Source organism: Streptomyces sp. NPDC019224 (genome assembly GCF_040632605.1).
Taxonomy (GTDB): domain Bacteria; phylum Actinomycetota; class Actinomycetes; order Streptomycetales; family Streptomycetaceae; genus Streptomyces.
Window position 1 is genome coordinate 1 of record NZ_JBEYCF010000044.1, and the last position, 57,357, is coordinate 57,357.

The following is a 57,357-nucleotide window of genomic DNA, read 5'->3' on the forward strand; positions in this document are numbered from 1 at the left end:
CGTGCCGGCCGGAAGCCCTCGTACTGGACGTACTCGGGTTTTCGGCCGGTGCGGCGAGAGTGCGTGCATGGCGTCGCGACGGGGCGAACCCTGGCTGCCGCGGCACTAGATCCTCGCCCAGCTCCTGACGTACGGACGCCGTGCGGCCCCCACCGGCCGTGCGGCGTCCGCCGTTCGCGGTGGGCGTGCGGTCCGGTCCTGTTCCGCTTCGCGCAGCTCGCGGTCGATGCGGCGCTCGCGGGCGATACCGAGCAGCGCCGGCAGCAGGACGAGGGCGAAAAGTGCGGAAATGCCGAGGACGTTCAGGAATGTGTTCATGCCTCTACTTTCCTCGTCGGGGAGGAGGAGCGGCAGTGGCAGGACTGTCACACAGCATCGAATTACTGCCACACTGGTTCCATGCTGAACAATGTCGCCGCCCTGATGCTCGACGACGTCCACCCCTTCGAACTCGGTGTGCTCTGCGAGGTCTTCGGCCTCGACCGCAGCGACGAGGGCCTGCCGGTGCACGACTTCGCCGTGGTCTCCGCCGAGGGGCCCCGGCTGCGGACCCACGCCGGCTTCACCATCTCCACCCCGTACGGCCTCGACCGCCTGGAGGAGGCCGACCTCGTCGCCGTACCGGCCGGCAGCCGCTTCGGGGAGCGCGCGTTCCCCGAGGAGGTCCTGGTCGCGCTGCGCCGGGCCGTGGACCGGGGGGCCAGGGTGCTCAGCGTCTGCTCGGGGGCGTACCTCCTCGGCGCGGCCGGGCTGCTGGACGGCCGCCGCTGCACCACGCACTGGCGGCACGCCGACGACCTGGCCCGCCGCTTCCCGGCGGCCGTCGTCGAGCCGGACGTGCTGTACGTGGAGGACGGCCCGGTCACCACGTCGGCGGGGACGGCCGCGGGGATCGACGCCTGTCTGCACCTGGTCCGCCAGGCGTACGGGCCGGCCGCCGCCAACACCATCGCCCGCCGGATGGTGGTGCCGCCGCACCGGGACGGCGGGCAGGCGCAGTACATCGAGCGCCCGCTGCCGCGTACCCGCTGCGACACGGTCGGCGACACGCTGGCCTGGATGGAGCGCCACCTCGACCGCGAGATGACCGTCGAGCAGCTCGCCGCCCAGGCGCACATGTCGCCGCGCACCTTCGCCCGCCGCTTCCAGCAGGAGACCGGCACCACGCCGTACCGCTGGCTGCTGCGCCAGCGCGTCCTGCTGGCCCAGCACCTGCTGGAGACGTCCGACGAAACCATCGACACCATCGCCGACCGGGCCGGCTTCGGGACCGCCGCCGCGCTGCGCCACCAGTTCGTACGGGCGCTGGACACCACACCGCAGGCGTACCGGCGCACCTTCCGGGGGCCGTCCGCGGTCACCGAGGCGGCCTGAGGTCATTCGTCCAACCGATCGCGCGACCTGTCCATGGACCGGCCCCTCGCGCGCGCGTCAGGGTCGATGCCATGGACATGCGGAAGACAAGACGAAGGACCATCGGGGCCGTGGTGGCCGCGCTCGCCGCCACCCTGCTGCCCTGGCAGACCGCCTCGGCCGAGGAGGCACCCGCCCAGGCCGCTCCGCCGGAGGTGCTTCCCTCGCTGCGGCAGTGGCAGTCGGGCGCGGGGGAGTTCGTCCTCACCGACCGGGCCAGGATCGTGCTGGACGGCGCGCGCGAGCGGCGTACGGCGGACGACGCGGCCCGGTTCGCCGGCGAGCTGGAGGGCAGGGCGCAGGTCTCCCGGGGCAAGGCGCACGCCGGTGACATCGTGCTGCGCCAGGACGCCTCGTTGAAGGGCTCGCTGGGGGCGGAGGGCTACCGGCTGGAGGTGGGCGACCGGGTCACGGTCACCGCGGCCACCTCGGCGGGCGTGTTCTACGGTTCGCGCACGGTGCTGCAACTGCTCAACGACGACGGGCGGGCCGCACGCGGCTCGGCGACCGACGTGCCCGCGTACCGCGAGCGCGGGGTCGGGGTCTGCGCCTGCTACATCAACGTCTCGCTGCCCTGGTTCGAGCGGCTGATGAAGGACATGGCGTCCCAGAAGCTCAACCAGCTCTGGATCGAGGCGAAGGTCAGGAGCGACACCGACCCGGAGTCGGCGTTCTGGGGCTACTACACCAAGCCGCAGATCCGGTCCCTGGCCGCGATGGCGAAGAAGTACCACATCGACCTGGTGCCGGAGATCAACTCCCCCGGCCACATGGACCCCTACCTGGAGAACCACCCCGAGCTCCAGCTGAAGGACAGGAACGGCGTCCCGTCCCCGCCCCGGCTGGACATCTCACGGCCCGAGGCGCTGGCGTACTACACCGCGAGGGTCGACGAGGCCCTTGAGGCGTGGGGCACCCGCACCTGGCACATGGGCGCCGACGAGTACATGCTCGGCTCCTCGTACCCGAACTACCCGCAGCTCCAGGCGGCGGCGATCGCGAAGTTCGGCGCCTCGGCCACTCCCGACGACCTGTTCGTCGACTTCATCAACCAGGTCAACGCGCATGTGAAGGCCGGGGGCCGCTCGCTGCGGATCTGGAACGACGGACTGAGGGGCCGCAACACGCTCGTCCCGCTGGACCGCGACATCACCGTCGAGCACTGGCTCGGCGGCGGCACCATCCAGCAGCCGTCCGCCCTGCTCGCCGAGGGCCGCCCCGTGATGAACTCCGCCTACGCCCTGTACCTGGTGCGCGGCGGGTACACCACCAAGACCCAGCAGCTGTACGAGAGCGACTGGACGCCCCTGCGCTTCGAGGGCCAGACGCTGCCCGCCACGGCCGCGAACCTGACCGGCGCGAAGATCAGCCTGTGGCCGGACAGCGCGGCGGCGGAGACCGAGAACGAGGTCGAGGCGAAGACGTTCATGCCGCTGCGCTTCATCGCCCAGGCCACCTGGGGCGGCCCGAAGCCCAGCGCGACGTACGCCGGTTTCGAGGCCATGGCCCGCCGCATCGGCCACGCCCCGGGCTGGGCGAACACCGACCGCGCCCCGCTGGCCGACGGCACCTACCGGCTGACGTCCGGCGCGAAGGCGCTGGCTCCCGCCGCGGACGCCGGGGTCGCCCTGGTCCCGGACTCGAAGGCGGCCTGGACGCTCACCGCGACCGCCGACGGCTACTACACGGTCCGGTCGGCGGAGGGGCTGTGCCTGGACGCGGTGCGCGGGAGGAAGTATCTGGGCGCCCCGCTGGAGGCGGGGGCCGAACTGTCGCTCGGCACCTGCTCGGCGGGCGCGCGCACCCAGCGCTGGCAGCTGGACGCCGGCCACGGGGCGCTCGTCCTGCGCAACGCGATCTCGCAGCTGCGGCTGGCCGAGCGGTCGTCGGACGGCGCGGCGGTGCAGACGACGAAGGGGACGCGGCTGAAGGCGAGGGCCGCCTGACCGTACGCGCACGAGGTGGGGGCCCGCCGGTCGCCGGCGGGCCCCCACGCGTGTGTCAGATGCCGCAGTTGGGCGCCGACCAGTAGTGGCTGGGGCCCTGGTTCACGTGGACGTGGTCGTTGTGGTCCGGGTACCCCGGGCCGAGAATCCCGTTGAACCCGTGGTTCCGGGCCTGCGTGGCGAGGGTGCAGAAGGCGATCCCGCCGAGGTCGGCCGCGTCCCCGTACAGATGGCGGCTGTTCGACGCGCCGCCGGCCGCACTGTTGCAGGACGTCGAGCGGAATCCGCTGGTGACGGTGATGGGGCGGTCACCGAGCGCGTGGCGCAGGGCCTCCAGCTTCCACATGGTGCTCAGCGCGTTGGCCTTCGCCGTGGCCGCCGAGACCGCGCCGCCCGACCAGGTGCTGTTGCAGCGGTTCATCTCGGCGTACGTGAAGTGCGCCGGGGTGCAGTCGCTGTCCTGGAGGGCGTAGATCTTGGCCTGGGTGGCGGGGCCGGCGACGCCGTCGGCGGCCAGCCCGTACGCGGCCTGGAAGCGCTTGACGGCGGCGGTCGTGGCGGGCCCGTACGAACCGTCGATGGCCAGGACCGAGTTGTATCCGGGGTAGCCGGCGACCCGGATCTGGAGCTGGGCGACGTCGTTGCCGGTGGCGCCCGGGCTCAGGGTGCGGGTCCAGGTGTAGCAGTCGTCGGCCTGCGCGGTGCCGGCGGTGACCACGGCCCCACCCAAAGCGAAGGCAATGGTCATGACAAGTCCGAGCAGGAGTCGTGCGGGACGTCTGATCACGGGAGCTCCCCTATCGCTGTCGAAGTGGTGGTCCCCGAGCCTGTCGGATGAGCCGGTACACGTCAACTACGCGTGTAGAAATGGGAGTTGACTTCCCGGGAAACACGGCGCGGGCCCGTCCCGGGGTGCCGGGACGGGCCCGCGCCGTGGCGCGCGAGGCGGCTCAGTCGTTCGGGACGACCTCGTAGCGGGGGGTGTTCTCGGCCATCTGCCGCAGCGCGTCCTTGCGGTCGCGCTTGGAGAGCCGGTCGATGTACAGGTAGCCGTACAGGTGGTCCGTCTCGTGCTGGAGGCAACGCGCGAAGTAGCCGGTGCCGCGCACCCGCACCGGGTTGCCCTCGGCGTCCTGGCCGCGCACCACCGCGTAGTCCGGGCGGGCCAGCGAGGCGTACGCCGTGGGCACGGAGAGGCAGCCCTCGTTGGAGTCGTCCAGGACCCGCGCCTCGGGCGGCAGCTCCTCGAGCACCGGGTTGCAGATGGCTCCCACGTGCCGTACACCGTCGTCGTCCGGGCAGTCGTAGACGAAGACCTTGAGGTCCACGCCGATCTGGTTGGCGGCCAGGCCCACGCCCTCCGCCGTCCGCTGGCTCGCGAACATGTCGTCGATCAGCGAGGCCAGCTCGTCGTCGAACTCCGTGACGTCCTTGCACTCCTTGTGCAGGACCGGGTTACCGACGACCGTGATCGGGCGGGAGGTGCCGCGCTCCCGGTGTGCCGTCTCGCGCGCCTCACAGTCCTCGGTGTCGATGAGGAAGCCCTCCTCGTCGACGCTGATCCGCTCGTCCGTCTCCTGCTGCGCCATGTCCGCCGTACGCCTTCCTCACAACCTGAAACCCGGGGCCGCGGGTCGTTTGGAACCCGGGCGCCCGAGCACCGGAATCGGTGCCTGTACAGCCTACGGGCACGGGTCAGCAGACTTCTTCGAGATCCCGCCACTCGCGGCTGTCCGGGCTGTCCGCCACCCAGCCGTCCAAGAGCCCGCGCACCAGACCGGCCGGGGCCGCGAGACCGCACTCACGCTCCGGCACCCACAGCTCACCGGCCGTGCGGTGACCCAGCGGGCCCGGGTGTCCCGGCTCACTGTGGTCGTGCGGGTCCAGGTGCTCGCCGTCGCCCTCGTCGCTCTCCATCCGGCTCTCCGAACAGGAGCGGCACAGCAGCCGCACCGACGAGGACCAGTCCTCGGCGGCGAAGCCCGCGTCGGAGGCCAGCTGCTCCAGCGCGTCCCGGTCCGCCTCGGTGGCCGCCTCCAGGAGGACCACCCAGGTCGGCACGGGCGACGGGGCCCACAGCTCGATCTCGTCGAACACGGGGTAGGACGGGCCGGCCGCGGTGATCCGCTCACCGTTCGGCACCCCGTCGTGCAGCACGACCTCGCCCCAGCGCCGCCCGGAGGACGGCAGTGGGATCGACAGCACCTCGATCCGGGCGGGGTCCAGCCGGCGGCCCCACACGACCTCGGCCTCGCCCTCCGGCGACAGCCGTACCGCCGCGCTGCCCAGCTCCATGCCCACCGGCTCGTTGCCCGCGGCCGGGGTCTGCTGCCCGCCGCCGGGGACCTTCAGCCCGTAGGCCTGCCAGGCGCGGCGCGCGAGCGGCCAGTCCTGCAGCGCGGTCGCGGCGATGCCCACGTTCCACCAGTCCGGGGCGCCGGACTCCTTGTCGAGCAGCGCGACGGCCCGCAGTCCCGCGGCTCTCGCCTGTTCCCAGTCGTGCCGGAACTTGTGCAGCAGCGCCAGGTTGAACCACGACTCGGAGAGCCAGGGCTCCAGGTCCGCCGCGCGTGTCAGCAGCGCGCCCGCGTCCTCGTACCGGCCGTCGCCGATCAGCGTGAACGCGCGGTCCGTGGCCTGCCGCCAAGAGGCGGACGGCCGATGCCGTACCTTCCCGAAGATCCTCACGATTCCCGCCTGTCCCGACTGGACACCCTCGTTCTACCGCTCTCTTCGCATCCAACCATGCCGGGCCGGACGCCCGCTCATTACCCATCGGTTACCCGAGCGGGACGGGGGTCAGACCTCCCCTGGCCAGAACCCGGGCCAGCGATTCCACCACCTGCGGCTGGTAGTCGTGCCCGGTCCCGAGCCTGAGCTGTTCCAGCGCACCCAGCGGCCCGGAGAGGCTTTCCCCGCACAGGTCGTCGTATGCGTTCACGGCCCGGACGATCCTGGCGGACAGCGGCTGCTCGCGGTAGGGGTCGGCCTGCCGTTCGACCACGACGGCGACCTTCGCGTCCACCCCGGTCTGGCGGACCACCGCCCCGCCGAGCAGCGCGATCCGGCGCTGCTCGGCGGCCGGCAGCAGGGCCGTCGCCCCGTCCGGCACCGGGTCGACCAGCGAGAGCTGGCCGATGTCGTGCATCAGCGCCGCGTACTCCAGGACGGTGAGCTCGGGTCCGGAGAGCCCCATCTCGCGCCCGACGGCCGTGCACAGCTCGGCCACCCGGCGGGCGTGGCCGTGCGGGGTGTAGCCGGCGATCTCGGTGGACCGGGCGAGCGAGGCGATGGTCTGCCGGTAGGTGGTGCGCACGGCGGCGAAGCGGCGGAACGAGAGCTGGGTGAGCAGCAGCGGTACGCACAGCACGGGCAGCGCCCACAACCCGGCGGCGGCGACCCCGAGCGCCATGACCGCACCGGTCGCGCAGACGGCCGAGCCGATGCCGGTCAGCGCCCGCAGCTCGTCGCGCAGGAGCGGGCCGTACGGAGCCGGGGCGGCACGGGAGCCGCGGGGCAGGGTGCGGGCGCGGTGCAGCAGGGCGGCGAGGACGGCGTCGCACAGGGCGGTCAGCCCGAGCAGCAGGAGCAGGAACGCCGCGTAGTACGGACCGTCGCCGAACCATCGCTCACAGCGGCCGGTGTTGTACAGCGGCTGGAAGCAGACCGCCGCGAAGGTCACGGTGAGCAGCCGCCGGGCCACCTGGTCGGCGTCCGGCCCGTCGTCCCGGGCCAGCTGCGGCACCGAGGCGACGAGCTGGGCCGCCGCCAGCACCGCGACCACCTGGAGGACCCCGTGGCTGGTGGGCTCCCCACCGCTGCGCCCCAGCAGGGCGTACGCGAGGGCCCCGGCGGCCCCCAGCGGCGCGGGCTCCCGCTCCCCCGGCAGGGCGCCCCAGCGGGCCAGCTCACCGATGGTGACGAGGGCGCCGAAGGCGAGGGCGTGCCCCGGGTCGTGGACGCCGCGCCAGAGGGTGTGCGCGAGCCCGGCGGCAGCGAGTACGAGCGCGGCGCCGCGCGCGCCCAGGGCCGCGGGCCCCGGCCGCGCCCACCTCGGCGTCACCGGGGCCCCTCCCCCTCGGTGCCGGCGGACGGCCTCGGGCTCTGCGGCGCCCCGGCGGCCACGCCGCGGCCGCCGTCCTCGTCCCGCGGCGGCGGCACCTGCGCGTCGTCGGCGGTGACGGCCCCGAACCAGCCGTACCGTTCCAGGCCGCGCGCCAGCGCCCGCACCATCTGGGGGTCGAACTGCGTGCCCGCGCACCGCTTCAGCTCCTCCACGGCGGCCGCGACCGGCCGCCCCCGCCGGTAGGAGCGGGTCGAGGTCATGGCGTCGAAGGCGTCGGCGACGGCGACGACGCGGGCGCACTCGGGGATGCCGCGGCCGGAGAGCCCGTAGGGGTAGCCGCTGCCGTCGAGCCGTTCGTGGTGGTGCAGGATCGCTGCCCGGGCCTCGCCGAGGAAGCCGATGCCCCGGACGATCTCGTGCCCGTACTCGGGGTGCAGCTCGATCACCCGCCGCTCCTCGGGGGTCAGCGGGCCCTCCTTGCGCAGGACGCGGGTGGGAACGCCGAGCTTGCCGACGTCGTGCAGGATTCCGGCGAACCGGAGCACCTCGACGCGTTCCCGGTCCATGCCGAGTTCCTGGGCGATGAGGACGGAGGCACGGCCGACCCGTTCGCTGTGGCCCCGGGTGTAGGTGTCCTTGATGTCGACGGCCTGGACGAGGGCCCTGATGGTGGCCCGGTGCGCGGCGTGCTCCCGGTGGTACTGGGCGAAGACCCAGCAGGAGATGTACATGGGCAGCAGCACGAAGAGCGCGGCCAGCGGCCCGTACGAGCTGTTCCACAGGACGGCCATCATCAGCCCGGCGAGGCCGTGCACCAGATGGGGGCCCAGGGAGCGCGACAGCAGCCCGCGCCAGGCGCGGCGCGCGGGCAGTTGTTCGGCGACGAGCAGGATCGAGCCGTCGAGGGCGGCGAGCACGGCGCTGAAGGCGAGGGCGGCCGCGCAGACCGGCAGCAGGGCGTACGGGAGGTCGGGCGGGCTGCCGGGGGCGGGGCCGCCGAGCGCGGCGGGCCCGCCGAGGAGGGCGTGGACGCAGGACGCCGCCCAGACGGTGACGGCCAGCTGCGCGGCGCGCCAGATCCGGCGGGCGGCGGCGGGCGGCTTGTCCACCCGGCCCGCGAGGGAGCCGGGGATCGCGACGAGCGCCGCCGCCGCGGGCGGGAGCAGGAAGGCGGCGGCGAGCAGCAACGGGAAGAACGATCCGGCGCCGATCGGCACGGAGCCGCCGAAGAACGGGAAGCGGCCGGGGAGTTCACAGCCGAGGTAGAGCACCGTGAGCAGTCCGAGGGTGGCCCACGGGGTGCCGGCGCCGGGGCGCAGGGCGGGCCCGGCGCACAGCGCCGCGCCGAGGGCGACGGCGCCGATATGGACGCGCGCCGCCCCGTGTGTGGCTCTCACCCTCGCTCGCCCCCCAGCTCCGCTCGTGAAGGGCCACGCTAACGAGCGGGGCGTCCCGGGCGGGGGCCGATGGCGGCGATTAGCACGTTCGGGTGAAGGTGCGGGGGCGGGCCGTCATTCCTTGGCGGCGGTCGGCACCTCGGTGCCGGATGCCGTGACGTCGTGTTCCGGCACCGCCTGTCCCGAGCGGATGAGGTCGATCCGGCCCATCACCTTCGAGCGCAGGTCGGCCGGTACGTCGTCCTGGCCGCAGCAGCGCTTCACCAGCTTCTTCACGGCCTGTTCGAGGCCGTACTTCTCCAGGCAGGGGGAGCACTCGACGAAATGTTCCTCGAACTTGGTGCAGTCGCTGTCGGGCATCTCCCGGTCGAGGAACTCATAGAGGTGATCGAGGACCTCTGCGCACTCCGTCTCGTGCGGCTCTCCGCAGCTCATGAGCCCGAGCCTTTCCGATCGTCCGACTCACCGGCGCCGGCGGGGACGAGCCCGCGGTCGCGGGCGTAGTCCTCCAGCATGCCGCGCAGCTGACGGCGGCCCCGGTGCAGTCGGGACATCACCGTACCGATGGGAGTCCCCATGATGTCCGCGATCTCCTTGTAGGCAAAGCCCTCGACATCGGCGAGATAGACCGCGATGCGGAACTCCTCCGGGATCGCCTGCAGCGCGGACTTCACGTCCGAGTCGGGCAGGTGGTCGAGGGCCTGCGACTCGGCGGAACGCAGCCCGGTCGACATGTGCGACTCGGCGCGGGCCAGCTGCCAGTCCTCGATCTCCTCGGCGGCGCTGCGCTGGGGTTCGCGCTGCTTCTTGCGGTACGAGTTGATGAAGGTGTTCGTGAGGATGCGGTACATCCACGCCTTGAGGTTGGTGCCCTCACGGAACTGGTGGAAGGACCCGTACGCCTTGGCGTACGTCTCCTGGACCAGGTCCTCGGCGTCCGCGGGATTGCGCGTCATGCGCAGGGCGGCCGAGTACATCTGGTCGAGGAAACCGAGGGCGTCGCGCTCGAAACGCGCGTTGCGCTCGGCCGTCGTCTCCTGCGGGCGGCCGTCGTCGGTCCCTGTGTCGGTCCCAGTGACCGGACCCACCTCCTCCAACGCTGGGGCGGGGCCGAAACCGGACCCGCTCGAATCGGAGAATAGTCGACCTTGGTCCCGCGCGGGCTGTCGATCCGTTCCGCCGCGTGACCGCTCGGGAGTGGTCTTGGCCGCGTGCAGGACCGTCCACTCCAGGTCAGCGGTGTTCGAGCGACGCGGGCAGATGGTCGAACCCATGCGACGGACTCCCTCTCCACTTACGACGTTGGCGTACCGACGTCCGGAACAACAGCGGCCCCCCGCCGGGCATTCCCGGGCCCGGGACCCGTACCGGTTCAGACGATTCCGGCCAGCCACCCGGTGACGGAGGCGGTGAGGATCTCCATCGCCCGCTCCTCCGTCAGCCCGGACTTCCGGGGTACGGCGAAGCCGTGGTCGCCGTACGGGACCTCGGCGATCCGGTGGTCGCCCGGCGGGAATTCGGCGGGCCTGCCGAACGGGTCGCTGCCGCCCTGGACGACCAGGGCGGGCACCCCGCAGCCCAGCAGTTCACCGGCGCGGGTCTTCTCGGGGCGGCCCGGCGGGTGCAGCGGAAAGCTGAGCGCGAGGACCGCCCGGGCCCCGAGCGCGGCGGCGGTGCGGCAGGCCACCCGGGCCCCGGCGCTGCGTCCGCCGGCGACGACCGGGAGCCCGGGGGCGGTGAGGGCCGGCCACAGACCGCACCAGCCGGCGTCCAGTGTCCTCGGGGCGGGCGCGAGCTTCTTGCCGGCCACCCGCCAGGGCTGCTCCACCAGTGCGACGCTCACGCCGTGCGCGGGCAGGGCGGCGCCCAGGGCCTGCAGGTCGCGGGCCTCGATGCCGCCGCCGGCGCCGTGGCCGAGGGCGAGCAGGAGGCGGGGGGCGGGGGCGGCCAGCCAGGTGATGCGGGCGGTGCCGGTCCCGGTCTCGACCGTCTCGGTGCGGGGGCGCGTGGCGTCGGTTTTCACGCCCCCATCCAACCAACAGCGGTGCGTGGTACGCGGGTGGCGGGTGACTCTTGGCGCGTGGCCCTTGGCGCGTGGTTCAGAAGAGGGTGCTCGCCTCGGGCCCGGCCAGCTCGTCCTTCAGCTCGGGGCCGTTGTTGCGGACGTTGCTGACGGCGGTCGCCACGGGGTAGGCGCGCATCAGCCCGGGCGGCGGCGGTGCGAGCAGGGCGCGCAGTTCCTCCGGGTCGGTGCGCGAGGTGTCCAGCCAGTCGTCCCAGCGGTCCGGGGTGAGCATCAGCGGCATCCGGGGGTGGATGTCGGCGAGCGAGGCCGGTCCTTCGGCGGGGGCTACGGCGAGCGGGGTGGTCTCCGCCTCGGTGGTGATCACCGAGCAGGTGGCCCACCAGGCCTGCGGGTGGTCGTCGGGCAGGGTGCGGTCGCGCCAGAACTCGTACAGACCGGCCATGGCGAAGACCGACCCGTCGGCGGGTGTCACGAAGTAGGGCTGCTTACGGGGACGCTTGCGGCGGCCCTTCTCCTCCAGCTGCCGTTCCTCGGCGCCGGTCACCCACTCGTAATAGCCGTCGGCGGGCAGGATGCAGCGCCGGGAGACGAAGGGGCGGCGGAAGGACGGCTTCTCGTGGACGGTCTCGGCCCGGGCGTTGATCATCCGGGCGGCACCCTCCGGGTTCTTGGCCCAGGAGGGGACGAGGCCCCACTTCAGCGCGCGCAGCTGGCGAACCGGGCGCTGGTCGTCCGCGTCTTTCAGAGGACGTTCCAGTACGGCGTAGACCTCCTTGGTCGGCGCCACGTTGTAGTCGGGCTCCAGCGCCTCGGCCGGTTCCCACTTCTCCACCTGGAAGAGTCCGGTCAGGTCCTCGGGCCGCCGACTCGCTGCATACCGTCCGCACATAAGTGCCAGACTGCCACGACCACCGCCCCGTCCGGACCCCGCTCGCGCAAGGAGCCGCCCACCTCATGGACAGCACCGAACTCGGCACCCTGTGGGACCGCGTCGTCGGCACCCAGCCCGCCCCCGAGCAGTGGCTGGTGGTGGTGACCGCCACGGCGGCCCTCGTCGCGGTCGTCCCGAACGTCCTATGGCGGCTCTCCCGGAACACGATCACCATCGCCCACGAGGGCGGCCACGGCCTGATCGCCCTGCTCTCCGGCCGGCAGCTGTCGGGCATCCGGCTGCACTCGGACACCAGCGGGCTGACGGTGAGCCGGGGCAAGCCGACCGGCATCGGCATGGTCCTGACCGCGGCCGCGGGCTACACCGCGCCCTCGCTGCTCGGGCTCGGCGGCGCCTGGCTGCTGGTGGACGGCCGGATCACGCTGCTGCTGTGGGTGGCCACCGCCCTGCTCGCGGTGATGCTGGTGATGATCCGCAACGTGTACGGGGCGCTGACGGTGATCTTCACCGGTTCGCTCTTCCTGCTCGTGTCCTGGCTGGCCTCACCGGCCTGGCAGTCGCTGTTCGCCTACAGCGTGGTCTGGTTCCTGCTGCTGGGCGGCGTACGTCCGGTGTTCGAGCTCCAGTCGAAGCGGCGGCACGGCGGGGCGCCGGACTCGGACGCGGACCAGCTGTCCCGCCTGACCGACGTCCCGGCGGTGCTGTGGCTGTTCCTCTTCCACGCGGTGTCGCTGTGCTCCCTGATCGGCGGCGGACGCTGGCTGCTGGGGCTGTGAGCGGGCCGCACCGGTCCGGTTCCGCCGTCGGCGGGCGGCCGTGACCCGGCCCACCACGGCCGGAGCCCTTAAAGTGAGCGCATGACCGAAAGCACCGTGCACCCCGCCCTCTGGCCCGCCCCCTTCGCGAGCGGGGCCGTCGACGCGACCGTCACCGTGCCCGGTTCCAAGTCGGTCACCAACCGCGCGCTGGTGCTCGCCGCGCTCTCCTCGGAGCCGGGCTGGCTGCGCCGGCCGCTGCGCTCCCGCGACACCCTGCTGATGGCGGACGCCCTGCGCGCAATGGGCGTACGCATCGAGGAGACGGTGTCCTCCAGCTCCTCGGTGACGGGCGCGGCCGGTGGCCCGGAGGCCGCGGGCGAGGCCTGGCGGGTCATCCCAGCCCCGCTGCACGGCCCGGTCACCGTCGACGTCGGCAACGCCGGCACGGTCATGCGCTTCCTGCCCCCGGTGGCCACGCTCGCCGAGGGCCCCGTCCGCTTCGACGGCGATCCCCGCTCCTACGAGCGCCCGCTGACCGGGGTGATCGACGCGCTGCGGGTCCTGGGCGCCCGGATCGACGACGACTCCCGGGGCTCGCTGCCGATGACCGTGCACGGCGCCGGCTCGCTGGACGGCGGCCCGGTCGCGATCGACGCCTCCTCGTCCTCCCAGTTCGTCTCGGCGCTGCTGCTGTCCGCACCGCGCTTCAACCAGGGCGTGGAGGTCCGCCACACCGGCGACCGGCTCCCCTCCATGCCGCACATCCGGATGACCGTCGACATGCTCCGGGCCGTCGGCGCGCAGGTGGACGAGCCGGAGACCGGCGGCGAGCCGAACGTGTGGCGGGTCTCCCCCTCCGCGCTCCTCGGCCGCGACCTGACCATCGAGCCGGACCTCTCCAACGCCCAGCCGTTCCTGGCCGCGGCGCTGGTCACGGGCGGCCGGGTGACCATCCCGGACTGGCCGCTGCACACCACGCAGCCCGGTGACGCGCTGCGCGAGATCTTCACCGCGATGGGCGGCAGCTGCGAGCTGACCGAGCACGGGCTGACCTTCACCGGCTCGGGCCGCGTCCACGGCATCGACGTGGACCTCGGCGAGGTCGGCGAGCTGACCCCGGGCATCGCCGCCGTGGCGGCCCTGGCCGACTCCCCCTCCACGCTGAGCGGCGTCGCCCATCTGCGGCTGCACGAGACGGACCGGCTCGCCGCGCTCACCAAGGAGATCAACGAACTCGGCGGCGACGTCACCGAGACGGCGGACGGCCTGCACATCCGCCCGCGACCGCTGCACGGCGGTACCTTCCGTACCTACGACGACCACCGGATGGCCACCGCGGGGTCCGTCATCGGCCTTGCCGTCCCCGGAGTGGAGATCGAGAACGTGGCGACGACCGCCAAGACCCTGCCCGACTTCCCGCAGATGTGGACCGGAATGCTCGGGGCCTGAGACATGCGCCGCTACGGCAAGAACCCCGACGAGGACGACATCCGCGTCCGCCCCAACCGCAAGGGCAACCGTCCGCGCACCCACACCCGGCCCAAGCACGAGGACGCCCAGGAGGGCATGGTCCTCACCGTGGACCGGGGCCGCCTCACCTGTCTCGTCGAGGGCCGCACGATCATCGCGATGAAGGCCCGCGAGCTCGGCCGCAAGGCCGCGGTCGTGGGCGACACCGTCTCGCTCGTCGGAGACCTGTCCGGCGACAAGGACACCCTCGCCCGGATCGTCCGCATCGGTGAGCGGCGCTCGGTGCTGCGCCGGACGGCCGACGACGACGACCCGTTCGAGCGGGTGGTCGTGGCCAACGCGGACCAACTGGCGATCGTCACCGCGCTGGCCGATCCGGAACCCCGTCCGCGCATGATCGACCGCTGCCTGGTCGCCGCGTACGACGGCGGGCTCTCGCCGCTGCTGGTGCTGACCAAGTCCGACCTGGCCTCCCCGGACAGGCTGCTGGGCGCGTACACGCCGCTGGGTGTGCCGTTCGTCGTCACCAGCCGCGAGGAGCTGGAGAACGGGGACGCGGCCGACCGGGTCCGCGAGCAGCTCGACGGCCGGGTGACCGCCTTCGTCGGGCACTCGGGCGTCGGCAAGACCACCCTGGTCAACGCGTTGGTGCCGAAGGAGAGGCGGCGCACCACCGGGGTCGTCAACGCGGTCACCGGACGCGGCCGGCACACCACCACCTCGGCGCTGGCCCTGCCGCTGCCGGACTACCGGGGCTGGGTGATCGACACCCCCGGGGTGCGCTCGTTCGGGCTGAACCACATCGATCCGTCGCGGGTCATCAACGCATTCCCGGACCTCCAGCCCGGCACCGAGGAGTGCCCGCGCGGCTGCACCCACGACAGCCACGAACCGGAATGCGCGCTGGACGCCTGGGTGGCGGCGGGGCACGCGGACCCGGCACGGCTCGACTCGTTGCGCCGGCTGCTGTCCACGCGCAACCGCCGCGAGGGCGATTGACCGCCGGCCGAGCGGGGTAGGGCGCCGGGCGGCCGGAACGCTGTCAGGGCGGAGGGGACGCGGGGCGACCCGGGTAATCCGGGTACGGCGCGAGGTGACCTGGCCGGACACGTTTGCGATCACTCGCTTCCGGTAAGTGCATAATCACGCCCAACGGCACCGGCTGGTGCCGGGCGGTCACCGATGCGGAGGGTCAGACGATGGCGTGGCTGCTGGTCGTGGTCGCGGGACTTCTGGAGACCGGTTTCGCGGTCTGCCTGAAGCTCTCGCACGGCTTCACCCGGCTGTGGCCGACCATCGCGTTCTGCGTCTTCGCGCTCGGCAGCTTCGGCCTGCTGACCCTGTCGCTGAAGAAGCTCGACGTGGGGCCCGCGTACGCCGTGTGGACCGGCATCGGTGCGGCGGGTACGGCCATCTACGGCATGGTCTTCCTCGGTGACGTGGTCTCCACGCTCAAGCTGGTGTCGATCTCGCTGGTGATCCTCGGCGTGATCGGCCTCCAGCTCTCCGGCTCCGCGCACTGACCGTCCTCCGGTCCCGGTGGCCCGGGTCTCCGGCGGATCGATACTGTGGCGGCATGCCCGATTACCACGATGATCTGCGCCTGGCCCACGTACTGGCGGACGCCGCCGACGCGGCGACGATGGACCGGTTCAAGGCTCTGGACCTCAAGGTCGAGACCAAGCCGGACATGACCCCGGTGAGCGAGGCCGACAAGGCCGCCGAGGAGCTGATCCGGGGCCATCTGCACCGGGCACGCCCGCGCGACGCGATCCTGGGCGAGGAGTACGGGATCGAGGGCACGGGACCGCGGCGCTGGGTGGTCGACCCGATCGACGGCACCAAGAACTACGTGCGGGGCGTGCCGGTCTGGGCGACGCTGATCTCCCTGATGGAAGCCGGGGAGAACGGGTTCCAGCCGGTCGTCGGTGTGGTGTCGGCGCCCGCGCTCAACCGGCGCTGGTGGGCGGCGAAGGGCGCGGGGGCGTACACCGGCCGCAGTCTGACCTCCGCGACCCGGCTGCAGGTGTCCCAGGTGGAGCGGATCGCGGACGCGTCGTTCGCGTACGCCTCGCTGAGCGGCTGGGAGGAGCAGGGGCGGCTCGACGGGTTCCTGGACCTGACCCGGGCCTGCTGGCGCACTCGGGGCTACGGGGACTTCTGGCCGTACATGATGGTCGCCGAGGGGGCCGTGGACATCTGCGCGGAGCCGGAGCTCTCGCTGTGGGACATGGCGGCGAACGCGATCATCGTCCAGGAGGCGGGGGGCCGGTTCACCAGTCTGGATGGTGTGGACGGGCCGGGCGGCGGGAACGCGGCGGCGTCGAACGGCGCACTCCACCGCGAGCTGCTGGGCTATCTGAACCAGCGTTACTGAGCACCCCGCCCGCAGGGCTGGGTACGGGGCGTGCGGCAGGGCCGCGCGCCCCTCCCCTGATCTTCGCGACCCCTTGTCGCGCCGCCGCATCGGTGCGACTCTGAGAATCCCCCACTTGTGAACTTGTGAATCGACTCACGCGGTCGCTTCACCGAGGAGGTGGATCTCTTCATGCTCGTCCGTGACGCCATGAGCACGATGGTCCTGACCATCGGCCCCACCCACACACTGCGCCAGGCCGCCCGGCTGATGTCGGCCCGCCGGATCGGAGCGGCCGTGGTCCACGATCCGGATACGTGCGGGCTCGGCATCCTCACCGAGCGCGACATCCTCAACGCCGTCGGATCGGGCCAGGACCCCGACACCGAGACCGCCTCCGCCCACACCACCACCGACGTGGTCTTCGCCGCGCCCGCCTGGACGCTCGAAGAGGCCGCGGCGGCCATGACGCACGGCGGCTTCCGCCATCTGATCGTGCTCGACGACGACGGCCCGGTCGGCGTCGTCTCGGTGCGCGACATCATCCGCTGCTGGACCCCGGCCCGCCGCCGCCCGGCCGAACTGGTCGGCTGACCGGCCGCCCATGCGACCGCCCCGGCCCTCGGGCGAGGGGCCGGACCGGGACCGGCACGACCGTGGGGGCTCAGGCGCGCAGCGCCTGCACGGCCGCCTCCAGCCGCTTTCCGAAGTCCTCGTCGGCACGCCGGAAGTTACCGATCGCGCGCTCGGCGATGTCCTCGCGCGAGACCTTCGCGATGAATCCGGAGAGGTTGTCGATCAGCCGGGCCTTCTCGTCCTCGGCCAGGAGCCGGTAGAGGTTCCCGGCCTGCACGAAGTCGTCGTCCTCGGCATGCCGCGGGGTTTCGTGAGGGCCCGTGGAGCCCGCGACGGGGACGGCGCCCCACAGCGGCCGGCCCGTCTCGGCGGGACCGCCGAAACTGTTCGGCTCGTAGTTCTTCGCACCCTTGTGGCGGCCGTCGTACAGGTGGCCGTCACGGCTGTCGGTCCGCGCCTCGGTGGCATGCGGGCGGTTCACCGGCAGGTGGTCGGCGTTGACGCCGACGCGATAGCGGTGCGCGTCGCCGTACGCGAAGAGACGGCCCTGGAGCATCTTGTCCGGGGACGGGCCGATGCCGGGCACGAAGTGCGCCGGGCTGAAGATCGACTGCTCGACCTCGGCGAAGATGTTCTCCGGGTTGCGGTTGAGCTCCAGCCTGCCGATCTCGACCGGCGGGTAGTCCGCGTGCGGCCACACCTTGGTGAGGTCGAAGGGGTTGAAGCGGTACGTCGCCGCCTCGGCCGCCGGCATGATCTGCACCTGCACCGTCCAGGACGGGAAGTCGCCGCGCTCGATGGACTCACGCAGGTCCCGCTGGTGACTGTCCGGGTCCACACCGGAGAGGCGGACGGCCTCCTCGGTGGTGAGGTTCCTGATGCCCTGGTCGGTCTTGAAGTGGTACTTGACCCAGAAGACCTCGCCCGCCTCGTTGTGCCACTGGTAGGTGTGCGACCCGAAGCCGTCCATGTGGCGGTACGAGGCGGGGATGCCGCGGTCGCCGAAGAGCCAGGTCACCTGGTGGGTGGACTCGGGCGACAGGCTCCAGAAGTCCCAGACGTTGTCCGCCTCCTGGGAGCCGGTGTACGGGTCGCGCTTCTGGGTGTGGATGAAGTCGGGGAACTTGATGGCGTCCCTGATGAAGAACACCGGGGTGTTGTTGCCGACGAGGTCGTAATTGCCCTCCTCGGTGTAGAACTTCAGCGCGAAGCCGCGCGGGTCCCGTACGGCGTCGGCCGCGCCGAGGCTGCCCGCGACGGTGGAGAAGCGCAGGAACGTCTCGGTCCGCTGGCCGACCTCGGAGAGGAACTTCGCCCGCGTCCACCGCGACACGTCACGGGTCAGCGTGAACGTCCCGTACGCGCCGGCGCCGCGGGCGTGCACCACACGCTCCGGAATGCGCTCGCGGTTGAAGTGCGCGAGCTTCTCCAGCAGCGACTGGTCCTGCACCAGGACCGGACCACCGGCCCCGGCGGTCTCGCTGTTCCGGTTGTCGGCGACCGGCGCGCCGGCCTCCGTGGTGAGGGGTCCCTGCGTCACGTGCGCCTCCTGCGTCGTTTCCGCACGTCATGCCTCCATGGCGTGCACGGCTTCGGCCTTCCTGCCCTCCGGCCACCACCGCAATCGATCCTACATTGGACAAAATCCAAGTCAAACAGTCATCCAAAGTCGCACCTATTCAAGACCTGGTTCGTGCGCTGCTAGAATGGCGCTCATGAGTGACCTGCTGGAACGACTTCGAGGACGCGGGTGGCGCATGACCGCGCAGCGGCGCGTCGTGGCCGAGGTCCTCGACGGGGAGCATGTACACCTGACGGCCGACGAGGTCCACGCACGGGCGGTGGCCAAGCTGCCCGAGATCTCCCGCGCCACCGTCTACAACACGCTGGGCGAGATGGTGAGCCTCGGTGAGGTCATCGAGGTCTCCACCGACCGCCGCGCCAAGCGCTACGACCCCAACGCGCACCGCGCCCACCACCATCTGGTGTGCGCGCAGTGCGGCGCCATCCGCGATGTGCACCCCTCGGGCGATCCGCTGGCGGACCTGCCGGCCGGTGAACGTTTCGGCTTCACGATCTCCGGCGTCGAACTGACCTACCGGGGCATCTGCCCGGACTGCGCCGCGGCCGCCTGACCCACGCACCCCCGCCGCCCTCGCCGGAGATCGCTTCCGGCGGGGGCGGTTCTCGCGTGCGCGGGAGCGGGTATACGACAGCGCGCATACGACAGAGGGCCGGATCTTCGAAAAGATCCGGCCCTCTGTCTTCAGTAGCGGGGACAGGATTTGAACCTGCGACCTCTGGGTTATGAGCCCAGCGAGCTACCGAGCTGCTCCACCCCGCGTCGTTGTGTTCATAACCCTACGGCACCCCTTGGACCAGTGCAAATTCGTTGGGGGGCACCGGGGCGGGGCGGTCCGCCCGGAGCGGAGCGAGACGGTCCGCCCGGAGCGGAGCGAGACGGTCCGCCCGGAGCGGAGCGAGACGGTCCGCCCGGAGCGGAGCGAGACGGTCCGCCCGGAGCGGAGCGGGGGCGGGACGGAGCGGGGGCGGGACAGCGCGCGGGGACGCCCGGCGCGGGGCAGGCCCGCTCCGGCGCGTCCTACGCCGTCAGTTCCTGGTGCAGCGCCTCGCGCAGTCGCGCCGCACGCTCCGCGACCTCCGCGGGCCCCAGCTCGACCGCCCGCCCACACCACCGCTGCCCTTCGGCCAGCTCACCGCGGCGTGCGGCCAGCAGGGCCAGGCGCAGCGCGGCCCGGCCGTGGCCGTCGGCCGCGGCGCGGGTCCACCACAGGGCGGCCTCGCGCTCACTGCCCTCGCGGGCAAGGAGCAGGCCGAGGTTGAACGCCCCGTTGCGGCTGCCGGACTCGGCCGCCGCCCGGTACCAGCGGCCGGCGCTCTCCACGTCCCCGCGGGAGGCGGCGAGCATGCCGACGCGGACCTGGGCACGGCGGTGCCCCTGCTCGGCGGCCCGCTCGTACCACTCCTCGCACTCGGTCTTCTCCGGCAGCGGCGCACCCAGGGCGGTCGGTCCTGGCGGCGGCTGCCGTGCGTCGAGCAGCCCGGCCAGCCGGAAGGCCGCCTCCGCGCTGCCGCCGCCCGCCGCGCAGCGCAGATGCCGCTCGGCCTCCTGCTCCTCGCCGTGGTGCAGGAGCGCCATGCCGACCTGGAGCGCCGCCTCGGTGTGCCCGGCCGCCGCGGCCCGCTCGTACCAGAGCAGGGCCGTGCGGTCCTCGTCGCGCCCGGCGTACAGGATGCCGAGGTTGAAGGCGGCATCGACGCTGCCCGCCTCGGCCGCCTTGGAGAACCAGGGCTCGGCGCCGGCCGGGTCCCCGGCCTGGAGCAGGAGCACGGCCAGCGCGTTGGCGGCCTCACGGTGGCCCGCGTACGCGGCGCGGCGGTACCACTGCTCGGCCTGGGCGGTGCGGTCCTGGGCGGCGCAGAGCAGACCGAGGTTGTACGCGCCGTTGACGTCGCCCGCGTCCATCGCCGCGCGGTACCAGCGCTCGGCGGTCTGCTGCTCGCCCCGGGCCGCGTGCAGCGCGCCGAGGGCGTTCGCGGCGTTGCCGTCGCCGTCCTGGGCGGCGCGCAGCCACCACACGGCGGCGCTCTCCCGGTCGCCCGCGTCGCGCAGCAGGAAGCCGAGCGCGCAGGCGGCGCGGGCCTCGCCGGCCTTGGCCGAGATGAGGTACCAGCGACCGGCCTCCTTGAGCTCGCCGCGCTGTTCGAGGATGGCGCCGAGGTGCAGGGCGGCGCGCCGGTGGCCGCGCGCGGCGGCCTGCCGGTACCACTGCTCGGCCTCGCCGGTGCGGGAGGGCTCGGGGCCGGCGACCGGGCCGTCGCCCTTGGCGGTGCGGCGGGGCGCGACCGGTTCAGCAGCGGTGCGGGGGCCCAGGCCGGGACGGCCGAACACCTCGTGGGCGGCATCGGCGGCGTTGCGCTCCAGCAGGCGCGCCAGGCGGTAGGCCGCCTCTCGGTGGCCCTGCTCGGCGGCGGAGCGCAGCCAGCGCTCGGCGCCGACGTCACCGCGGTGCTCCAGGAGGTCGGCGAGCGCGTACGCGCCCAGCGCGTGGCCCTGCTCGGCGGACTGGCGCAGCCAGTACTCGGCGGCGGGCTCGTCCCCGCGCTCGCGGAAGTGGCGGCCCAGGGCGTGCGCGGCGGCGGCCGAGCCGGCCACGGCGGCGGTCCGCCACCAGCCGGCCGCCTCGTCGGGGTAGCCGCGCTGGTGCAGCAGGACGCCCAGATTGTTGGCTGCGGCCCGGTCGCCGTCGGCGGTGGCGGCGCGCAGATAGGGCTCGGCGCCGGCGAGGTCGCCGCGGCGCAGGAGCAACGCGCCGAGCACGCTCATCGACGCGGTGTCCCCGGCGTCGGCGGCACGACGGTGGCGTGCCTCACTCTCGGCACTGTCCGCGCTCGCCTCGGTCTCCGCCCCCTCGGCGTTCTCCACGCCGTCGGCGGTCTCGAAGGTCTCTGCGGTCTCGGCGGTCGCGGCACTCTCCGCGGTCTCGGCGCTTTCGATGGGGTCTTTGTACTGCGCGGCGGCAGCGGCAAACGCCACATCCGCCATCTTTTCCGCCGGATGGACGTGACTCCGCGCAAACCGCCCTGTCTTCAACAGAGTTGCCCTGTCCCCCATAAATACCATCGTCGCACCACCTGTAACCCGCGTACATCTGGTATATCGCGGCCAGTGAGGTCACTTCAGCGTTTTGTCGACATGCCCACAGAGAGACAAGTCAAACACGTTCGCGGCCAACTCGTGCCCCCCGAAGCACACTTCACGCCCACCACGTGGAAAAAGTCACCACGGCACGACGAAGGCCCGGATCCCCTGGAGGATCCGGGCCTTCGTCTTTCAGTAGCGGGGACAGGATTTGAACCTGCGACCTCTGGGTTATGAGCCCAGCGAGCTACCGAGCTGCTCCACCCCGCGTCGTTGTGTTCAAACCGTACCACGACGCGGAGGTGAAGCTTTACCGGGTTACTCAGCCCCCGCCCTCATCGCCCGCTTTGTCCGAAGCGCTTGGCTTATCACCTTTGTCGGCCTTGTCGTTACTGTCGGACTGGGCCGCGGCCGCCCGCTCCAGTGCGTCCTGGAGATCGGTCTGCGCCTTGCCGTAGGCCGCCCAGTCCTGCTTCTTCAGAGCCGCCTCACCTTCCGTGTACGCCTTCTGCGCGTCGGCGATGGCCTTCTTGAGCGCGGCGTCGCCGGTGGCCGGCGGCTCGGTGGTGTCCGGCGGCTCGGTGGTGTCGCCCGGTGGCTCCGCCGTATCGGAACCCTCGACTCCGAAGACGGCGTTGAGCGCCTCGCCGAGACTGTTCTCAAAGACGATCTTCGAGCCGTACGAGGCGGCCACCTTGCGCAGCAGGGGATAGTTCTGCGTACCACCGCGCGTGTAGACCGGCTCGATGTAGAGGAAGCCCCCTTCGAGCGGCACGGTCAGCAGGTTGCCGTACTCGATGTCGGAGTCGGTGCCCTTGAGGTTTCTCACGAACTCGGCAACGTCGTCGTTGCCGTTGAGCTCACTCTGCACCTGGCCGGGGCCCTTCACCGCACCGGTGACTCTCAGGAGCCTTATCGTGCCGTAGTCCTTGCTGGCCGCATCGGCGTCCACCGCCATGAACGCCCCGAGGTCGGGCCGTCCCTTCGGGGTGAACGTCGTCGTCAGCGAGAACTTCTGAGCCGTCTGGCCCGGCATCTTCATGCTCAGGTAGTACGGCGGGACGGAGCCGGATTCCTTGTTGGTCGGGTCGTCCGGGACCTGCCAGGCGTCACTGCCGCTGTAGAACTGGGCGGGGCTCGTGACGTGGTAGCGGGTCAGCAGCTCGCGCTGCACCTTGAACAGGTCCTGCGGGTAGCGCAGGTGGTCCATCAGCTCCTGCGGAATGTCCGCCTTGGGCTTCACGGTCCCGGGGAACGCCTTGCGCCAGGTCTTGAGGACCGGGTCCTGGGTGTCCCACTCGTACAGCGTGACCGTGCCGTCGTACGCGTCGACGGTGGCCTTCACCGAGTTGCGGATGTAGTTGACCTGGTTCTGCTGGGCGACGACCGCGCGCTGGTTGGTGGTCAGCGAGTCGGCCGTGGTGTCACCGAGCGTGGTGCGCGAGGCGTACGGGTAGCCGTTGGTCGTGGTGTAGGCGTCGACCACCCACTGGATGCGCTTGTTGACGACCGCCGGGTAGGCGTCGCCGTCGATGGTGAGCCAGGGGGCCACCGCCTCGACGCGTTCCTTGGGCGTGCGGTTGTAGAGGATCCGCGACCCGTCGCCGATGGCTCCCGAGTACAGGATCTGCGGCTCGCTGAACGCCACCGCGTACGCGGCGCGGTTGAACGCGTTGGAGAGGCTGACCCCGCTGTCACCCTTGTAGCTGGTGGTCTTCTCGCCGTCCTCCTCGTAGTCGAGCTCCTTCTGGGGCCCGCCGACGATGGAGTACTGCTCGGTCTTCTCGCCGTAGTAGATCTCCTGCTTGTACGTGCCCAGGTCGCCGGTGGTCGGCAGTCCGGACTCGGTGAAGTCGGGAGATCCCTGCGGGTTCTTGCCGGTCGTGGTCCCCCGGGCGGCGATGGCACCGTAGCCGTGGGTGTAGGTGAAGTGGTCGTTGATCCAGTTGCGCTTGGGGATGCCCTGGATGTTGAGCTCGCGCAGACCGATGACCGTGTCCTGCTCCTTGCCGGAGGCGTCCTTGTACCGGTCGACGTCCAGCGTCTTGGGGAACTGGTAGTAGTTCCTCTTCTGCTGGAGCTGCTGGAAGGCCGGCGAGACGACGTTGGGGTCCATCACCCGGTAGCTCGCCGCCTCGTTCGCCGCCGTCCGGAGCTTGGCGTCGTCGTCCTCGGTGGACTTGCCCGTGTAGTCCGAGACCTGCGCGTCGTTGATGTCGTAGGCGTCGCGCGTGGCTTCGATGTTCTTCCGGATGAACGGCGCTTCCTTGGCCTGCTCGTTCGGCTGGACCTGGAACTTCTGCACGATCGCCGGGTAGAGACCGCCGATCAGGATGGCCGAGAGGACCATGAGGCCGAAGCCGATCACCGGCAGCTGCCAGGTGCGCCGCCAGAGCGTCGCGAAGAACAGCACCGCGCAGATCGCGGCGATGCAGAACAGGATCGTCTTCGCCGGGAGGTAGGCGTTGGCGTCGACGTACCGCAGACCCGTCCAGTTGTCCGTGGCCTTGAAGTCACTGGACTTCACGGCCAGACCGTAGCGGTCCAGCCAGTACGCCACGGCCTTCAGCGCGACGAAGACGCCGAGCAGCACCGAGAGGTGGCCGGTGGCCGCGCCCGTCGCCCGCGCCCCGGGGCTGGTGACGCGCAGCCCGCCGTACAGGTAGTGGGTCAGGGCGGCGGCGATCAGGGAGAGCACCGTCGCCGCGAAGCCGAAGCCCAGCAGGAAGCGGTACCAGGGCAGGTCGAAGGCGTAGAACGACACGTCCAGATGGAACTGGGGGTCCTTCTGGCCGAACGACACGCCGTTCACGTACATCAGCCAGGTGCGCCACTGGCCCGAGGCGGAGGCCCCGGCGATCAGGCCGACGAGGGCGGTGACCGCGAGCAGCACCCACTTCTTGTACGGGGCGAGGCTCATCCGGTAGCGGTCCAGGCTCTGCTGCTCCAGCGACATCGCGCTCAGTGGCGGCCGGAGCCGGTGCGCGAGCCAGATGTTCAGACCGACGGCCAGGGCCATCAGCAGTCCGAAGACGAGGAACAGTCCGATCTTGGTCCACAGGGTGGTGGTGAAGACGGACGAATACGCGACCGACCGGTACCAGAGCCAGTCCGTCCAGAACCCGGCGAACATGACGAACGCCATGGCGAGAATCGCCAGGACGCCGAGAGTCATGAGCAGGGTTCGGGCGCGCCGGGACGGGCGGCCGACTCTGATCCGTGGCCCGGTCGGGCCTCCGCCGCGGTCCGGCATCTGGAAAGCCAACGTGCGCACCTCGAAGTTCGCGGGTCGTGTGGAGCGGGCCCAGCGATCGTAGAGCCCATCCCTTCAACTTACTGATGCTTTACCTAGTTCCCGTTCCCGGGGCGGAAGGAGGCAGGATGTTGTCCATGCCCAACGTTTCCCCCTCAGGCCCTCCGATGGCCGCGAGCCCGCTCACCGTCGCGGTGCTCGAAATCGACGAGTACGTTTCCCACCTCGGCTGGGACCAGCCCGCCCGCCTCTTCGCTCTGGTCGACACCGCGCGGCTGCGGGTCCAGGAGCCCGGTCTCGCCTCCCAGCTCGGCCTCGACGACGACGGGGGGAAGGCCGCCGCGCTGACCCCCGTCGAGCAGGAGGAGCTGCCGGCCGGCACGGCGCTGGACGAGTTCCTCGCCACGATCGCCTGGCCCGACGCGGTCGTCGGGTGCGCGATGACGGTGGAGCGGCTGATGCTGCCGCCGTCGGCCGAGGCGTCCGTACCGGACGGGCTCGACGACAAGCGGCTGACCAAGTGGGTCGCCGAGCACCCCGACCGGCAGGAGGTGCGGATGACGGTGGCCGTCCTGCGGGACGGGGCGCGCGAGTCGGCCGTACGCCTGCGGGAGAAGGACTCGGCGAGCGAGGTGCTGACCGGTGCCGGTCTTGTGCCGGGACTGGCCGAGGCTCTGGCCGCCACGTTCGAGTCCTGACCGTCCGCTCCGCCCCGGGGGGGCGGTCAGCCTGCCGAGCAGCTCGGCAGGCCGGCCGTCTTCCCGGTGCGGAGCTTCTCCAGCGACTTCCTGGCGTCGTCGATGGTCTTGACCTTGATCAGGGTGAGGCCGTCGGGAGCGTCGGACGCGGCGGCCGCGCAGTTGTCGTAGGGGGTCAGGAAGTAGCGGGCGCCCGCGTTGCGCGCGCCGACCAGCTTCATGGTGATCCCCCCGATCGGGCCGACCTTGCCGTCGTCGTCGATGGTGCCGGTGCCGGCGACGAACTCGCCGCCCGTCAGCTGCCCCGGGGTCAGCTTGTCGACGATGCCCAGGGAGAACATCAGTCCCGCGCTCGGACCGCCCACGTCGGCCAGCTTGATGTCGATGTCGAAGGGGAAGGTGTGGTCCGTCCCCGCCTGGATGCCGACGATCGCGCGGTTCTCCTCGGGGGCCTTCGCGGTGGTGATGGTGATCTTCTCGGCGCCGTCGGGCTTCTTGCCGGCCTTCTCGGCCGCTGCCGCGGTCTTGGCCGGGACGACCGTGAAGGTGACCTTCTGGCCGGGCTTGTGCCGGGTGACGAGCTTCGCGACGTCCTCGGGCTTCTCGACCGTGGTGCCGTCGACGTTCTTGATGATGTCGCCCGCGTGCAGCTTGCCCTGGGCGGGGCTCTCCTTGACGACGGTGGAGACCACGACGTACGAGGTGACGGGGATGCCCAGCTCGGTGAGGGCCGCGACCTTGGCGCTCTCCTGGGACTGGCTGAACTCCTCGGCGTTCTCCTGCGTCGACTCCTCCTCGGTCTTGCCGTCCGGGTAGAGGGTGTCGTGCGGCACGACGACGCTGTCGTGGCCCAGCCATCCGGAGACGGCCTCGACGAGGTTCATGCTGTAGTCGGCACCGGTCACCCGGACCGTCGTCATGTTGAGGTTGCCGGACGTCTTGTACGTCTTGTGGCCGGTGATCCGCAGGACGGGCTCGCCCTCGACGTCGCCGAGGGTGTTCACGGTGGGGCCGGGGGACATCTCCGAGTAGGGCACTTTGATCAGCACGCCTGCGCAGAGCAGCGCGATCAGGATCAACGTGGAGGCGAGCATCGTCGCGGTGCGGCGTGGCATGGAACGACAGTACGGGAAGGGTCTGTCAGTGCACCGTCGGGGCCGGTCCGTACGGGCCCGGGAGCGGGTGCGCCGAGGAGGGCGAAGTCGGGCTCAGGTGTTCGATATCTGCTCGACCGGCTCGGAACCGGAGTGCGACTTCTCCATGGCTTCACGGAACCGCGCGTATCCGGCGAGTTCGGTGACGTCACCGGCCGTGCGGTTGCGGGCGGCCCAGCCTCCCCATATCGCCGCGCCGAACGCGGCGAAAAGCGGAATCAACAACCAGGCGAGCGCTGCCATGCCGACCTCCCTACCCCCTGAGCGGTCATAACTGACCGATCAGCAGATTAACCATCTGGAAAAACAACGCTCGTGGCAGGGGTGCGGTTACGCAAATCGGGGCAGATGACCGCCGTTCCGGTTTGCGGTCAGCAGGCTCCGACCCACTCCTCCGTACCGTCCGAGAAACGCTGGTGCTTCCAGATCGGAACCTCGTGCTTGAGGTCGTCGATGAGCTTGCGGCAGGCCGCGAAGGCCTCCGCGCGGTGGGGGCAGGAGACCGCCACGACCACGGCGAGATCACCCACCCGCAGTTCACCCACCCGGTGGACGGCGGCCAGCGCCCGCACCGGGAAGTCGGCGACCACCTTCTCCGCCACCCGGCGCAGCTCCTCGGGGGCCGAGGGGTGGCACGAATAGCCGAGGCCGTCGACGTCCTGCCCGCCGTCGTGATCGCGCACGGCGCCGACGAAGAGCGTGGTGCCGCCCGCGGCCTCGTCGCCGACCGCCCGGAAGACCTCGTCCACCGACAGCGGCGTGTCACGGATGTCCAGCAGCCGGATCGGGTCCTGCGCCGTCTGCTCGCCGGGGTGGTCGTACGTGAGTGCCATGACCACCATCGTGCCGTACCGCACCGACAACACGGAATTGCCGGTTCACCCGGCGGGCCGCGCCCCGCCTTGGAGCCTCCTACAGCCCTGATCCCCTTCGGGGCGCTCAGATGCGGCGGCGGGCCTTGCGGGCGCGGCGCACCAGCGCCGCGGTGCCGAGGAGGGCGACGGTCGCGCCGGCGGCACCGGCCGCGGTGGCGTCCTTGCGGCCGAGCCGACGGCCCGCGACGGTGTGGCGCCCCTCCACCTCCTCCAGGAGCGCGGCGAGCACCTCCTCGTTGGTCCAGGCCGGGCGCCAGCCCGCGTCGTGCAGCCGGCTCACGCTGACCACCCAGGGGTGCATCGTGTACGCCAGGTCACCCGCGGGCGAGGGGGTCAGGCCGATCCGGTGCAGCCTGGCCGCGGCGCCCAGCGCGACGGCGGAGGGAAGCTCCATCCGGCGCACCCCGCTCAGCTCCTCGACCTCCTCCTGTTCCAGCCAGCCGTCGCAGCCGACCGCGAACTCCCCGTCGATCTTCTCCAGGGCGGCGTACTCCAGCGCCGTGACCAGGTCCTCGACGTGGCAGAACTGCCAGGCGGGCCGGGAACCGGCCACCACGAGCAACCGGGGCGACTCGAAGTAGCGCGTCAGCGCCGTGTCCGTGCCGCCGACGAGCACGGCGGGGCGCACGACGGTGACCTGCAGTCCGGGGTGGGCGCGCGGCGCGCGGCGGCCGAGCCGTTCGATCTCCAGGAGGTCGCCGACGCCGGTGGCCTCGGCGGTGGCCCGCAGCTCGGCGTCCTCGGCGAGCGGGAGGTCGTTGTCCGGCAGCGCGCCGTAGACCATCGCGGAGGTGCACAGGACGACGCGGTGGACACCGGCGGCCGCGGCGGCGGTCAGCACGGTCTGGGTGCCACGCACGTTGTAGGCGGTGCGCGCGACGGGGTCGGTCTCCAGATCGAGGTCGAGCGCCAGGTGGACCACGACGTCCACGCCGCGCAGCTTCTCGGCGATGACGGGGTCGCGGACGTCGAGGAGGTGCCAGGTCGCGTCGGCGACCTCTCCCCGGCGCTCGTCGATGGCGATGACCTGCTTGATCTCCTCGGACGCCGCGAGACGTGCGGTGAGCAGCTCGCCGACGCCCTTCGCGGCTCCGGTGACGGCCACGACCGGGCCGCGGCTTCTGGGGCGGCCGGGGACGGACTTCTTCTCGGGTGACGGGTCGGCCAGGTTTCGCGCTGCGCGAACCTGCGGATCTGGGGAACTCACCGGGCGTCTCCAGCGGTTGTCTTCAGTACGTACCCGCGTGACACGCACGTACCAGGTGGCGTCCATCCTGCCGCAGGGCCGGAGCAGGCGGAGCACTGAGGCCCCGAGCGGACTTGGTGTCTACGCTGGATGGTGATGTCGGGCAGTCGCCGTCGGTTTCCACCGGCGGCCCTACGAGCCGAGGAAACCCGTGAGTGACACCCCATTCGGATTCGGCCTTCCGCCGGAGGAGCCGGACGACGGCGACCAGGGCAAGAAGAACGACCCCACCGGAGGTGGGCAGGGTTCGGGCGGTCCGGCGAACCCATTCGGCTTCGGCCCCGGCGCGGGCGGTGACAACCCCTTCGCCGCCATGTTCGGCTCGATGAACCCGAACGACCTGGGCGCCGCCTTCCAGCAGCTCGGCCAGATGCTGAGCTACGAGGGCGGTCCCGTCAACTGGGACATGGCCAAGCAGATCGCCCGCCAGACGGTGTCGCAGGGCACGTCGGACGGCTCCAAGGACGCGAGCGTGAGCCCGGCCGAGCGGACGGCGGTCGACGAGGCGCTGCGCCTGGCCGACCTCTGGCTGGACGGCGTGACGTCGCTGCCCTCCGGTTCGGTGTCCAGCGTGGCGTGGAGCCGCGCGGAGTGGGTGGAGGCGACGCTCCCGGCCTGGCAGCAGCTGGTCGACCCGGTCGCCGAGCGCGTGGGCCTGGCCATGGGCGATGTGCTGCCCGAGGAGATGCAGGCGATGGCGGGCCCGCTGATCGGCATGATGCGGTCGATGGGCGGCGCGATGTTCGGTCAGCAGATCGGGCAGGCCGTCGGCGTGCTGGCGGGCGAGGTGGTCGGCTCGACCGACATCGGGCTGCCACTGGGCCCGGCGGGCCGGGCCGCACTCCTCCCGCTGAACGTGGAGCGGTTCGGCAAGGACCTGAGCGTCCCGCAGGACGAGGTGCGGCTGTACCTGGCCCTGCGCGAGGCCGCCCACCAGCGTCTCTTCGCCCATGTGCCGTGGCTCCGCTCGCACCTCTTCGGTGCCGTCGAGGGCTACGCGCGCGGCATCAAGGTGGACACCAGCAAGCTGGAGGACGTGGTCGGCCAGTTCGACCCCTCGCAGCCCGAGCAGCTGCAGGAGGCCCTCCAGCAGGGCATGTTCCAGCCCGAGGAGACCCCGGAGCAGAAGGCGGCCCTGGCCCGCCTGGAGACGGCCCTCGCGCTGGTCGAGGGCTGGGTGGACGCCGTGGTGCACGCGGCCGCGAAGTCCCGTCTGACCTCGTCCGACGCGCTGCGCGAGACGATGCGCAGGCGGCGCGCGTCCGGTGGCCCCGCCGAGCAGACGTTCGCCACGCTGATCGGTCTCCAGCTGCGTCCGCGCCGGCTGCGTGACGCCTCGCGGCTGTGGGCCTCGCTCACGGACGCCCGCGGTCTTGAGGGGCGCGACGCCCTGTGGGAGCACCCCGACATGCTCCCGACCGCTCACGACCTGGACGATCCGGACGGTTTCGTCCACCACGAGCAGCTGGACTTCTCCGAGCTGGACAAGATGCTCGGCGAGGCGGCGAACGGCCCGCGGAAGCCCGCGCCCGGGGCGGAGGCCGCGGACGACGGCGACGCCGAGGAGAGCGGCGAGACCGAGGACAACGGCAAGGACGACACCGACAAGTGAGCCTGCACGATGACGCCGTCCTCGTACTGAAGGGTTACGGGGCGGGGGCCGGCCCCGCCCAGGAGGAGCTGCGCGACAGGTACCTGGAGCACCTGGCGCACCACCCGGACGGCATGTGGAAGTCCTGCGAGGCCGGGCATCTGACGGCCAGCGCCCTGGTCGTGGACCCGGAGCGCGGCCGGGTCCTGCTCACTCTGCACCGGAAGCTGCGGATGTGGCTGCAGATGGGCGGCCACTGCGAGCCCGGTGACACCACGCTGGCGGCCGCCGCGCTGCGGGAGGCGACGGAGGAGTCCGGTATCGCCGGACTGAGCCTGCTGGCGGGCGGCCCGGTGGTCCTGGACCGGCACCGGATTCCCGCGCCGTGCCACTGGCACCTGGACGTCCAGTACGCGGCCCTGGCGCCTTCGGGCGCGACGGAGAGCATCAGCGACGAGTCCCTCGACCTGCGCTGGTTCACTTACGCCGAGGCGGCCGAGATCGCCGACGCCTCGGTGATCCGGCTGGTGGAGCGTACGCGCGCGGCGCTCGACGGCGGCCGGTAGCCCGCCCGTACGACCACAGCGGTGAGGGGCGGCCTCCGGGAGGCCGCCCCTCACCGTCGCTGTGCGGATCAGTTCCAGGCGTTGTTCTGGTTCTGTCCGTGCGCGCCGTGCTGGCCCATGCCGTACTGGGCGGCGAGACCCTGTCCGATCTGGGCGTTCTGCGGCGGCATCAGCTCGCTCGGCTGCACCAGAGCGAAGCCCTGCCCGAGGAAGCTGAGCTCCCAGCCCTCGCCGGTGTTGCCGCGCCGGCGGAAGACGCCCGAGGAGTGCGTCTGGGCCTGCATCTGCACCCGCAGCGAAGTCGACCAGGCGACGATCGCGTCGGCGTCGGCGCTGACGTACTTGTCGGGCGTGACCTGCATCATCAGCGGCTGGCCGGAGGTCATCAGCGCGACCTTGCCGGTGCCGGAGATGTTGAGCTGGTACTTGCCGGTGCCGGAGATCCCGTACTGGCTGTCCACGGCGATGGCCTCGGTGTGCAGCGCGGAGTCGAGGGCCAGGACGTAGGAGCTGTCCACGGTCAGGCCGTCCCGGTCGACGTCCACGACGTGGATGTACTGCGCCAGGTTGGCCAGGTAGACGGTGCCCTGCCCGGAGCAGCGCATCAGGTCCAGGCCCTCACCGGTGTGGGCGCGGGAACGGCGCTGGGAGTTCGACTGGTACTCACCGTCGAACTCCATCAGTCCCTGGTAGGCGACCATCGCGCCCTTGCGGGCGAGGACGTCGTCGTGGCCGGCCAGCGCGACCCGCAGGAGCTGCGGGTTCTGGATGGTGTAGCGCTCCTGGGACTGCTGTTCCGTGAGGCCGAAAAGCGAACTCTGCATGATGTGTTCTTCCTCCCCGTCAGTGCCGGACGCGCAGCCGGTCGGTGCTGTCCTCGCTCGGCTGGACGACGACGATCCCCTGGCCGGAGAAGGCCATCTGGAACGCCTCCCCGCTGCCCCGCCCGATGAGGGAGGACGCCTTGAAGCTGCGCTTGCCCTTCACCTTGAGGTTCGGGGACCAGGCGACCAGCGCGTCCGGGTCGACGTACGTCTCGTCCTCGCCGCGACCGCAGTCGACGACGATCGGCGTGCCGCGCGAGGTGATCGCGACCCAGCCGGTCCCGGAGATGCAGACGTTCCAGAGACCCTGGCCGGCGAACTTGGCCAGGCCCTTGACCCGCTCGACGCCCCAGGTGAGGTGGCTGTCGAAGGCGAGGACGTTGGTGCCGTTGACCGAGAGGGAGTCGTTGTTGAGGTTGATGACGACGACATCGGCGCCGTAGTCGGCGAGGTAGAGCAGTCCGTCGCCGGTGCACTTCATCAGGGGCGCGCCCTCACCGGTGATCCACTGCGAGGCGATCTGGCGGACGGCGGGCGGGTTGGGCTCGTACTGGATGAAGCCCTCGTACGCGACCATCGATCCGATGCGCGCGTAGAGGTCCTGGCCGGTCGCCATGGCGACCTTCAGCATGGAATGGCCGTGGTTCTCCATCCGTGCCGTGACGGGGGTCGGGGCGTAGCCCGCGAGTTGCTGGTTCATGACGGGCTCCCTCAGACCTCGTAGGGCTGGACGACGATGAAGTTGCCGGGTGCGCCCCGGAACTGGAGGTTCACGGTTTCGCCGCTGTGACCGGGGTACGCGTTGCGGCGCAGCCGGACCTGGCTGGAAATGATCACCTGGGACGCGGACGACCACGCGACCACGGCGTTGCAGTCGGCGAAGGTGGTCGGGGTGACAGGCAGGACGACCGGGACGCCGTGGGTCTTGACCACGATGGTGCCGGTGCCCTGGAACTGCATGGTGAACAGGGCACCGCCGGGGATGCCGTGGCCCTCGATCCGGCGCACCTCGTACTGGAGCGACTCGTCGAAGGCGAGCACGTTCTCCGCGGAGACGCAGATGCCGTCGCCTTGGAGTTCGATGGCGTGCAGATGGGAGCCCTCCTCGGCGAGGAAGACCTGCCCGCGGCCGGTGCAGCGCATCAGCTGCATCTCCTGGCCGGTGGCGTTGCCCACCACACGGCCGGCGAAACCCGCGCCCTTGTAGCCGAAGTCGACCTTGCCCTGGTACATCACCATGCTGCCCTGCCGGGCCAGCACGCCCGTACCGCCCATGGTGAGGTCGACGCGCATGAGCTGCCGGTTCTGCGGGGTCCAGCGCTGGCCGGTCGCGGTCTCCTTGTACGGCTGGAGCGCGGCCTGCAGCCCGGCGCCGGCGGCCTGCGGGGCGCCGGCGGGCATGCCCTGCCCGCCCGGCGGCATGCCGGGAGGCTGCTGGCCGTACGGAGACGGCGGCTGCTGTCCGTAGGGCGCGGGCGCCTGCCCCGGGACCTGCCCGAACTGCGGCTGCTGGGGCTGGTGGGGCTGCTGCCCGAACTGCGGGGGCTGGCCGGGCTGCCCGTACGGGGCCGGTGCGGGCGGCGGGGGCACGGTGCCGCCGGGCGGGGCCATCGGGGCGGCGATCGTCGGCGCGGCGTGCATCTGCTGCTGCGGCGCGGGCACCGGGGCGGGAGGGGGCGGAGACCCGAAGGACGGCGCGGGCTGCGGGACCTGGGGCGTCTGCGGCACGGCCGGCCCGCCGAACGACGGGGCCGGGGCGGCCTGGGCGGGCGGGGCGAACGACGGTGCGGCAGCCTGCGGCGGGGCGGCGGCCGGCGTTTCCTCGGCGACCTCGCCGCCGAAGTTCTTCAGCAGCGCCTCCAGACCGCCGTCGAAGCCCTGGCCCACCGCGGCGAAACGCCAGACGTCCTTGAGGTAGAAGTCGCCCAGCATGACCGCGCGCTCGGTGCTGAACTCCGTGCCGTTGAACGCGTACCTGACGACTTCCTCGCCGCCCGCCACGATCCTGATGTAGCCGGGCCCGACCTGCGACATCTGTCCGGCGCCGTCCACCGTCGCGGTGAACGAGAGCTTGTGGATGTTCGCCGGAATGCGATCCAGGGTGACGCGGAACGACTCGGTGTCACCTGCCTGGGCGCCGAGGAGCTGAATGGACTCCTCGGGAGATTTCGGCTGATTGAAGAAGATGAAATACCGGTCGTCGGAGAGCTTCTCATCGGCATCGAGACCGAAGCAGCTGATGTCAAAGCTCAGCCCCGGGCCGGCGATCTGCACCCCTACGTACAGGTCCGTCCCCGGCGTGAGATCACTGATCTTGGCCTTGTGGCCGCGTTGGAATTCCCTGGCCATACGTAACGACCGTCCCCCATCCGGAAGGTGAATGCGTCGCGTCAGGCTATCCGCAAACTCCGGCATGGGGTGAAGCCGGTACAGACCCGGTACAGAAACACCAGCCGCTGCTCACCCGGCGCCACCACGTGTCACTCGCCGCGCGCGGCCGGCAGGTGCGGCAGCCTGGCGGCCGCCACCACCCCTTCCAGATAACCGCGGGCCCGCTCGGTACGGGGGTAGGCGTCCAGCAGCCGCCAGAACCGCGGCCCGTGCCCGGGCACCAGGAGATGCGCCAGCTCGTGGACGAGTACGTAGTCCACCACGTACTCGGGCATGCCCTGCAGCCGGTGCGAGAGCCGGATGCTGCCCTCGGCCGGGGTGCATGAGCCCCACCGGGTGTTCTGGTTGGTCACCCACCGCACCGAGGCGGGCCTCGCCCGGCCCTCGAAGTACTGGGCGGACAGGCGCTCCGCCCGCTCGGCGAGTTCGGTGTCACCGGGGACGTGCCTGTTCTCCTGGGCGGCGAGCTTGTCGAGCATCACACTCACCCAGCGCCGCTCCTCGACCTCGGACATCCGGGCGGGGATCAGCACGATGGTGCGGTCGCCCTCGCGGTAGGCGGAGACCGTTCTGCTGCGGCGGGCGCTCCTGCGGACCTCGACCGCGCTCGTCTCCGAGGCGCGGCGGGCAGGGTCCGCACCGCGGCGGCGGGATCCGGCGCCGGGCGCGACAGGCTCCCCGGCGAAGCCGGGCGACGGGTCGGCGGGCACGCCACGACGTTACCCGCTGTGCGTACGGGAAGTCCCGCCTCCGGAACGGTTCTCCATGATCGGCTCCATGTCTTGCACCATTTGAACGACTAATGCTCACACCTGTGGATAACTTTCCGCACGCCTCACCCGCCCGCTGCATTCTGGCGAAGGAACTCGCACAGCAGTCACAGCCACACAGACCGGGGGGAAGCCGTGCATCCGATGTTGAAGCCCGCACTGCGCCGCGCATGGCGGGGTGGGGACACCGTGCAATTCGGAGTGACGCCCGCACATGCGGTGAAGGTCGGCCCGATGGATATCGCGACGGGTTGTTTCCTGGAACTGCTCGACGGCACCAGAGGCATGCCCCTGCTGCGCGAGGAGGCCAGGGCCCTGGACCTGAGCGAGCGCCATGTGGACGCGCTGGTGATGCGGTTGATGGACGCCGGACTGGTCGATGACGTACGGGCGGGCGGCCCCGAGGCCGACGCGTTGCGCAACCGGGCGGACGCCCTGGAGCGTCACCGCCCCGACCTGGCGTCGCTCTCCGTCGTGCATCCCGAGCCCGGCGGAGGGACGCGCAGACTCGCGGCCCGGCACTCGATGCGTGTGCAGGTCCGGGGCGCCGGGCGGGTCGGGGCGGCCGTCGCGGCGGTGCTCTCCGGAGCCGGGGTGGGGCGGGTCGAGGTGCTGGACGGCGGATGTACGGAGCCGGGTGATGTGGCGCCGGGCGGGCTGCCCGCCTCCGCCGTCGGGGAGCGCAGGGACATGGCGGCCCGGCAACTGGTCCGCCGCTCCGCCCCCGGCCCGGGACCACGCGCGCCCGGGGCGGCGGGCGACGGCCCGGCCGGGCGGGAGCCGGGACTGTCACTGATCGTGGTCGCCCCGCGCGACGGCTTCTCCGGGTACGTCCCCGATCCGGGCACCGCCGAGCCGTGGATCTCCTCGGGCACCCCCCATCTGTACGCGGGCGTGCTGGAGGCCACCGGGTTCGTCGGGCCCCTGGTCCTGCCCGGGGGCACGGCCTGCGCCGGCTGCCTGCATCTGAACCGGAGGGACCGGGACCCACAGTGGCCGCGGATGCTGGCCCAGTGGCAGTCCGGGCGTCGCGGTGCCGTGCAGGCGTGCGACCTGAGCCTGGCGACGGCGGTGGCGGGTCTCGCGGCGGCGCACGCGCTGGCCTTCCTCGACGGCGAACTGCCCGCGAGCACCGGCGCCCGGTGGGAAGCGGCGCTGCCGCTGTTGGACTGGAGGTCGGAGCGGATCGGGGCCCACCTCGACTGTCCCTGTGGGGCCGCCGGTCACACTGAGGGGGTCCGTGCCTCAGGGGCCGGCGCGGCGCACGACACAATGGCAGGGTAACCGCCGCACGCAGCGCGGCAGTCTGGGAATTGGAGGGGCATATGTCTGATCTTCCCCGGAAGGCGGTCACCCGTACCGCCAAGCTGGCCGCGCTGCCTTTGGGGTTCGCCGGCCGTGCCACGTGGGGACTGGGCAAGCGCATCGGCGGGAAGTCCGCGGAGCTGGTGGCGCGTGAGGTGCAGCAGCGCACCGCCGACCAGCTCTTCAAGGTCCTCGGGGAGCTGAAGGGCGGGGCGATGAAGCTCGGTCAGGCCCTGTCCGTCTTCGAGTCCGCGCTGCCCGAGGAGGTTGCGGGCCCCTACCGCGCGGCCCTCACCAAACTTCAGGAGGCCGCTCCGCCCATGCCGAGCGGCACGGTGCACGCGGTGTTGGCGGAGCGGCTCGGCGATGACTGGCGGGAATTGTTCCTGACGTTCGACGACAAGCCGTCGGCCGCCGCGTCGATCGGCCAGGTGCACCGGGCCGTGTGGCACGACGGCCGGGACGTGGCCGTGAAAGTGCAGTACCCGGGGGCGGGCGAGGCGCTGCTCTCGGACCTGACCCAGCTCAGCCGGTTCGCCCGGCTGCTGGGCCCGCTGGTTCCTGGCATGGACATCAAGCCGCTCATCGCGGAACTGCGCGACCGGGTGTCCGAGGAGCTGGACTACGAGCAGGAGGCGCGGTCCCAGCGGGAGCACGCCGAGGAGTTCGCGGACGATCCCGACGTCGTGGTCCCCGGGGTGGTCCACCAGTCCGCGCAGGTGCTGGTCACCGAATGGATCGACGGTGTCCCGCTGGCCGATGTGATCGCCGACGGGACGGCCGAGCAGCGCGATCGCGCCGGCCAGTTGCTCGCCAGGTTCCTCTTCTCGGGCCCGGCGCGCACGGGCCTGCTGCACGCCGACCCGCACCCGGGCAACTTCCGGCTGCTGCCGCCGGCACCGGAGTCGGAGTCGGACGAGCCCGGCGAGGTTGCGGACGTGGCCCGATGGCGGCTGGGCGTGCTCGACTTCGGGACGGTGGACCGGTTGCCGGGCGGGCTGCCGCAGACCATCGGGAACGCGTTGCGGCTGACGCTGCGGGGCGACGCCCACGCCGTGTACGAGATGCTCCGGGCGGAGGGGTTCGTCAAGGACTCGATCGACCTGGAGCCGGATGCGGTGCTGGACTACCTGCTGCCGATCATCGAGCCGGCCGAGGTGGAGGAGTTCGCCTTCAGCCGGAGCTGGATGCGTCATCAGGCCGCCCGGATAGCCGATCCGCGCTCCCCCGCCCACCAGTTGGGCAAGCAGCTGAACCTGCCGCCCTCCTATCTGCTGATACACCGGGTGACGCTGAGCACCATCGGGGTGCTGTGCCAGCTGGGCGCCACGGTCCGGCTGCGCGACGAACTCGAGTCCTGGCTCCCGGGGTTCCTGCCGCCGGAGGAGCCGGAGGCGCGGGAGACCCTGCCGGAGCAGCAGAGGACCGACGCGGAGGACGCGGCCACCGAGACGGTGGACGCCGGGTAGCCGAGGGCGGACAGCCGGAACGACTCCGGGGCCGGTCCGTCGGACGGACCGGCCCCGAGGTAGGGGTGCTGCTGGTCAATGCCGCTGCGCGGGTCTCTGCCGGCGGGCGAGGACCGCGGGCTTCGGAGCACGGCCTCGGCGAGGCGGGCCCGCCGGGCGCGGAGAGCGGCCGCGCCTGGGTGGAGACTTCCGTGGCCGTCCGGTGGTTCAGTGCATGACGGCCATGGCCAGCGCGCGGCGGGCGCGCATCGAGGCGCGCTCGGCGCGCCGCTGCATCCGCCGGGCGGAGATCAGGCGCACGGCCTGACGGTCCGCGTCGGCTTCGCGCAGGCGGTCGTGCATATGCGCACGGGCCAGGGCTTCTGGGATGAGTTGCATTTCGCGGGTCCTGTTCTGACGCGAGTCGTTCGCGCCGATGATGGTGACGTCTTGGGTCGCGGAGCCGACGGGCTCGGACGTGGGGATGGTCATTGGAGCCTGGTTTCGGGGGTCGCGGGTCAGGGGACGGTCGATGGTTCCGATGCGCTTCATGGGCTTGGGGGTCGTGACCCCCAGGTCGGCGATCACGCCGCGACCGGGTTCTTGCGCGGGCGGCCACGCGGCCGCTTCCTGGCGACGACGACGCCCTGGATGAAGAGCTCACCACCCCAGACACCCCACGGCTCGCGGCGCTCCTTGGCGCCGGCGAGACATGCCTCGACGAGCGGGCAGGTGCGGCAGAGGGACTTGGCGTACTCGACGTCGGCCGGGGACTCGGCGAAGAAGACCTCCGGGTCGTAGGCACGGCAGGGGACGGGTACACCGAGGTTCTCGATGGCGTCGTCGAGCGCGGTGAGCGCGGTGAGGGGGGTCAAGGTGGAGTCCTCCGTGAGGCCGGGCGGGGAGATCGTGTCGGAAGGCGGTACGGACGGGGCGTGCGCTTCGAGTTGCACGGTGGTGGTGTCCTCGTCTGGTCTTTTCCGGCCTGTTGGCCGGGGGCGGCTGGTACCAGGTCCTGCTTGTCCCGAGGCTCCTTCGCGTTGTCTCGTCCGGTGGGACAAAACAAAAGGGCCGCGGATCCCGAGTGGGATTCCGCGGCCCTGAAGGCGCCGGCCTGATACTGGATCAGGCTGGATCACTCCAGGGTTCAGGCCCACGGAAGGCCCACATCGTGTGGTGGTGCATCGTCTGCTCGGTGACGCCGGCTTCCGCTCCCGCACCGACGGCCGCAAAGGCATAGGCCTGGGCCTGTCCCTTCGCTACTGCTGCCACCGGTGCCTGGGTCGGTCGCTCATTGCGCTCCCGCACGGGAAGGCCGGCCAGGGACATCGGGATGACGGCGGAGACGCCGAACACACCGGTGGCGCGCAGGGAGGACTTCGGGGAGCGGGCGAGAAGGCCGAGCGAGCAGGCGGAGACGACCGAGAGATCGGTCATTTTGTTGGTCTCGATGATGCTGATCACTTCAATCGCCTCCTCTCGGCGTCTCGGGGGACCGGCGGGCCGGTCCTGCGTATTCGGATAAGTACAGCACAGAGCCAGGGCTTCGGAGAAGCCGCTGTTTCCGTGGTTAAGAACCTATGGTGATGACTGGGGCGGGCGCAAACTATTTTTTCGACGAGTTTTTCTCACATCTCGTCGGCGGCCTCCGAATCGGCCCCGTACCCGTCTCCACCTGCGCAGATGTCCAGAACGGCCGCACCGAAACGGCCCAGCTTCCGCGCGCCGACGCCGGAGATTCCGGCCAGTTCGCCCTCGGTGCCGGGCACCGCCTCCGCGATGGCCGTCAGCGTCCGGTCGGTGAACACGCAGTAGGCGGGCTGGCCGATCTCCCGGGCGCGGGCCGCCCGCCAGGCGTGGAGCCGTTCGTACAGTGCCTCGTCCATGTCGGACGGGCAGTCGTCGCAGCGCATCAGCTTCATCTCGCCCGCGTCCGTCAGGGTCCTGCCGCAGACCCGGCACCGGGCGGACCCCCGGGTCCTCCGCCGGGCGGCGATCGGCCGCCCGTCGCCCCCGTCGCTGCCCGAGCCGCCCGCGCCGCTCCAGACGCCCGCGCCGCCCGAGTCGGCCACCGTGCTCCGGCCGCCGGGGGCCGTGGAGCCGGGGCGCAGCCCGTTCAGGAAGCGGGTCGGCCTGCGTCCGGGCCGTCCGCCGGGCGACCGGGACAGCGACCACGACAGCGCGAGGTGGAAGCGGGCCCGGGTGACGCCGACGTACAGGAGCCGACGCTCCTCCTCGATCTGCTCCTCCGTCTTGGCGTAGGTGATCGGCATCATGCCCTCGGTCAGCCCGACCAGGAACACCGCGTCCCACTCCAGGCCCTTCGCCGAGTGCAGCGAGGCCAGCGTGACGCCCTGGACCGTGGGGGCGTGCTGGGCGGCGGCCCGCTCGTCGAGCTCGGCGACCAGGTCGGAGAGGGTCGCCCCCGGCTTGGCCCGTTCGAAGTCCTCCGCGAGCCTGACGAGAGCGGCCAGGGACTCCCAGCGGTCGCGCACCGCCCCGGAGCCGGCCGGCGGCTCGCTGCGCCAGCCCTTCGTGGAAAGCACCGCCCGCACCTCGGCGGGCAGTCCCTCCGCGTGGTCCAGGAGGGGGTCGTTGCCCCCCGCCCGGGCCGCGCCGCGCAGGGCGACGCCCGCCTCCCGTACCTCCGCGCGCTCGAAGAACCGCTCGGCGCCCCGGAGCTGGTAGGGCACGCCCGCGTCCGCGAGGGCCTGCTCGTAGACCTCGGACTGGGCGTTGATCCGGTAGAGCACCGCGATCTCCCCGGCCGGGACGCCCGCGGCGATCAGGTCGCGGATGCGGCGAGCAGTGCCTTCGGCCTCGGCGGGCTCGTCCGCGTATTCCACGAAGGCGGGCTCGGGGCCGCTCTCGCGTTGCGAGACCAGGTCGAGCCGGTGCTCGGCGGCCCGGCCGGTGGCCTGGGCGAGCAGCCCGTTGGCCAGGTGGACCACCTGCGGGGTGGAGCGGTAGTCGCGGACGAGCTTGACGACGGTGGCGCCGGGGTGGCGGGTGCGGAAGTTGAGGAGGTGGTCGGGGGTGGCCCCGGCGAAGGAGTAGATCGTCTGGCCGGCGTCGCCGACGACGCAGAGGCTGTCCCGGTCGCCGAGCCAGAGATCGAGGAGCCTCTGCTGGAGCGGGCTCACGTCCTGGTACTCGTCGACCACGAAGTGCTGGTACTGGCGGCGGACGTGGTCGGCGATGTCGTGCCGGTCCTGGAGGATGCCGACGGTCAGGAGCAGCACGTCCTCGAAGTCGATCACCGTGCGCTCGCGCTTCAGCTCCTCGTAGGTCTCGTAGACCTTGGCGACCTCGGCCGGATCGCGCGGGGCGTCCCGCTGGGCCTTGACGACCACGGCCGGGTAGTCGGCCGGGACGGTCTGGGTGAGCTTGGCCCACTCGATCTCGCCCGTGACGTCGCGCAGCTCGTTGCGGTCGAGCCGCAGGCCGCAGCGGGCCGCCGCCTCGGCCACCAGCTGGACCTTGCGCTCAAGCAGCCGGGGCAGTTCGCCGCCGACTGCTTTCGGCCAGAAGTACTGGAGCTGTCGCAGGGCCGCGGAGTGGAACGTCCGCGCCTGCACCCCGCCGGCGCCCAGCTGGCGCAGCCGGCCGCGCATCTCGCCGGCCGCCCGGTTGGTGAAGGTGACGGCCAGCACGCTCGACGGCTGGAGTATCCCCGCGCGCACCCCGTAGGCGATGCGGTGCGTGATGGCCCGCGTCTTGCCCGTACCGGCTCCGGCGAGCACGCACACCGGGCCCCGCAGGGCCGTGGCGACCTCGCGCTGCTCGGGGTCGAGCCCGTCGAGGACGGCGTCCGCGGTGTCCGGGACCCGGGGGAAGAGGGTGGAGTGCGTTGCTGAGGTCACCCCGCAATGCTGCCAGGTCGCACGGGACGGGTGCGGCGGTTGTCCACAGGGGTGAGGTATCCGTCGTACTAATGCGGAGGCGGTCCCGTCCGGGCGGGGGCCTCTCGCGAGTACCGCGCCGTGGGGCCCCGGCGCCGGGAATGGCGGTCGGCCCCCGTACGTTCACCTGACGTGCGGCAGCGCGCGCCCCGGCTCCCGTGTGACACACGAGACGTGACACACGGAACCCTGCCGGGCGTGACGGATCTGCCGGGACCGATGAGACAGAGGAGCGCGAAGACATGCCGGGCACTGTGACGATGTACAGCACCACGTGGTGCGGCTACTGCCGTCGGCTGAAGGGGCAGATGGACCGCGAGGGCATCGCCTACAGCGAGATCAACATCGAGCAGGACCCGGAGTCGGCGGCCTTCGTCGAGAAGGCGAATGGCGGGAACCAGACGGTCCCGACCGTCCTGGTGGTCCCCGCCGGCGGCGGCGAGGACGTCGTCATGACGAACCCGAGCCTGGCCCAGGTGAAGCAGGCCCTCGGGGCCTGATCCCGCCGGGACCCTGTACCCGTCCGCCCTCTCCGGTCAGCGCACCGGAGGGGGCGGCGTGGTTCCGGGCCGCGTCAGCCCGCTGCCCGGACCGGCTTCGGGAGGGGCTTGCCGTACCAGAGCTCGATCAGCCGGGAGGCGATCGAGATGCCGAACGGGGGCAGGATCTCGCCGGACTCGAAGGCGGCGGTCAGCTCCTCGCGGGAGAACCAGCGCGCCTCCTCGATCTCCTCGCCGTCCACGTCGATCTCGTACGTCGTGGCACGCGCCGTGAAGCCCAGCATCAGGCTGGACGGGAACGGCCAGGGCTGGCTGGCGACGTACTCGACCTCACCGACCGTGATGCCCGCCTCCTCGAAGACCTCGCGGGCCACGGACTGCTCGATCGACTCGCCCGGCTCGACGAATCCGGCGAGCGTGGAGAAGCGGCCCTCGGGCCAGTGGACCTGGCGGCCGAGCAGGGCCCGGTCCTGGTCGTCGGTGACGAGCATGATGACCGCCGGGTCGGTGCGCGGGTAGTGCTCGGCACCGCAGGCCGGGCAGCGGCGGATGTGGCCGGCCGCCGCGATGACCGTGCGTTCGCCGCAGCGGGAGCAGAAGCGGTGCAGCCGCTGCCAGTTCTCCAGGGCCACCGCGTGCACCATCAGGCCGGCGTCGCGGGGGCCGAGCAGCAGGCCCGCCTCGCGCAGCCCCGCCGGGCGGGCCGACTGGTCCATGCGGCCGGGCAGTGTGTCCTTCTGGAGGGCGAAGTAGCTGACGCCGTCCGCGTCGGTGCCGAGGAAGTAGCGGTGGGTCTCGGTGACGGGGGCCTCGAAGGCGGGCGTCATCACGAGTTCGGTGCCGTCGTCGGTGTCGTCGATCAGCACCTGGCCCCCGGAGACGACGAAGACCCGGGTCGTCGGGTGGCTCCACGCGGCGGACAGCCATGCCTCGTCGAGGCGGTGGTGCGCCGCGCGGTCGATGCCGCTCGGCGCGGTCAGACCGATGGGCCGGTCTGGGGTGGCGTTGTCGAAGGTGCTCACAGGTGCTTCCTACTCCCCCGGGATGGATCGGGCGTTCAGAAAATCAGCGGAGGGCGGCCGCCAGGTCGCTCCAGAGGTGGGCGGCGGTCTCGACGCCCTTGGACAGCAGGTCCAGTTCGACCTTCTCGTCGGGGGCGTGCCAGCCGTCGGACGGTACGGAGATGCCGAGGAAGAGGACGGGTGCGCCGAGCACGTCCTGAAGGTCGGCGGCGGGGCCGGAGCCCCCTTCGCGGGTGAAGAGGATCTTCTGCCCGAACGCCCGGCCCATGGCCCGGGCCACGGCCTGGAGCGCCGGGTGGTCCAGGGGCGTCAGACAGGGCCGGGTGGCGGGGAGGAAGGTGATCCGGTGGCTGATTCCGGCCGGGATGCGGGCCTCGGCCCAAGCCCGTACGGCCTGCTGGACGTGGTCGGGGTCCTGGCCTGCCACCAGGCGGAAGCTGATCTTGACGCGGGCGGACGAGGGGATGATCGTCTTGCTGCCGGCGCCCTGGTAGCCGCCGCCGATGCCGTTGACCTCGGCGGTCGGGCGGGCCCAGATCCGCTCCAGCGTGGAGTACCCGGCCTCGCCGGAGGCGGCCCGGGACCTCGCGGTGCGCAGCCAGTCGGCCTCGTCGAACGGCAGCTCGGCGAAGAGCGCGCGTTCGGTGTCGGTGAGCTCGGTCACGCCGTCGTAGAAGCCGGGGACCGCGACCCGTCCGTCCGCGTCGTGAAGTGCCGCGACGAGGCGGGCGACCTCGGTCGCGGGGTTGGGCACGGCGCCGCCGAACGAGCCGGAGTGGATGTCCTGGCCCGGTCCGTGCAGCTCGATCTCGCACTCGGCGAGGCCGCGCATCCCGGTGCAGACGGTCGGGGTCGTCTCGTTCCACATGCCGGTGTCGGAGACGATCACCACGTCGGCGGCGAGGCGGTCGGCGTGCTGCTCGACCAGGGCGCGGAAGTGCGGGGAGCCGGACTCCTCCTCGCCCTCGACGACCAGCTTGAGGTGGACGGCCGGGGCGGTGCGGCCGGTGGCGGCGAGGTGGGCCCGGACGCCGAGGGTGTGGAAGAACACCTGCCCCTTGTCGTCGGCCGCGCCGCGCCCGTACAGCCGGCCGTCGCGGATCACCGGCTCGAACGGTTCGCTGCTCCAGCCGTCCTCGCGGGCGGCGGGCTGCACGTCGTGGTGTCCGTACACGAGGACCGTGGGGGCCGCCGGGTCGTCGGACGGCCACTCGGCGAAGACGGCGGGTGCCCCGTCCGTCTCCCAGATCTCGGTGACCGGGAAGCCGGTCTCCTTCAGCTTGCCCGTCAGCCACTCGGCGCTGCGCCGTACGTCGCCCTCGTGCTCCGGCTGAGCGGATACGGAGGGGATGCGCAGCCACTCGGCGAGGTCGTCGAGGAAGGCCGCGCGGTGCTGCTCGGTGTACGTGCGGACGGCGCTGTCCGGGGTGTCGCTCATGACCTTCAGCCTATCGGGCTGCGGGAGGTGGCTCGTCCAGGAGGATGCGCTCCAGCTCCGCACGGCCGGGCAGGGAGGCCGGGCGCACGGCCTCGCCGCTGCGCACGAAGAGGAAGGTGGCCGTGACGTCGGCGAGCGGCAGCCCGTGCAGTTCGGCCCACGCCAGCCGGTAGACGGCGAGCTGAAGCGGGTCGGCGGTGTGGGTGCGGCTGGTCTTCCAGTCGACGATCTCGTACGTGTTCCCCGTGCGGTACACCGCGTCGATACGGCCCCGGACGACCCGGCCGGCCAGGGTGATCTGGAACGGCGTCTCCACGCGGTACGGGGTGCGGCGAGCGTACGGGGTGCGCTCGAAGGCATCCTTCAGCTCGGCGAGGTCGCGCTCGTCGGCGATGTCGGCGTCGCTCTCGTCGCCGCCGGGCAGTTCCTCGGGGCCGAGCATGGGCAGCGGCAGCTCCTCGAAGCGGGACTCCACCCAGGCGTGGAAGCGGGTGCCCCGGCGGGCGGCCGGCTGCGGCGGGCGGGGCATGGGCCGGGCCAGCTCCCGGGCGAAGGCGTCGGGGTCGTCGGCGAGGCGCAGCAGCTGGGTGGCGGAGAGCGAGGCGGGGACGAGCACCTCGCGCACGGTGGCGCGGGCCCGGCGCAGTTCCCCGGCGAGGGCGTCCAGATCCCGGTCCCAGGAGGCGAGCGTGCGGACCTCCTCGGGGGTGAGGCGGGCCGGGGCGCGGGGGGTCGGGATGTGCGGGGCGTGCGCCGCTTCGCCGTCGGCCGGGAACGACGCCTCGGCCAGCAGCTCGAGCACCGTGTCCGCGGCTGCCCTGCGGCGGGCCAGGGCGGTCTCGTCCAGCGGGAGCGGCCAGGCGTGGTCGGCGGACGCCCCGGCCAGGGACGGGTTCTCGTCGGTCTCCTGTGGTGCGTCCGCCCACACCTCGATCTCGCCGTACCCGGCGGCGCAGTGCTCGTACAGCGCGTGCAGGAAGGGGGACGGGCCGCGCGGCTTCTTCTGGCTGGGGCCCCACCAGTGGCCGGAGCCGAGCAGCAGCGTGCGGGGACGGGTGAAGGTGACGTAGCCGAGGCGCAGTTCCTCCGTGTGCTGGTGCTCCTTCATCTCCTCCTTGAAGCCCTTGAGGCCCTTGGCGTCGTAGGTGGTCAGGGCGGGCAGGGTGGCCGTGTCGCCGCGCAGGGCGTGCGGGAGGACCTTGGCCTGGGAGGTCCAGGCGTCCCGGGACTGACCGCTGGGGAACTGGCCGGTGACCAGTCCGGGCACGGCGACCACGTCCCACTCCAGGCCCTTGGACTTGTGGGCGGTGAGGACCTTGACGGTGTTCTCGCCGCCGGGCAGCGCGTTGTCCAGGCCCTTCTCGTACTGGACGGCGGTGCGCAGGAAGCCGAGGAAGGCGAGGAGGGTGGCCTCGCCGTCGACGGCGGCGAAGCGGGCGGCGACGTCGAGGAAGTTGCCCAGGGTCTCGCGGCGGCGGGCGGCCAGGGCCTGCGGGGACGCGGAGAGCTCGACCTCCAGGCCGGTGGTGGCCAGGACCCGGTGGAGGACGTCCATCAGGGGGTCGGCGAGCGAGCGGCGCAGGTCGCGCAGTTCGGCGGCGAGGCGGGCGAAGCGGATGCGGGCCTCGGCGGAGAACGGAAGCCGGTCGTCCTCCTCGCCGCCCGCGTCCAGGAAGGTGTCCAGGGCGTCGGCCAGCGAGATCACCTCGGCCGGGTCCACTCCCTCGACGGCCTCGGCGAGCCGGCGGTCGGGGTCGAAGTCCTCGTCGTCGCCGTGGGCGGCGCGGTGGACGAGGAGGCGGGCCCGGCGGCCGAGCAGGGCCAGGTCGCGGGGGCCGATCCGCCAGCGGGGGCCGGTGAGCAGGCGGACCAGGGCGGCGTTGGCCCCGGGGTCCTGGAGGACTTCGCAGACGGCGACGAGGTCGGCGACCTCGGGGAGGTGGAGCAGCCCGGAGAGGCCGACGACCTCGACCGGGATGTCGCGGGCGACCAGCGCGGCCTGGATCTCCGGGAAGTCACCGGCGGTGCGGCACAGGACGGCGATCTCGCCGGGCGCCTTGCCGGTGCGCACGAGATGGGCGATGGAGTCCGCGAGCCAGGCGATCTCCTCGGTGTGGGTGGACAGCAGGGCGCAGCGGACGAGGCCGTCGCGCTCGGCGCCGGGGGCGGGGCGCAGCGCCTCGACTCCCTCGTGCATGGCGCGCAGGGGCGCGGCGAGTCCGTTGGCGAGGTGGAGGAGGCGGCCGCCGCTGCGGCGGTTCTCGCTGAGGGAGTAGCGGGTGGCGGGGGTGCCGTCGGCATGCGGGAAGTGGCTCGGGAAGTCGTCGAGGTTGGCGACGGAGGCGCCGCGCCAGCCGTAGATGGCCTGGCAGGGGTCGCCGACCGCCGTGACGGCGTGCCCGGTCGGGGCGGTGTCGGGGCCGCTGCCGAAGAGGGCGGAGAGCAGGAGGCGCTGGGCGACGGAGGTGTCCTGGTACTCGTCGAGCAGGACGACCCGGTACTCGTCGCGCAGGATGGCGCCGACCTCGGGGCGGGTGAGGGCCAGCTCGGCGGAGAGGGCGATCTGGTCGCCGAAGTCGAGGAGGTCGCGGCTCCGCTTCGCCTCGCGGTAGCGCCGGGTGAGCGAGAGCAGTGCGCGGCGGGCCTCGGCGGTCTCGGGGATCTTGCGCAGTTCGGCGTTGCTGAGCTTGGCGGTCTCCAGCGTGCGGAGCAGTTCGGTGTCGTACGCGTCGAGCTGTTCGGGGCGTACGAGGTGTTCGGCCAGCTCGGCGTCGAGGGCCAGCAGGTCGCTGACGAGGGTGGGGAAGGACCTGGTCAGGGCCGGGTAGGGGCCGGGGGCCTCACGCAGCACGCGGGCGGCGAGCTGGTAGCGGGTGGCGTCGGCGAGGAGGCGGGTCGCCGGTTCGAGACCGATGCGCAGCCCGTGCTCGGTCAGCAGCCGTCCGGCGAAGGCGTGGTACGTGGAGATGCTGGGCTCGCCCGGGGGGTTGTCCGGGTCGATCACGTCCGGGTCGGTGACACCGGCGGCGACGAGCGCCCTGCGGACGCGCTCGGCCAGCTCGCCGGCCGCCTTGTTGGTGAAGGTGAGCCCGAGGACCTGCTCGGGGGCGACCTGGCCGGTGCCGACCAGCCACACCACGCGGGCGGCCATCACCGTGGTCTTCCCCGAGCCGGCTCCGGCCACGATCACCTGCGGGGCGGGCGGCGCGGTGATGCAGGCCGTCTGCTCCGGGGTGAAGGGGATCCCGAGGAGCTCCTTGAGCTGCTCGGGATCGGTGAGGCGCGGGGACACTCACAGAGGCTAACCGGCGCCACCGACAACCCACGACGTCGCGGCTCCCGGATCCGTCTCCGCCTCCCGGTGGCGCGCGTCACACCCGGCCGGGTCTAAATTATCCGCTTGTCGCACCAACAGCCTTACGAGGACGGTCATATGAGCGCCGACGCACCCGCCCCTGACGACACCGAGCTCAGGAAGCGCATCGACACGACGAGGGCGCACCCCGCGCGGGTCTACGACGTCTTCCTCGGCGGCAAGGACAACTACCCGGCCGACCGCGAGGCCGCCGCCATGGCGCTGGCCGCCAATCCGCGCGGTTACCTCACCGTGCGGCACAACCGGGACTTCGTGCGGCGCGCGGTCACCCTCGCGGCGAACGAGGGCATCCGGCAGTTCCTGGACATCGGCACCGGCCTGCCGACCCAGCAGAACGTGCACCAGATCGCCCAGGCCGTCGCGCCCGAGTCGCGCGTGGTCTACGTCGACAACGACCCGGTGGTCCTCGTGCACGCCCAGGCCCTGCTCACCAGCGGTCCCCAGGGCCGTACCGACTACATCGAGGCGGACCTGCGGGAACCGGACCGGATCCTGGAGGCCGCCCGCCGCACCCTCGGCTTCGACCGCCCGGTCGCCCTCGTCCTCGCGGCCGTGACCCACTTCCTCGAGGACGGGACGGCCTACCCCGTGGTGAAGCAGCTCGTGGACGCCCTTGCTCCTGGCAGCGTCCTCGTCCTGAGCAATGTCAGCTCGGACCTCAACCCGGAGCAGGTCGACAGCATCACGAAGGGCTTCAAGGAACGCGGCTTCGCCATGGTGCGCCGCTCGTACGCCCAGATGGAACGCTTCGTCACCGGCAACGGCCTGGAACTGCTCGAACCCGGCATCGTCCCCGTGCACCGCTGGCGTCCCGAGCGGGTCGTCGACCTGCCGGAGGCCGGGGACCCCGACCCCGAGTTCGTGGCGGGCCTGGACGAGCTGGACCGTACGCGCTACCAGGACATCAACGACGTCACCGACGCGGACGTCAGCGTCTACGGCCTGGTGGCCCGAAAGCGCTGACCCGCCGTCCTATTCCAGGACGTGCCGTCCCTCCGGCTGTGCGCTGCACGACGCCCTGAAGGCGCAGTGTCCGCAGTGCTGACCGGTCGTGGGGGTGAACCGCTCGTCCAGGACGCGGCCCGCGGCGGTCGCCAGCAGGTCGGAGACCCACGCGGAGTCCGGCGGCGCCTGCGCCTGCACCTTGGGCGCGGCGTCACCGCCCTCCTTCTGGGGAGCGGCCTGGCGCAGCTGTACGAGTTCGGCGCCGCCCGGCTCGGGCCGCGTACCGCCGAAGACGTCGTCGACCGCCCCTTCCCGTACCGCCAGCTGGTAAACGGCGAGCTGGGGGTGGCGGGCCACCTCGTCCTTCGTCGGGGCCTGCTTGCCGGTCTTGAAGTCGACGACATAGGCCCGGCCCTCGGCGTCCCGCTCGACGCGGTCCATGGAGCCCCGGATGCGTACCTCGTACTCCCCCGCCTCCAGCGTCACGTCGAAGTCGTGCTCGCCGGCGACGGGCGTGCGGCCGGCCCGGTCCATGACGTGCCAGCGCAGGAAGCGGTCGAGGGCGGCGCGCGCCTGCTCCTTCTCCTGGTGCGACTTCCAGGGGGCGTCGAAGACCAGCCCGTCCCAGACCGAGTCGAGCCGTTCCATGAGCACGGCCAGATCGGCGGGCGTACGGCCGGAGGCCACCTCGTCGGCCAGGACGTGGACGACGTTGCCGAAGCCCTGGGCGGCGGTCGCGGGCGCGTCGGCCTTCACCTCGCGGCCCAGGAACCACTGGAGCGCGCAGGTGTTGGCGAGCTGGTCGAGCGCGCTGCCGGAGAGGGTGACGGGCTGGTCCCGGTCGCGCAGCGGTACGGCCGAGCGGGTCGGCTCGTACAGGCCCCACCAGCGGTACGGATGGGCGGCGGGCACGAGCGGCCGGTCCTCCTCGTCGGTGAGCGCCGCCAGCCGGGCGAGGCGGCGGGCGGCCTCCTCGCGCAGGGAGTCCGATGCGGCGGGGTCGACGGTGGTGGCGCGCAGCTCGGCGACGAGCGCGGCGACGGACAGCGGGCGGCGCGGGCGGCCGGTGACGTCCCGGGGTTCGACGCCCAGCTCGGAGAGGAAGCGGGAGGGCTGGTCGCCGTCGTCGGCGGGGGCCTTGACCGCGGTGACGACCAGGCGCTCCCGGGCGCGGGTCGCCGCCACGTAGAACAGCCGCCGCTCCTCCGCGAGGAGGGCGCCGGGGGTGAGGGGTTCGGCGAGGCCGTCGCGGCCGATCCGGTCCGCTTCGAGGAGCGAGCCGCGGCGGCGCAGGTCCGGCCAGAGTCCTTCCTGCACGCTCGCGACGACGACCATCCGCCATTCCAGGCCCTTGGACCGGTGGGCGGTCATCAGCCGCACGGCGTCGGGCCGCACCGCGCGCCGGGAGAGGGTGTCGGCCGCGATGTCCTGGGCGTCGACCTCCTCCAGGAAGTTGAGCGCGCCCCGGCCGCCGGTGCGTTCCTCGGCGCGGGCGGCGGTGTCGAACAGGGCGCAGACCGCGTCGAGGTCCCGGTCCGCGTTGCGCCCGGCGGCTCCCCCGCGCAGGGCCGCGCGCTCCAGCCGGTCCGGCCAGGGGGTGCCGGACCACAGCGCCCACAGGGCCTCCTCGGCGGTGCCGCCGGCTTCCAGCAGCTCGCGCGCCGTACGCAGCAGCGCGCCCAGGCGCTGGGCGCCCCGGGCGTACGACGGGTCGTGTGTCACCAGCCGCTCGGGCTCGGCGAGCGCGCGGGCCAGCAGCTCGCCGGAGGGGGCGGGCACCCGGCTGCCGGCGGCGCGCTCCTCGTCCCGCAGGGCCCGGCCGAGCCGGCGCATATCGGCGGCGTCCATGGCCCCGAGGGGCGAGGCGAGCAGGGCCAGGGCGGTCTCGGTGTCGAGCCAGGGGGCGGGGGCGGCGGGTGCCTCGGCGCCGGTCTCCTCGGGTGTCTCGGGTGTCTCAGGCCTCTCGGGCGCCTCGGATGCCTCGGGTGCCTCAGGCACCTCGGATACCTCAGGCACCTCGGATGCCTCGGCTCCGTCCTTTTCCCCGGAGGCCACCGGGGCCCCGGCGGCCCCGGACGCCCCCTCCCCCGCTCCCCCGCGCAGCGCCGCCGTGGCCACCGCCCGCAGGGCCGTCAGGAGCGGGCCCACCGCCGGTTCGTGGCGCAGGGCCAGGTCGTCGCCGTCGACCTCGAGCGGAACGCCCGCCGAGGTCAGGGCCCGGCGCAGGGCGGGCAGCGTGCGGCCGCCGGCCCGGACGAGCACCGCCATCTCGTGCCACGGCACCCCGTCCTCCAGATGCGCGCGGCGCAGCAGGTCGGCGATGTTGTCCAGCTCCGTGGAGGCGGTCGGGTAGGTGTACGTCTCCACGCTGCCGCCCTCGCGGACCGCGCCCAGTTCGCGGTGGGCGCGGACCTTCGCCGACGGCAGCCGGGTGAGCGGCATCCGCCGGGTGAGCAGCCGGGTGGCGGCGAGCAGCCGGTCGCCGGAGCGGCGCGAGGTGGTGAGGACGCCGACCGGGGCCGGGGCGCCGTCCGCGCGCCGGAACCGCTCGGGGAAGTCGAGGATGCCGTTCACATCGGCGCCCCGGAACGCGTAGATCGACTGGTCCGGGTCACCGAAGGCGATCAGGTCGCGCCCGCCGCCGCCTCCCGGTGTGCTGCCCCGGTTGCCGGCCAGCGCGTGCAGCAGCCGCACCTGGGCCGGGTCGGTGTCCTGGTACTCGTCGACGAAGACCGCGTCGTACTTCCCCGCCAGCAGCTCCGACACCTCGGGGCGCTCGGCGAGCAGCACCGCACGGTGGACCAGCTCCGCGTAGTCCAGCACGCCCTGGCCGTCCAGCACGTCGAGGTACTCGGCGAGGAAGCGGGCGGCGGCGCCCCAGTCGGGCCGGCCGGTGCGCCGGGCGAAGTCGGCGAGGGCGTCCGGGCCGAGGCCCAGCTCGCGGCTGCGGGCGAGCACCGCGCGCACCTCGTCGGCGAAGCCGCGGGTGGTCAGGCAGGCGCGCAGTTCGTCGGGCCAGCGGATGTGCGGGCGCCCCTCCTTCTCCAGGTCGAGCTGGCCGGCCAGCAGGTCGCGGACGGTCACGTCCTGCTCCGGTCCGGACAGCAGCCGCAGCGGGTCCGCGAAGAGGTCGGCGTCCTGGTGGGCGCGGACGAGGGCGTAACAGAAGGAGTGGAAGGTGGTGGCCTGCGGTCCCCGGGCGGCGCCGAGCCGGGCGGCCATCCGGTCCCGCAGTTCGACGGCGGCCTTGCGGCTGAAGGTGAGGACCAGCACGCGGGCCGGGTCGGTGCCGCGGGCGATGCGCGCGGCGACGGCCTCGACGAGCGTGGTCGTCTTGCCCGTACCGGGCCCGGCGAGGACCAGGAGCGGGCCGCCGGGGTGGTCAACCACCGCGCGCTGCGCCGCGTCCAGGAGAGGGGGCTCCACCGAACCCGGCAGGGTGCGCACCAGCCGGTACGGGCCCGCGGTCCCCGGCCGTGCGTGACGGTGGGGACTGTGCCGGGTGGTGGAGGAGGTACTCACGTGGGATCGCCGGTCCTGGGGGGTGTACGGGTGGTGAGGGCGCGGTGTCGTCCGCGAGCTGACGACGCTACTCGGGGACGGTCCCCGAATGCGCCGGTACGGCTGCGGGGCTCGTCACGTTATCCGGATCCGGGGAGCGGGACCGCGGAGGGCCGGACGGTAAAGGGCCGGACTCCGCACGCCCCCGCGGCCCCGGACCGGCCGCCGGTGGCCCCGGCACCGCGCCGGCCCCCGCACCACGCCCCGCGCACACCGTACGGACCCGGCTCCGCCCGATCCGCCGTCGGATGGCCGAAGCTGTCAGGTGTGAGCTCCCCCACCGCCGCCGGCCGCGTCCGCCGGGCCGCCCGTCACGCCGTCCCACCGCGCGCGCCGCATGTCCAGGCGCGGCAGGTGGCCCTCCGCACGCGCGGAGGTCTCGCGCAGCGGGGTGCTCTCCTCGCGGTAGTGGTCCAGGGCGCGCAGCTCGTGGCCCGGCAGCAGCCTGCCGTCGGAGCGCACCACGCGCCACCACGGCACCGCGCTCCCGTACAGCGCCATGACCCGGCCGACCTGGCGCGGGCCGCCCTCGTCCAGCCACTCCGCGACATCGCCGTACGTCATGACGCGGCCGGGCGGGATCAGTTCGGCGACGTCGAGCACGCGCTCCGCGTACTCCGGCAACGCGTCGCCCGTCGGGTGTTCGCTCATCCGCCCCATCCTGCCGCACGCCACCGACAGTCCGGGCCGTCCCGTGTCCATGCGCACACGGAGCGTGCGCACGGCGGGAAAGTTGCGTATCTTGCGCTTCGCACGCCCCCGCATCGCACCCTGATGCCCCCCTGCGCCCCTCGGCCGTGCCACCATCGTGCGGGCGGTGACCGGTGATACGAGAACACGAAAACCCATCAGAGGCGACGAAGGAGCAGGGCGTGCAGCCACCGAAGGCGGCCGACGACGCCTCCGACGCCGAGCCGCGTCCGGACGGGGACCGGCGGCAGCCGGACACGGACGCGGAATACCCCGCCGGGCATCCGGCCGGGTCGACGCTCGCCACCTCCGACGAGGCGCCGACCGAGCGCGTCTCGGGGGACGAACCCCTGCTGCCCGCCCGGGTGCACCGCCCCTCCGACCTGCTGCGCCTGCTCATCGGGGTGCTGGCGGTCGTCGTGCTGTTCTCCGTCGCCGCCTTCGCCCACGGCACGACCACCGGCCTCGAACAGGACATCAGCAAGGGCACGGGCCAGGCCCCCGACCTGCTGATCAAGCTCGCCGGGCTGGTCTCCAGCATCGCCGTGCTGCTCGTCCCGGTCGCCTTCGCCATCGAGCGGCTGATCAAACGCGACGGGCTGCGGATCGCCGACGGGGTGCTGGCCGCGGTGCTGGCGCACGGGGTGACGCTCGCCACGGACCTGTGGGTCGCCAAGTCCGCTTCCGGCACCATTCAGGACGCGCTGACCCAGCCGCAGCCCGGTGACGCGGTCACCGATCCCGTGCACGGCTACCTCGCCCCCGTGATCGCGTACATGACGGCGGTCGGCATGGCGAGACGGCCGCGCTGGCGGGTCGTGCTGTGGATGGTGCTGCTGCTCGACGCCTTCGCCATGCTGGTCGGCGGCTACACGACCCCGTTCTCCATCGTGCTCACGGTGCTGATCGGCTGGACGGTGGCGTACGGCACGCTGTACGCGGTGGGCTCGCCGAACGTCCGCCCGACCGGCCAGCACCTGATGGCGGGTCTGCGGCACGTCGGCTTCCGGCCGGTCACCGCGATGCGGGCCGAGGACGCGCCCGACTCCGGCGACCAGAGCGACCGGGGGCGCCGCTATCTGGTCTCCCTGGAGGACGGGCCACCGCTCGACGTGACCGTCGTCGACCGCGAACAGCAGGCCCAGGGGTTCTTCTACCGGGTGTGGCGCAGGCTCACCCTGCGCGGCATCACCCAGCGCCGGTCCATCCAGTCGCTGCGCCAGGCACTGGAGCAGGAGGCGCTGCTCGCGTACGCGGCGATCGCCGCCGGCGCCAACGCGCCGAAGCTGATCGCCACCTCCGAGCTGGGCCCGGACGCCGTGATGCTGGTGTACGAGCACATCGGCGGCCGGTCCCTGGACGCCCTGAAGGACGCCGAGATCACCGACGACGTGGTGCGCGGTGCCTGGCAGCAGGTCAAGGCCCTCCAGTCGCGCCGGATCGCGCACCGCAGGCTCACGGGCGACGCCATCCTGGTGGATCGTTTCGGCAAGGTGTTCGTCACCGATCTGCGCGGCGGCGAGATCGCGGCCGGTGATCTGGTGCTGCGGATGGACATCGCGCAACTGCTCACCACGACCGGTCTGCGGGTGGGCCCCGAGCGGGCCGTGGCCGCCGCGCTGGCCGTGCTCGGCCCCGACGCGGTCGCCGACTGCCTGCCGCTGCTCCAGCCGATCGCCCTCAGCCGCTCCACCCGGGCGCAGCTGCGCCGGCTCGCCCGGGAGCGGTCGCAGCGCGAACGCGAGGCCGTGCTGGAGGCGTCGGACGCGGCCAAGCGCGCCAGGGCCGAGGACGCGGAGCTGTCCAGGAACGGTGACCGCAAGACCGCCCGCAAGTCGCTGCGCACCGAGAAGCAGGCCGAGAAGCGGGCCATGGACGACGCCCTCGACGAGGTGCGCGAGGAGGACCTGCTCTCCCAGATCCGCCGGGAGGTCCTGCTGATCCGGCCGCAGGCCCCGGTCGAGCCGGTGCGCCTGGAGCGCATCAAACCACGCACCCTGTTCAGCTTCATCGCCGGTGCCATCGCCGCGTACTTCCTGATCTCGCAGGTCACCGAGGCCGACTTCGGGGCGGTCGTGGAGCAGGCGGAGTGGGGCTGGGTGGCCGCCGCGCTCGGTTTCTCGGCGCTGAGTTACGTGGCCGCCGCGATGAGCCTGCTGGGCTTCGTGCCCGAGCGGGTGCCGTTCGGCAAGACGGTCCTCGCCCAGGTCGCCGGGTCGTTCGTGAAGATCGTGGCGCCGGCGGCGGTCGGCGGGGTCGCGCTGAACACCCGGTTCCTGCAGCGTTCCGGGGTCCGGCCCGGCCTCGCGGTGGCCAGTGTGGGCGCCTCGCAGCTGTTCGGCCTTGGCTGCCACATCCTGCTGCTGGGCGCCTTCGGCTACCTGACCGGCACCGAGAAGACCCCGTCCTCGCTCACCCCGTCCAGGACCGTGATCGCCGGGCTGCTGACGGTCGCCGTGCTGGTGCTGGTGGTCACCGCGATCCCGTTCCTGCGGAAGTTCGTGGTGACCCGGGTGCGGTCGCTGTTCGCCGGAGTCGTCCCCCGCATGCTCGACGTGGTGCAGCGGCCGCAGAAGCTGCTCACCGGCATCGGCGGGATGCTGCTGCTGACCGGGGTGTTCGTGATGTGTCTGGACGCCTCGGTCCGGGCGTTCAGCGGGCCGGACACCCCGCACCTCAGCTACGCGAGCATCGCGGTGGTCTTCCTCGCCGGCAACGCGCTCGGCTCGGCCGCGCCGACGCCGGGCGGCATGGGCGCCGTCGAGGGGGCGCTGACGCTGGGTCTGATCGCGGTCGGGCTGCCGAAGGAGGTCGCCGCCCCGGCGGTGCTGCTGTTCCGGCTGATGACCCTGTGGCTGCCGGTCCTTCCCGGCTGGCTGTGCTTCAACCACCTCACGCGCAAGGGCGAGCTCTGACCGGTGCACGGGACACCCACTTGGACCGGCACCCCGTGCACCCGCCCCGGCGCCACCGCAGCATGGAGCGATGAGGACCTCCCCTGCCCTGCGCGCCGCGGCCCTCGCCGCCACCGTGACCGTGCTGCTCCCCCTCGCCGGCTGCGCGGACGGCGGTGACAACCAGACGACCGACCGCTCGACGAGCCCGCCCCGCGCGGCGAACGCCGCGACCGGCACGCCGTCCGGCCTCGCTTCCCAGAAGCTGCGGTGGAGCAGGTGCCCCGCCCCTTCCCAGGCGCAGGGGGGCGGCACACCGCCCTCCCCGCTGCCCGGCGGGGCGAACTGGGAGTGCACCTCCATGAAGGTGCCCCTCGACTACGCGAAGCCCGACGGCGACACCATCGAGCTGGCGCTCGTCCGCGCCAGGGCGATCGACGCGAAGAAGCGGATCGGCTCCCTCATCTTCAACTTCGGCGGTCCCGGCGGCTCCGGCGTCGCCACCCTCCCCGCCTTCGGCTCCGAGTACGACAAGCTGCGCACCCGCTACGACCTGGTGAGTTTCGACCCGCGCGGCGTGGGGAACAGCGACGGCGTCGAGTGCGAGACCGACAAGCAGCTGGACGCGCGCTACCAGGAGGACGGGACCCCGGACGACGCGGCGGAGGAGCAGGCGTTCGTCCAGGACACCCAGAGGTTCGCCGCCGCCTGCGAGAAGCGGTCCGGCGAGCAGCTGCCCTTCGTCGGCACCACCGACGCCGCCCGCGACATGAACCTGATGCGCCAGGTGCTCGGCGACGACCGGCTGTACTACTTCGGCATCTCGTACGGCACCGAGCTGGGCGGCGTCTACGCGCACCTGTTCCCCGAGAACGTCGGCAGGGCGGTCCTGGACGCGGTCGTCGACCCGACCGAGAACGCCGAGGAGTCCTCGCTCGGCCAGGCCAAGGGCTTCCAGCTCGCCCTGGACAACTTCGCGAAGGACTGCGCGGACCGGGGCGACGCCTGCAAGCTGCCCGGCTCCGACGCGGAGGAGATCGAGCAGGGCATCGCCGGTCTGCTGGACCGGCTGGAGAAGAAGCCCGTCCAGGGCATCGGCGCCCGCAAGCTGACCGAGACCCAGGCCACCACCGGCATCGCGGCGGCCCTCTACTCCAAGGAGACCTGGCCCCTGCTGGAACAGGGTGTGGACGAGGCCGACGGCGGGAACGGCTCCCTGCTCCTGGCGCTCGCCGACTCCCTCAACGGCCGCTCCGACGAGGGCCGCTACGACAACTCGGCCGCCGCCTACACCGCGATCAGCTGCGCCGACTCGCGCGAGCGGTTCACCCTGGAGCAGACGAGG

At 72.3% G+C, this 57,357-nt stretch carries 48 protein-coding genes and 2 tRNA genes (1 of these 50 only partly in view); 18 read left to right on the forward strand and 32 right to left on the reverse strand.

Annotated elements, in window-relative coordinates:
- Positions 1-105 precede the first annotated feature (105 nt).
- Complete coding sequence (locus ABZ564_RS24450) at positions 106-318, reverse strand: hypothetical protein (RefSeq protein ID WP_360860330.1); 213 nt, start codon at positions 316-318, stop codon at positions 106-108.
- An 81-nt stretch (positions 319-399) separates the two neighbouring features.
- Here ABZ564_RS24450 and ABZ564_RS24455 point away from each other — a divergent pair, with 81 nt between their 5' ends.
- Together ABZ564_RS24455 and ABZ564_RS24460 are read left to right on the forward strand one after the other, a co-directional pair.
- Positions 400-1,374: a helix-turn-helix domain-containing protein gene (locus ABZ564_RS24455; RefSeq protein ID WP_360860333.1), complete on the forward strand. Its 975-nt coding sequence runs from the start codon at positions 400-402 to the stop codon at positions 1,372-1,374.
- A 77-nt stretch (positions 1,375-1,451) separates the two neighbouring features.
- Positions 1,452-3,359, forward strand: a complete 1,908-nt coding sequence (locus tag ABZ564_RS24460; RefSeq protein WP_360860463.1) for a family 20 glycosylhydrolase — start codon at positions 1,452-1,454, stop codon at positions 3,357-3,359.
- Positions 3,360-3,414: 55 nt separating this feature from the next.
- On the opposite strand, the gene ABZ564_RS24465 is transcribed toward ABZ564_RS24460, so the two are convergent.
- The 9 genes from ABZ564_RS24465 to ABZ564_RS24505 form a co-directional block, all read right to left on the reverse strand.
- Entirely contained in the window at positions 3,415-4,146 is a 732-nt protein-coding gene (locus ABZ564_RS24465) for a D-Ala-D-Ala carboxypeptidase family metallohydrolase (RefSeq protein WP_360860336.1), read from the reverse strand.
- A 163-nt stretch (positions 4,147-4,309) separates the two neighbouring features.
- A complete protein-coding gene (gene def / locus ABZ564_RS24470) occupies positions 4,310-4,948 on the reverse strand; it encodes a peptide deformylase (RefSeq protein ID WP_360860339.1) in 639 nt (212 codons plus the stop codon).
- A gap of 106 nt (positions 4,949-5,054) precedes the next feature.
- Positions 5,055-6,047 (reverse strand): hypothetical protein, encoded by a 993-nt coding sequence (locus ABZ564_RS24475; RefSeq protein ID WP_147970808.1) that lies wholly within the window; start codon positions 6,045-6,047, stop codon positions 5,055-5,057.
- Between the two features lie 91 nt (positions 6,048-6,138).
- Complete coding sequence (locus ABZ564_RS24480; protein ID WP_360860342.1) at positions 6,139-7,422, reverse strand: HD domain-containing protein; 1,284 nt, start codon at positions 7,420-7,422, stop codon at positions 6,139-6,141.
- Entirely contained in the window at positions 7,419-8,822 is a 1,404-nt protein-coding gene (locus tag ABZ564_RS24485; RefSeq protein ID WP_360860345.1) for an HD-GYP domain-containing protein, read from the reverse strand. Before ABZ564_RS24485 ends, ABZ564_RS24480 begins: the two co-directional genes overlap by 4 nt.
- 114 nt (positions 8,823-8,936) lie before the next feature.
- A complete protein-coding gene (gene rsrA, locus ABZ564_RS24490; protein WP_360860348.1) occupies positions 8,937-9,257 on the reverse strand; it encodes a mycothiol system anti-sigma-R factor in 321 nt (106 codons plus the stop codon).
- Complete coding sequence (locus ABZ564_RS24495) at positions 9,254-9,910, reverse strand: sigma-70 family RNA polymerase sigma factor (protein ID WP_018105559.1); 657 nt, start codon at positions 9,908-9,910, stop codon at positions 9,254-9,256. Before ABZ564_RS24495 ends, rsrA begins: the two co-directional genes overlap by 4 nt.
- Before the next feature lie 284 nt (positions 9,911-10,194).
- Entirely contained in the window at positions 10,195-10,845 is a 651-nt protein-coding gene (locus tag ABZ564_RS24500; protein WP_360860351.1) for an alpha/beta family hydrolase, read from the reverse strand.
- A gap of 76 nt (positions 10,846-10,921) precedes the next feature.
- Positions 10,922-11,737 (reverse strand): SOS response-associated peptidase, encoded by an 816-nt coding sequence (locus ABZ564_RS24505; protein WP_360860354.1) that lies wholly within the window; start codon positions 11,735-11,737, stop codon positions 10,922-10,924.
- Positions 11,738-11,802: 65 nt separating this feature from the next.
- On the opposite strand from ABZ564_RS24505, the gene ABZ564_RS24510 reads away from it, so the two are divergent.
- The 6 genes from ABZ564_RS24510 (at position 11,803) to ABZ564_RS24535 (ending at position 16,918) form a co-directional block, all read left to right on the forward strand.
- The gene (locus tag ABZ564_RS24510) at positions 11,803-12,516 is read left to right on the forward strand and encodes a M50 family metallopeptidase (protein WP_360860357.1); all 714 of its coding nucleotides are present in this window, start codon (positions 11,803-11,805) and stop codon (positions 12,514-12,516) included.
- Between the two features lie 81 nt (positions 12,517-12,597).
- A complete protein-coding gene (gene aroA, locus ABZ564_RS24515) occupies positions 12,598-13,947 on the forward strand; it encodes a 3-phosphoshikimate 1-carboxyvinyltransferase (protein WP_360860360.1) in 1,350 nt (449 codons plus the stop codon).
- Positions 13,948-13,950: 3 nt separating this feature from the next.
- A complete protein-coding gene (gene rsgA / locus ABZ564_RS24520; RefSeq protein WP_360860364.1) occupies positions 13,951-14,967 on the forward strand; it encodes a ribosome small subunit-dependent GTPase A in 1,017 nt (338 codons plus the stop codon).
- Positions 14,968-15,167: 200 nt separating this feature from the next.
- The gene (locus tag ABZ564_RS24525; protein ID WP_164398555.1) at positions 15,168-15,491 is read left to right on the forward strand and encodes a multidrug efflux SMR transporter; all 324 of its coding nucleotides are present in this window, start codon (positions 15,168-15,170) and stop codon (positions 15,489-15,491) included.
- A 53-nt stretch (positions 15,492-15,544) separates the two neighbouring features.
- Positions 15,545-16,345, forward strand: a complete 801-nt coding sequence (gene hisN / locus ABZ564_RS24530) for a histidinol-phosphatase (protein ID WP_360860367.1) — start codon at positions 15,545-15,547, stop codon at positions 16,343-16,345.
- 171 nt (positions 16,346-16,516) lie between these two features.
- Positions 16,517-16,918, forward strand: coding sequence for a CBS domain-containing protein (locus ABZ564_RS24535; RefSeq protein ID WP_360860370.1), 402 nt, complete (start codon positions 16,517-16,519; stop codon positions 16,916-16,918).
- A gap of 70 nt (positions 16,919-16,988) precedes the next feature.
- Here the strand turns inward: ABZ564_RS24535 and ABZ564_RS24540 are convergent, their stop codons facing one another.
- On the reverse strand, positions 16,989-18,440 hold the full coding sequence (locus ABZ564_RS24540) for a catalase (protein WP_360860373.1): 1,452 nt from the start codon (positions 18,438-18,440) through the stop codon (positions 16,989-16,991).
- 175 nt (positions 18,441-18,615) lie between these two features.
- On the opposite strand from ABZ564_RS24540, the gene ABZ564_RS24545 reads away from it, so the two are divergent.
- Positions 18,616-19,035, forward strand: coding sequence for a Fur family transcriptional regulator (locus tag ABZ564_RS24545; RefSeq protein ID WP_360860375.1), 420 nt, complete (start codon positions 18,616-18,618; stop codon positions 19,033-19,035).
- 135 nt (positions 19,036-19,170) lie between these two features.
- Here ABZ564_RS24545 and ABZ564_RS24550 read toward each other — a convergent pair.
- From ABZ564_RS24550 to ABZ564_RS24565, 4 genes are all read right to left on the reverse strand, one after another.
- Positions 19,171-19,244, reverse strand: a tRNA-Met gene (locus ABZ564_RS24550).
- 258 nt (positions 19,245-19,502) lie between these two features.
- Positions 19,503-21,545 carry a tetratricopeptide repeat protein gene (locus tag ABZ564_RS24555; RefSeq protein WP_360860378.1) on the reverse strand — a complete coding sequence of 681 codons (2,043 nt, stop codon included), beginning with the start codon at positions 21,543-21,545 and terminating at the stop codon, positions 19,503-19,505.
- Between the two features lie 214 nt (positions 21,546-21,759).
- A tRNA-Met gene (locus tag ABZ564_RS24560) sits at positions 21,760-21,833 on the reverse strand.
- A gap of 52 nt (positions 21,834-21,885) precedes the next feature.
- Positions 21,886-24,816, reverse strand: coding sequence for a UPF0182 family protein (locus tag ABZ564_RS24565; protein WP_360860466.1), 2,931 nt, complete (start codon positions 24,814-24,816; stop codon positions 21,886-21,888).
- A gap of 128 nt (positions 24,817-24,944) precedes the next feature.
- On the opposite strand from ABZ564_RS24565, the gene ABZ564_RS24570 reads away from it, so the two are divergent.
- On the forward strand, positions 24,945-25,514 hold the full coding sequence (locus tag ABZ564_RS24570) for a PPA1309 family protein (protein ID WP_360860381.1): 570 nt from the start codon (positions 24,945-24,947) through the stop codon (positions 25,512-25,514).
- A gap of 26 nt (positions 25,515-25,540) precedes the next feature.
- Here ABZ564_RS24570 and ABZ564_RS24575 read toward each other — a convergent pair whose 3' ends face one another.
- From ABZ564_RS24575 to ABZ564_RS24590, 4 genes are all read right to left on the reverse strand, one after another.
- Complete coding sequence (locus tag ABZ564_RS24575) at positions 25,541-26,629, reverse strand: PDZ domain-containing protein (protein WP_360860384.1); 1,089 nt, start codon at positions 26,627-26,629, stop codon at positions 25,541-25,543.
- Between the two features lie 93 nt (positions 26,630-26,722).
- Positions 26,723-26,911 (reverse strand): hypothetical protein, encoded by a 189-nt coding sequence (locus ABZ564_RS24580; RefSeq protein WP_360860386.1) that lies wholly within the window; start codon positions 26,909-26,911, stop codon positions 26,723-26,725.
- Between the two features lie 128 nt (positions 26,912-27,039).
- Positions 27,040-27,501: a molybdenum cofactor biosynthesis protein MoaE gene (locus ABZ564_RS24585; protein ID WP_360860389.1), complete on the reverse strand. Its 462-nt coding sequence runs from the start codon at positions 27,499-27,501 to the stop codon at positions 27,040-27,042.
- Positions 27,502-27,607: 106 nt separating this feature from the next.
- Entirely contained in the window at positions 27,608-28,750 is a 1,143-nt protein-coding gene (locus ABZ564_RS24590; RefSeq protein ID WP_360860392.1) for an SDR family oxidoreductase, read from the reverse strand.
- A 190-nt stretch (positions 28,751-28,940) separates the two neighbouring features.
- Between ABZ564_RS24590 and ABZ564_RS24595 the strand changes: the two genes are divergently transcribed.
- Both ABZ564_RS24595 and ABZ564_RS24600 read left to right on the forward strand, forming a co-directional pair.
- Positions 28,941-30,401 carry a zinc-dependent metalloprotease gene (locus tag ABZ564_RS24595; RefSeq protein ID WP_360860394.1) on the forward strand — a complete coding sequence of 487 codons (1,461 nt, stop codon included), beginning with the start codon at positions 28,941-28,943 and terminating at the stop codon, positions 30,399-30,401.
- Positions 30,398-30,946, forward strand: a complete 549-nt coding sequence (locus ABZ564_RS24600) for an NUDIX hydrolase (protein WP_360860396.1) — start codon at positions 30,398-30,400, stop codon at positions 30,944-30,946. The genes ABZ564_RS24595 and ABZ564_RS24600 overlap by 4 nt, the downstream gene beginning before the upstream one ends.
- A gap of 68 nt (positions 30,947-31,014) precedes the next feature.
- Here ABZ564_RS24600 and ABZ564_RS24605 read toward each other — a convergent pair whose 3' ends face one another.
- The 4 genes from ABZ564_RS24605 to ABZ564_RS24620 form a co-directional block, all read right to left on the reverse strand.
- Positions 31,015-31,770 carry an AIM24 family protein gene (locus ABZ564_RS24605; RefSeq protein WP_360860399.1) on the reverse strand — a complete coding sequence of 252 codons (756 nt, stop codon included), beginning with the start codon at positions 31,768-31,770 and terminating at the stop codon, positions 31,015-31,017.
- Between the two features lie 19 nt (positions 31,771-31,789).
- Positions 31,790-32,470 (reverse strand): AIM24 family protein, encoded by a 681-nt coding sequence (locus tag ABZ564_RS24610; RefSeq protein WP_360860402.1) that lies wholly within the window; start codon positions 32,468-32,470, stop codon positions 31,790-31,792.
- Positions 32,471-32,481: 11 nt separating this feature from the next.
- Positions 32,482-34,119 carry a TerD family protein gene (locus tag ABZ564_RS24615; RefSeq protein ID WP_360860405.1) on the reverse strand — a complete coding sequence of 546 codons (1,638 nt, stop codon included), beginning with the start codon at positions 34,117-34,119 and terminating at the stop codon, positions 32,482-32,484.
- A gap of 131 nt (positions 34,120-34,250) precedes the next feature.
- A complete protein-coding gene (locus ABZ564_RS24620; protein WP_360860408.1) occupies positions 34,251-34,871 on the reverse strand; it encodes a M48 family metallopeptidase in 621 nt (206 codons plus the stop codon).
- Positions 34,872-35,066: 195 nt separating this feature from the next.
- Here ABZ564_RS24620 and ABZ564_RS24625 point away from each other — a divergent pair, with 195 nt between their 5' ends.
- Together ABZ564_RS24625 and ABZ564_RS24630 are read left to right on the forward strand one after the other, a co-directional pair.
- Entirely contained in the window at positions 35,067-36,215 is a 1,149-nt protein-coding gene (locus ABZ564_RS24625) for a ThiF family adenylyltransferase (protein ID WP_360860411.1), read from the forward strand.
- 41 nt (positions 36,216-36,256) lie between these two features.
- Positions 36,257-37,705, forward strand: a complete 1,449-nt coding sequence (locus tag ABZ564_RS24630; protein ID WP_360860414.1) for an AarF/ABC1/UbiB kinase family protein — start codon at positions 36,257-36,259, stop codon at positions 37,703-37,705.
- Between the two features lie 207 nt (positions 37,706-37,912).
- Here the strand turns inward: ABZ564_RS24630 and ABZ564_RS24635 are convergent, their stop codons facing one another.
- From ABZ564_RS24635 to ABZ564_RS24650, 4 genes are all read right to left on the reverse strand, one after another.
- Entirely contained in the window at positions 37,913-38,236 is a 324-nt protein-coding gene (locus ABZ564_RS24635) for a hypothetical protein (protein ID WP_360860469.1), read from the reverse strand.
- 32 nt (positions 38,237-38,268) lie between these two features.
- A complete protein-coding gene (locus ABZ564_RS24640) occupies positions 38,269-38,637 on the reverse strand; it encodes a WhiB family transcriptional regulator (RefSeq protein WP_018105532.1) in 369 nt (122 codons plus the stop codon).
- Positions 38,638-38,809: 172 nt separating this feature from the next.
- Positions 38,810-39,148: a hypothetical protein gene (locus ABZ564_RS24645; protein WP_360860417.1), complete on the reverse strand. Its 339-nt coding sequence runs from the start codon at positions 39,146-39,148 to the stop codon at positions 38,810-38,812.
- 164 nt (positions 39,149-39,312) lie between these two features.
- Positions 39,313-41,547, reverse strand: a complete 2,235-nt coding sequence (locus ABZ564_RS24650; RefSeq protein ID WP_360860420.1) for an ATP-dependent DNA helicase UvrD2 — start codon at positions 41,545-41,547, stop codon at positions 39,313-39,315.
- A 281-nt stretch (positions 41,548-41,828) separates the two neighbouring features.
- Between ABZ564_RS24650 and ABZ564_RS24655 the strand changes: the two genes are divergently transcribed.
- Positions 41,829-42,086, forward strand: a complete 258-nt coding sequence (locus ABZ564_RS24655) for a glutaredoxin domain-containing protein (RefSeq protein ID WP_164641012.1) — start codon at positions 41,829-41,831, stop codon at positions 42,084-42,086.
- Between the two features lie 74 nt (positions 42,087-42,160).
- On the opposite strand, the gene nudC is transcribed toward ABZ564_RS24655, so the two are convergent.
- From nudC to ABZ564_RS24670, 3 genes are read right to left on the reverse strand one after another with little or no spacing between them, the layout of a single operon-like run.
- Positions 42,161-43,108, reverse strand: a complete 948-nt coding sequence (gene nudC / locus ABZ564_RS24660) for an NAD(+) diphosphatase (RefSeq protein WP_360860423.1) — start codon at positions 43,106-43,108, stop codon at positions 42,161-42,163.
- Between the two features lie 43 nt (positions 43,109-43,151).
- Positions 43,152-44,546, reverse strand: a complete 1,395-nt coding sequence (locus ABZ564_RS24665) for a dipeptidase (protein WP_360860426.1) — start codon at positions 44,544-44,546, stop codon at positions 43,152-43,154.
- 10 nt (positions 44,547-44,556) lie between these two features.
- On the reverse strand, positions 44,557-47,838 hold the full coding sequence (locus tag ABZ564_RS24670) for an ATP-dependent DNA helicase (protein ID WP_360860429.1): 3,282 nt from the start codon (positions 47,836-47,838) through the stop codon (positions 44,557-44,559).
- A 141-nt stretch (positions 47,839-47,979) separates the two neighbouring features.
- Here ABZ564_RS24670 and ABZ564_RS24675 point away from each other — a divergent pair, with 141 nt between their 5' ends.
- On the forward strand, positions 47,980-48,885 hold the full coding sequence (locus ABZ564_RS24675; RefSeq protein WP_360860432.1) for an SAM-dependent methyltransferase: 906 nt from the start codon (positions 47,980-47,982) through the stop codon (positions 48,883-48,885).
- Positions 48,886-48,894: 9 nt separating this feature from the next.
- Here the strand turns inward: ABZ564_RS24675 and ABZ564_RS24680 are convergent, their stop codons facing one another.
- Both ABZ564_RS24680 and ABZ564_RS24685 read right to left on the reverse strand, forming a co-directional pair.
- Positions 48,895-52,389, reverse strand: coding sequence for an ATP-dependent DNA helicase (locus tag ABZ564_RS24680; protein ID WP_360860434.1), 3,495 nt, complete (start codon positions 52,387-52,389; stop codon positions 48,895-48,897).
- A gap of 300 nt (positions 52,390-52,689) precedes the next feature.
- A complete protein-coding gene (locus tag ABZ564_RS24685; RefSeq protein WP_360860437.1) occupies positions 52,690-53,079 on the reverse strand; it encodes an MGMT family protein in 390 nt (129 codons plus the stop codon).
- A 221-nt stretch (positions 53,080-53,300) separates the two neighbouring features.
- Here ABZ564_RS24685 and ABZ564_RS24690 point away from each other — a divergent pair, with 221 nt between their 5' ends.
- Positions 53,301-56,033 (forward strand): lysylphosphatidylglycerol synthase domain-containing protein, encoded by a 2,733-nt coding sequence (locus ABZ564_RS24690; protein WP_360860440.1) that lies wholly within the window; start codon positions 53,301-53,303, stop codon positions 56,031-56,033.
- A 70-nt stretch (positions 56,034-56,103) separates the two neighbouring features.
- Positions 56,104-57,357, forward strand: partial view of an alpha/beta hydrolase gene (locus ABZ564_RS24695; protein WP_360860443.1) — the 5' portion only. Its footprint extends 348 nt past the window's final position; only the first 1,254 of its 1,602 coding nucleotides appear in the window; the start codon lies at positions 56,104-56,106; the stop codon falls past the right edge of the window.

What these genes read in the sequence shown, in the direction of transcription:
- ABZ564_RS24610 (WP_360860402.1), bottom strand. Translation starts at nt 32,470, where the DNA reads ATGAACCAGCAACTCGCGGGCTACGCCCCGACCCCCGTCACGGCACGG.
- ABZ564_RS24630 (WP_360860414.1), top strand. Translation starts at nt 36,257, where the DNA reads ATGTCTGATCTTCCCCGGAAGGCGGTCACCCGTACCGCCAAGCTGGCC.
- ABZ564_RS24635 (WP_360860469.1), bottom strand. Translation starts at nt 38,236, where the DNA reads ATGAAGCGCATCGGAACCATCGACCGTCCCCTGACCCGCGACCCCCGA.
- ABZ564_RS24580 (WP_360860386.1), bottom strand. Translation starts at nt 26,911, where the DNA reads ATGGCAGCGCTCGCCTGGTTGTTGATTCCGCTTTTCGCCGCGTTCGGC.
- rsgA (WP_360860364.1), top strand. Translation starts at nt 13,951, where the DNA reads ATGCGCCGCTACGGCAAGAACCCCGACGAGGACGACATCCGCGTCCGC.
- ABZ564_RS24455 (WP_360860333.1), top strand. Translation starts at nt 400, where the DNA reads ATGCTGAACAATGTCGCCGCCCTGATGCTCGACGACGTCCACCCCTTC.
- ABZ564_RS24615 (WP_360860405.1), bottom strand. Translation starts at nt 34,119, where the DNA reads ATGGCCAGGGAATTCCAACGCGGCCACAAGGCCAAGATCAGTGATCTC.
- ABZ564_RS24585 (WP_360860389.1), bottom strand. Translation starts at nt 27,501, where the DNA reads ATGGCACTCACGTACGACCACCCCGGCGAGCAGACGGCGCAGGACCCG.
- ABZ564_RS24675 (WP_360860432.1), top strand. Translation starts at nt 47,980, where the DNA reads ATGAGCGCCGACGCACCCGCCCCTGACGACACCGAGCTCAGGAAGCGC.
- ABZ564_RS24685 (WP_360860437.1), bottom strand. Translation starts at nt 53,079, where the DNA reads ATGAGCGAACACCCGACGGGCGACGCGTTGCCGGAGTACGCGGAGCGC.
- ABZ564_RS24450 (WP_360860330.1), bottom strand. Translation starts at nt 318, where the DNA reads ATGAACACATTCCTGAACGTCCTCGGCATTTCCGCACTTTTCGCCCTC.
- ABZ564_RS24545 (WP_360860375.1), top strand. Translation starts at nt 18,616, where the DNA reads ATGAGTGACCTGCTGGAACGACTTCGAGGACGCGGGTGGCGCATGACC.
- ABZ564_RS24510 (WP_360860357.1), top strand. Translation starts at nt 11,803, where the DNA reads ATGGACAGCACCGAACTCGGCACCCTGTGGGACCGCGTCGTCGGCACC.
- ABZ564_RS24555 (WP_360860378.1), bottom strand. Translation starts at nt 21,545, where the DNA reads ATGGTATTTATGGGGGACAGGGCAACTCTGTTGAAGACAGGGCGGTTT.
- ABZ564_RS24525 (WP_164398555.1), top strand. Translation starts at nt 15,168, where the DNA reads ATGGCGTGGCTGCTGGTCGTGGTCGCGGGACTTCTGGAGACCGGTTTC.
- ABZ564_RS24565 (WP_360860466.1), bottom strand. Translation starts at nt 24,816, where the DNA reads ATGCCGGACCGCGGCGGAGGCCCGACCGGGCCACGGATCAGAGTCGGC.
- ABZ564_RS24665 (WP_360860426.1), bottom strand. Translation starts at nt 44,546, where the DNA reads ATGAGCGACACCCCGGACAGCGCCGTCCGCACGTACACCGAGCAGCAC.
- ABZ564_RS24460 (WP_360860463.1), top strand. Translation starts at nt 1,452, where the DNA reads ATGCGGAAGACAAGACGAAGGACCATCGGGGCCGTGGTGGCCGCGCTC.
- ABZ564_RS24505 (WP_360860354.1), bottom strand. Translation starts at nt 11,737, where the DNA reads ATGTGCGGACGGTATGCAGCGAGTCGGCGGCCCGAGGACCTGACCGGA.
- def (WP_360860339.1), bottom strand. Translation starts at nt 4,948, where the DNA reads ATGGCGCAGCAGGAGACGGACGAGCGGATCAGCGTCGACGAGGAGGGC.
- ABZ564_RS24575 (WP_360860384.1), bottom strand. Translation starts at nt 26,629, where the DNA reads ATGCCACGCCGCACCGCGACGATGCTCGCCTCCACGTTGATCCTGATC.
- ABZ564_RS24605 (WP_360860399.1), bottom strand. Translation starts at nt 31,770, where the DNA reads ATGCAGAGTTCGCTTTTCGGCCTCACGGAACAGCAGTCCCAGGAGCGC.
- hisN (WP_360860367.1), top strand. Translation starts at nt 15,545, where the DNA reads ATGCCCGATTACCACGATGATCTGCGCCTGGCCCACGTACTGGCGGAC.
- ABZ564_RS24535 (WP_360860370.1), top strand. Translation starts at nt 16,517, where the DNA reads ATGCTCGTCCGTGACGCCATGAGCACGATGGTCCTGACCATCGGCCCC.
- rsrA (WP_360860348.1), bottom strand. Translation starts at nt 9,257, where the DNA reads ATGAGCTGCGGAGAGCCGCACGAGACGGAGTGCGCAGAGGTCCTCGAT.
- aroA (WP_360860360.1), top strand. Translation starts at nt 12,598, where the DNA reads ATGACCGAAAGCACCGTGCACCCCGCCCTCTGGCCCGCCCCCTTCGCG.
- ABZ564_RS24570 (WP_360860381.1), top strand. Translation starts at nt 24,945, where the DNA reads ATGTTGTCCATGCCCAACGTTTCCCCCTCAGGCCCTCCGATGGCCGCG.
- ABZ564_RS24655 (WP_164641012.1), top strand. Translation starts at nt 41,829, where the DNA reads ATGCCGGGCACTGTGACGATGTACAGCACCACGTGGTGCGGCTACTGC.